The sequence below is a fragment of the Kitasatospora sp. NPDC087861 genome (assembly GCF_044742585.1).
GTDB lineage: Bacteria > Actinomycetota > Actinomycetes > Streptomycetales > Streptomycetaceae > Kitasatospora.
On record NZ_JBIUUS010000036.1, the window covers coordinates 1 to 55,636 of the forward strand.

The 55,636-nt window shown below is 72.9% G+C and carries 55 protein-coding genes; 18 read left to right on the top strand and 37 right to left on the bottom strand.

Annotated features, from left to right (window positions below; all coding sequences use genetic code 11):
* Positions 1–381, top strand: a 381-nt coding sequence (locus ACIOJE_RS33650) for an amidohydrolase family protein (protein ID WP_400781476.1), incomplete at its 5' end; no start/stop codon positions are given.
* 73 nt (positions 382–454) lie between these two features.
* On the opposite strand, the gene ACIOJE_RS33655 is transcribed toward ACIOJE_RS33650, so the two are convergent.
* Both ACIOJE_RS33655 and ACIOJE_RS33660 read right to left on the bottom strand, forming a co-directional pair.
* Positions 455–1,498 carry a hypothetical protein gene (locus tag ACIOJE_RS33655; protein ID WP_400781478.1) on the bottom strand — a complete coding sequence of 348 codons (1,044 nt, stop codon included), beginning with the start codon at positions 1,496–1,498 and terminating at the stop codon, positions 455–457.
* A gap of 96 nt (positions 1,499–1,594) precedes the next feature.
* Positions 1,595–3,388, bottom strand: coding sequence for a diguanylate cyclase (locus ACIOJE_RS33660; RefSeq protein ID WP_280685478.1), 1,794 nt, complete (start codon positions 3,386–3,388; stop codon positions 1,595–1,597).
* 371 nt (positions 3,389–3,759) lie between these two features.
* Here ACIOJE_RS33660 and ACIOJE_RS33665 point away from each other — a divergent pair, with 371 nt between their 5' ends.
* Complete coding sequence (locus tag ACIOJE_RS33665) at positions 3,760–4,287, top strand: flavin reductase family protein (RefSeq protein WP_280685477.1); 528 nt, start codon at positions 3,760–3,762, stop codon at positions 4,285–4,287.
* An 18-nt stretch (positions 4,288–4,305) separates the two neighbouring features.
* Here the strand turns inward: ACIOJE_RS33665 and arfB are convergent, their stop codons facing one another.
* Positions 4,306–4,737: an alternative ribosome rescue aminoacyl-tRNA hydrolase ArfB gene (gene arfB / locus ACIOJE_RS33670; RefSeq protein ID WP_400781482.1), complete on the bottom strand. Its 432-nt coding sequence runs from the start codon at positions 4,735–4,737 to the stop codon at positions 4,306–4,308.
* A 91-nt stretch (positions 4,738–4,828) separates the two neighbouring features.
* On the opposite strand from arfB, the gene ACIOJE_RS33675 reads away from it, so the two are divergent.
* The gene (locus ACIOJE_RS33675) at positions 4,829–5,326 is read left to right on the top strand and encodes a hypothetical protein (RefSeq protein ID WP_400676947.1); all 498 of its coding nucleotides are present in this window, start codon (positions 4,829–4,831) and stop codon (positions 5,324–5,326) included.
* A 133-nt stretch (positions 5,327–5,459) separates the two neighbouring features.
* Entirely contained in the window at positions 5,460–6,035 is a 576-nt protein-coding gene (locus ACIOJE_RS33680) for a TerD family protein (protein ID WP_280685474.1), read from the top strand.
* Between the two features lie 112 nt (positions 6,036–6,147).
* Here the strand turns inward: ACIOJE_RS33680 and ACIOJE_RS33685 are convergent, their stop codons facing one another.
* The 7 genes from ACIOJE_RS33685 to ACIOJE_RS33715 form a co-directional block, all read right to left on the bottom strand.
* On the bottom strand, positions 6,148–7,332 hold the full coding sequence (locus ACIOJE_RS33685) for a hypothetical protein (protein ID WP_400781484.1): 1,185 nt from the start codon (positions 7,330–7,332) through the stop codon (positions 6,148–6,150).
* Positions 7,333–7,454: 122 nt separating this feature from the next.
* Positions 7,455–7,943 (bottom strand): DUF3180 domain-containing protein, encoded by a 489-nt coding sequence (locus tag ACIOJE_RS33690; RefSeq protein WP_280685472.1) that lies wholly within the window; start codon positions 7,941–7,943, stop codon positions 7,455–7,457.
* A gap of 177 nt (positions 7,944–8,120) precedes the next feature.
* On the bottom strand, positions 8,121–8,720 hold the full coding sequence (folK, locus tag ACIOJE_RS33695) for a 2-amino-4-hydroxy-6-hydroxymethyldihydropteridine diphosphokinase (RefSeq protein WP_280685471.1): 600 nt from the start codon (positions 8,718–8,720) through the stop codon (positions 8,121–8,123).
* A 60-nt stretch (positions 8,721–8,780) separates the two neighbouring features.
* The gene (gene folB, locus ACIOJE_RS33700; RefSeq protein ID WP_280685486.1) at positions 8,781–9,140 is read right to left on the bottom strand and encodes a dihydroneopterin aldolase; all 360 of its coding nucleotides are present in this window, start codon (positions 9,138–9,140) and stop codon (positions 8,781–8,783) included.
* A gap of 247 nt (positions 9,141–9,387) precedes the next feature.
* Positions 9,388–9,885, bottom strand: coding sequence for a nuclear transport factor 2 family protein (locus tag ACIOJE_RS33705; RefSeq protein ID WP_280685470.1), 498 nt, complete (start codon positions 9,883–9,885; stop codon positions 9,388–9,390).
* On the bottom strand, positions 9,882–10,769 hold the full coding sequence (folP, locus tag ACIOJE_RS33710; protein WP_280685469.1) for a dihydropteroate synthase: 888 nt from the start codon (positions 10,767–10,769) through the stop codon (positions 9,882–9,884). The genes ACIOJE_RS33705 and folP overlap by 4 nt, the downstream gene beginning before the upstream one ends.
* Before the next feature lie 68 nt (positions 10,770–10,837).
* Positions 10,838–12,676, bottom strand: coding sequence for a phosphatidylglycerol lysyltransferase domain-containing protein (locus ACIOJE_RS33715; RefSeq protein ID WP_400781487.1), 1,839 nt, complete (start codon positions 12,674–12,676; stop codon positions 10,838–10,840).
* A gap of 375 nt (positions 12,677–13,051) precedes the next feature.
* Here ACIOJE_RS33715 and ACIOJE_RS33720 point away from each other — a divergent pair, with 375 nt between their 5' ends.
* Together ACIOJE_RS33720 and ACIOJE_RS33725 are read left to right on the top strand one after the other, a co-directional pair.
* On the top strand, positions 13,052–14,206 hold the full coding sequence (locus ACIOJE_RS33720) for an alpha/beta hydrolase (protein ID WP_400781489.1): 1,155 nt from the start codon (positions 13,052–13,054) through the stop codon (positions 14,204–14,206).
* A gap of 129 nt (positions 14,207–14,335) precedes the next feature.
* Positions 14,336–15,124 carry a ferritin-like domain-containing protein gene (locus ACIOJE_RS33725; protein ID WP_400781491.1) on the top strand — a complete coding sequence of 263 codons (789 nt, stop codon included), beginning with the start codon at positions 14,336–14,338 and terminating at the stop codon, positions 15,122–15,124.
* 15 nt (positions 15,125–15,139) lie between these two features.
* Here the strand turns inward: ACIOJE_RS33725 and folE are convergent, their stop codons facing one another.
* The 6 genes from folE to dacB form a co-directional block, all read right to left on the bottom strand.
* Positions 15,140–15,745 carry a GTP cyclohydrolase I FolE gene (gene folE, locus ACIOJE_RS33730; protein WP_280685465.1) on the bottom strand — a complete coding sequence of 202 codons (606 nt, stop codon included), beginning with the start codon at positions 15,743–15,745 and terminating at the stop codon, positions 15,140–15,142.
* A 105-nt stretch (positions 15,746–15,850) separates the two neighbouring features.
* Positions 15,851–17,905 carry an ATP-dependent zinc metalloprotease FtsH gene (gene ftsH / locus ACIOJE_RS33735; RefSeq protein ID WP_280685464.1) on the bottom strand — a complete coding sequence of 685 codons (2,055 nt, stop codon included), beginning with the start codon at positions 17,903–17,905 and terminating at the stop codon, positions 15,851–15,853.
* Positions 17,906–18,132: 227 nt separating this feature from the next.
* Positions 18,133–18,687: a hypoxanthine phosphoribosyltransferase gene (hpt, locus tag ACIOJE_RS33740; protein ID WP_280685463.1), complete on the bottom strand. Its 555-nt coding sequence runs from the start codon at positions 18,685–18,687 to the stop codon at positions 18,133–18,135.
* A gap of 70 nt (positions 18,688–18,757) precedes the next feature.
* Positions 18,758–19,885 carry a tRNA lysidine(34) synthetase TilS gene (gene tilS, locus ACIOJE_RS33745; protein ID WP_280685462.1) on the bottom strand — a complete coding sequence of 376 codons (1,128 nt, stop codon included), beginning with the start codon at positions 19,883–19,885 and terminating at the stop codon, positions 18,758–18,760.
* Positions 19,886–20,153: 268 nt separating this feature from the next.
* On the bottom strand, positions 20,154–21,329 hold the full coding sequence (locus ACIOJE_RS33750) for a zinc-dependent metalloprotease (RefSeq protein ID WP_280685461.1): 1,176 nt from the start codon (positions 21,327–21,329) through the stop codon (positions 20,154–20,156).
* Between the two features lie 277 nt (positions 21,330–21,606).
* Positions 21,607–23,238, bottom strand: a complete 1,632-nt coding sequence (dacB, locus tag ACIOJE_RS33755; protein ID WP_400781496.1) for a D-alanyl-D-alanine carboxypeptidase/D-alanyl-D-alanine-endopeptidase — start codon at positions 23,236–23,238, stop codon at positions 21,607–21,609.
* Between the two features lie 76 nt (positions 23,239–23,314).
* Here dacB and ACIOJE_RS33760 point away from each other — a divergent pair, with 76 nt between their 5' ends.
* Positions 23,315–23,806 (top strand): inorganic diphosphatase, encoded by a 492-nt coding sequence (locus tag ACIOJE_RS33760; protein ID WP_030244505.1) that lies wholly within the window; start codon positions 23,315–23,317, stop codon positions 23,804–23,806.
* Positions 23,807–24,014: 208 nt separating this feature from the next.
* Positions 24,015–24,683 carry a biliverdin-producing heme oxygenase gene (locus ACIOJE_RS33765; RefSeq protein ID WP_280685459.1) on the top strand — a complete coding sequence of 223 codons (669 nt, stop codon included), beginning with the start codon at positions 24,015–24,017 and terminating at the stop codon, positions 24,681–24,683.
* 96 nt (positions 24,684–24,779) lie between these two features.
* Here ACIOJE_RS33765 and ACIOJE_RS33770 read toward each other — a convergent pair whose 3' ends face one another.
* Together ACIOJE_RS33770 and ACIOJE_RS33775 are read right to left on the bottom strand one after the other, a co-directional pair.
* Positions 24,780–26,408: an HtaA domain-containing protein gene (locus ACIOJE_RS33770; RefSeq protein ID WP_400781498.1), complete on the bottom strand. Its 1,629-nt coding sequence runs from the start codon at positions 26,406–26,408 to the stop codon at positions 24,780–24,782.
* Between the two features lie 62 nt (positions 26,409–26,470).
* On the bottom strand, positions 26,471–28,042 hold the full coding sequence (locus tag ACIOJE_RS33775) for an HtaA domain-containing protein (protein WP_400781501.1): 1,572 nt from the start codon (positions 28,040–28,042) through the stop codon (positions 26,471–26,473).
* A 171-nt stretch (positions 28,043–28,213) separates the two neighbouring features.
* On the opposite strand from ACIOJE_RS33775, the gene ACIOJE_RS33780 reads away from it, so the two are divergent.
* The 3 genes from ACIOJE_RS33780 to ACIOJE_RS33790 are packed head-to-tail and all read left to right on the top strand — an operon-like array spanning position 28,214 to position 31,130.
* Complete coding sequence (locus tag ACIOJE_RS33780; protein ID WP_400781504.1) at positions 28,214–29,257, top strand: hemin ABC transporter substrate-binding protein; 1,044 nt, start codon at positions 28,214–28,216, stop codon at positions 29,255–29,257.
* On the top strand, positions 29,254–30,315 hold the full coding sequence (locus tag ACIOJE_RS33785) for an iron ABC transporter permease (RefSeq protein ID WP_280685455.1): 1,062 nt from the start codon (positions 29,254–29,256) through the stop codon (positions 30,313–30,315). The genes ACIOJE_RS33780 and ACIOJE_RS33785 overlap by 4 nt, the downstream gene beginning before the upstream one ends.
* Positions 30,312–31,130: a heme ABC transporter ATP-binding protein gene (locus tag ACIOJE_RS33790; RefSeq protein WP_400781508.1), complete on the top strand. Its 819-nt coding sequence runs from the start codon at positions 30,312–30,314 to the stop codon at positions 31,128–31,130. Before ACIOJE_RS33785 ends, ACIOJE_RS33790 begins: the two co-directional genes overlap by 4 nt.
* A 6-nt stretch (positions 31,131–31,136) precedes the next feature.
* On the opposite strand, the gene ACIOJE_RS33795 is transcribed toward ACIOJE_RS33790, so the two are convergent.
* The 3 genes from ACIOJE_RS33795 to ACIOJE_RS33805 all read right to left on the bottom strand — a co-directional run bounded on the left by ACIOJE_RS33795 (position 31,137) and on the right by ACIOJE_RS33805 (position 33,087).
* Positions 31,137–31,346 carry a dodecin gene (locus ACIOJE_RS33795; protein WP_280685453.1) on the bottom strand — a complete coding sequence of 70 codons (210 nt, stop codon included), beginning with the start codon at positions 31,344–31,346 and terminating at the stop codon, positions 31,137–31,139.
* 100 nt (positions 31,347–31,446) lie between these two features.
* On the bottom strand, positions 31,447–32,406 hold the full coding sequence (locus ACIOJE_RS33800; RefSeq protein ID WP_280685452.1) for an asparaginase: 960 nt from the start codon (positions 32,404–32,406) through the stop codon (positions 31,447–31,449).
* Positions 32,407–32,475: 69 nt separating this feature from the next.
* Positions 32,476–33,087: an ABC transporter substrate-binding protein gene (locus ACIOJE_RS33805; RefSeq protein WP_280685451.1), complete on the bottom strand. Its 612-nt coding sequence runs from the start codon at positions 33,085–33,087 to the stop codon at positions 32,476–32,478.
* A gap of 475 nt (positions 33,088–33,562) precedes the next feature.
* On the opposite strand from ACIOJE_RS33805, the gene dtd reads away from it, so the two are divergent.
* Entirely contained in the window at positions 33,563–34,003 is a 441-nt protein-coding gene (gene dtd, locus ACIOJE_RS33810; RefSeq protein ID WP_280685450.1) for a D-aminoacyl-tRNA deacylase, read from the top strand.
* A gap of 40 nt (positions 34,004–34,043) precedes the next feature.
* Here dtd and ACIOJE_RS33815 read toward each other — a convergent pair whose 3' ends face one another.
* The 3 genes from ACIOJE_RS33815 to ACIOJE_RS33825 form a co-directional block, all read right to left on the bottom strand.
* Entirely contained in the window at positions 34,044–35,006 is a 963-nt protein-coding gene (locus ACIOJE_RS33815; protein WP_400781513.1) for a YgfZ/GcvT domain-containing protein, read from the bottom strand.
* 54 nt (positions 35,007–35,060) lie between these two features.
* On the bottom strand, positions 35,061–35,525 hold the full coding sequence (locus tag ACIOJE_RS33820; protein WP_400676894.1) for a Fur family transcriptional regulator: 465 nt from the start codon (positions 35,523–35,525) through the stop codon (positions 35,061–35,063).
* Positions 35,526–35,632: 107 nt separating this feature from the next.
* Entirely contained in the window at positions 35,633–36,217 is a 585-nt protein-coding gene (locus tag ACIOJE_RS33825; protein ID WP_280685447.1) for an FABP family protein, read from the bottom strand.
* Between the two features lie 349 nt (positions 36,218–36,566).
* Between ACIOJE_RS33825 and ACIOJE_RS33830 the strand changes: the two genes are divergently transcribed.
* Complete coding sequence (locus ACIOJE_RS33830; RefSeq protein ID WP_280685446.1) at positions 36,567–36,929, top strand: DsrE family protein; 363 nt, start codon at positions 36,567–36,569, stop codon at positions 36,927–36,929.
* 33 nt (positions 36,930–36,962) lie between these two features.
* Here ACIOJE_RS33830 and ACIOJE_RS33835 read toward each other — a convergent pair whose 3' ends face one another.
* From ACIOJE_RS33835 to ACIOJE_RS33865, 7 genes are all read right to left on the bottom strand, one after another.
* Entirely contained in the window at positions 36,963–37,235 is a 273-nt protein-coding gene (locus tag ACIOJE_RS33835) for a DUF3099 domain-containing protein (protein WP_280685445.1), read from the bottom strand.
* A gap of 73 nt (positions 37,236–37,308) precedes the next feature.
* Complete coding sequence (locus ACIOJE_RS33840; protein ID WP_030059605.1) at positions 37,309–37,599, bottom strand: DUF1416 domain-containing protein; 291 nt, start codon at positions 37,597–37,599, stop codon at positions 37,309–37,311.
* A 38-nt stretch (positions 37,600–37,637) separates the two neighbouring features.
* Positions 37,638–38,471: a sulfurtransferase gene (locus ACIOJE_RS33845; protein WP_400781517.1), complete on the bottom strand. Its 834-nt coding sequence runs from the start codon at positions 38,469–38,471 to the stop codon at positions 37,638–37,640.
* 232 nt (positions 38,472–38,703) lie between these two features.
* Positions 38,704–38,784 (bottom strand): Ms5788A family Cys-rich leader peptide, encoded by an 81-nt coding sequence (locus ACIOJE_RS33850; RefSeq protein ID WP_350517234.1) that lies wholly within the window; start codon positions 38,782–38,784, stop codon positions 38,704–38,706.
* 240 nt (positions 38,785–39,024) lie between these two features.
* A complete protein-coding gene (locus ACIOJE_RS33855; protein ID WP_280685443.1) occupies positions 39,025–39,750 on the bottom strand; it encodes a DUF2993 domain-containing protein in 726 nt (241 codons plus the stop codon).
* 223 nt (positions 39,751–39,973) lie between these two features.
* On the bottom strand, positions 39,974–41,311 hold the full coding sequence (locus ACIOJE_RS33860) for a hypothetical protein (protein ID WP_400781520.1): 1,338 nt from the start codon (positions 41,309–41,311) through the stop codon (positions 39,974–39,976).
* A 5-nt stretch (positions 41,312–41,316) separates the two neighbouring features.
* On the bottom strand, positions 41,317–41,610 hold the full coding sequence (locus ACIOJE_RS33865; RefSeq protein WP_280685442.1) for a MoaD/ThiS family protein: 294 nt from the start codon (positions 41,608–41,610) through the stop codon (positions 41,317–41,319).
* Between the two features lie 687 nt (positions 41,611–42,297).
* Between ACIOJE_RS33865 and ACIOJE_RS33870 the strand changes: the two genes are divergently transcribed.
* From ACIOJE_RS33870 to ACIOJE_RS33890, 5 genes are all read left to right on the top strand, one after another.
* Positions 42,298–43,029 carry a response regulator transcription factor gene (locus tag ACIOJE_RS33870; RefSeq protein WP_280685441.1) on the top strand — a complete coding sequence of 244 codons (732 nt, stop codon included), beginning with the start codon at positions 42,298–42,300 and terminating at the stop codon, positions 43,027–43,029.
* Positions 43,030–43,154: 125 nt separating this feature from the next.
* Positions 43,155–44,216: a LacI family DNA-binding transcriptional regulator gene (locus tag ACIOJE_RS33875; protein WP_280685440.1), complete on the top strand. Its 1,062-nt coding sequence runs from the start codon at positions 43,155–43,157 to the stop codon at positions 44,214–44,216.
* 125 nt (positions 44,217–44,341) lie between these two features.
* The gene (locus tag ACIOJE_RS33880) at positions 44,342–45,457 is read left to right on the top strand and encodes a S1C family serine protease (RefSeq protein ID WP_400781523.1); all 1,116 of its coding nucleotides are present in this window, start codon (positions 44,342–44,344) and stop codon (positions 45,455–45,457) included.
* 54 nt (positions 45,458–45,511) lie between these two features.
* Positions 45,512–46,282 carry a response regulator transcription factor gene (locus ACIOJE_RS33885; RefSeq protein WP_280685438.1) on the top strand — a complete coding sequence of 257 codons (771 nt, stop codon included), beginning with the start codon at positions 45,512–45,514 and terminating at the stop codon, positions 46,280–46,282.
* Positions 46,279–47,793, top strand: a complete 1,515-nt coding sequence (locus tag ACIOJE_RS33890) for a HAMP domain-containing sensor histidine kinase (RefSeq protein WP_280685437.1) — start codon at positions 46,279–46,281, stop codon at positions 47,791–47,793. Before ACIOJE_RS33885 ends, ACIOJE_RS33890 begins: the two co-directional genes overlap by 4 nt.
* Before the next feature lie 56 nt (positions 47,794–47,849).
* Here ACIOJE_RS33890 and ACIOJE_RS33895 read toward each other — a convergent pair whose 3' ends face one another.
* The 6 genes from ACIOJE_RS33895 to ACIOJE_RS33920 form a co-directional block, all read right to left on the bottom strand.
* Positions 47,850–49,649 (bottom strand): bifunctional metallophosphatase/5'-nucleotidase, encoded by a 1,800-nt coding sequence (locus ACIOJE_RS33895; protein ID WP_400781526.1) that lies wholly within the window; start codon positions 49,647–49,649, stop codon positions 47,850–47,852.
* Between the two features lie 252 nt (positions 49,650–49,901).
* Positions 49,902–51,251: an ATP-binding protein gene (locus tag ACIOJE_RS33900; protein ID WP_280685435.1), complete on the bottom strand. Its 1,350-nt coding sequence runs from the start codon at positions 51,249–51,251 to the stop codon at positions 49,902–49,904.
* Between the two features lie 54 nt (positions 51,252–51,305).
* Positions 51,306–52,880: an SCO6880 family protein gene (locus ACIOJE_RS33905; RefSeq protein ID WP_280685434.1), complete on the bottom strand. Its 1,575-nt coding sequence runs from the start codon at positions 52,878–52,880 to the stop codon at positions 51,306–51,308.
* Positions 52,881–52,887: 7 nt separating this feature from the next.
* Positions 52,888–54,186: a hypothetical protein gene (locus ACIOJE_RS33910; protein WP_400781531.1), complete on the bottom strand. Its 1,299-nt coding sequence runs from the start codon at positions 54,184–54,186 to the stop codon at positions 52,888–52,890.
* Positions 54,176–54,991 carry a hypothetical protein gene (locus tag ACIOJE_RS33915; protein ID WP_400781534.1) on the bottom strand — a complete coding sequence of 272 codons (816 nt, stop codon included), beginning with the start codon at positions 54,989–54,991 and terminating at the stop codon, positions 54,176–54,178. Before ACIOJE_RS33915 ends, ACIOJE_RS33910 begins: the two co-directional genes overlap by 11 nt.
* 165 nt (positions 54,992–55,156) lie before the next feature.
* Positions 55,157–55,507 (bottom strand): hypothetical protein, encoded by a 351-nt coding sequence (locus ACIOJE_RS33920; protein WP_280685431.1) that lies wholly within the window; start codon positions 55,505–55,507, stop codon positions 55,157–55,159.
* Positions 55,508–55,636 lie beyond the last annotated feature (129 nt).

A 55,636-nucleotide genomic window follows, 5' to 3' on the forward strand; every position in this document is an offset into this window, starting at 1 on the left:
GTCGCCCTGATCACCGACGCCATGGGCGCCGCCGGCATGGGCGACGGCCTCTACCCCCTCGGCCCCCTCCAGGTCGAGGTCAAGGACGGCGTCGCCCGGCTGGTCGAGGGCGGCGCGATCGCCGGCTCCACCCTCACCCTGGACGTCGCGTTCAAGCGCTCGCTCACCGTCAACGGCCTGAGCCTGAACCAGACCGTCGAATCGCTGTCCACCACCCCGGCCCGCCTGCTGGGCCTCGCCGACTCGATCGGCTCGCTGGAGACCGGCAAGCACGCCGACCTCGTCGTCCTCGACTCCGAGAACCACGACCTGGTCGCCGTCATGCGCCGCGGCCGGTGGGTCCTCGGCGGCGAGCGCTTCGACGTGGTGAAGCCCGGCTGACGGCCTCCAGAACGCACGACGGCCGCCCTTCCCCCTGGGGACGGGCGGCCGTCGTGCGGGCCGGCTCGGTTGCTCAGCCGTTCGGCTCGACGGTGATCTGGTCGATCAGGATCGACCCGGACGGCACGGTGATGACGACGCTGTTCGGCCCGGCCTGGAACTGCGGGAGTATCCAGGTGTTGTACCAGGCGGCCGCCGGATCCTTGCTGGACCCGAAGTTCTTGAACAGCAGCCCGCTCGGCCAGTCCTTGCCGTTCACCGAGGCCGCGCCCTTGAGGTCCGCGCCGACGTTGTTGAAGTGCACGGTCAGCTTGTACGTCCCGGCCGTGGCGATCTCGCCGTTCCAGGTCACCGAGCCGCCCGGCTGGAGCGTCAGGTAGCTGCCGTCCGCGGACTTGCTCCCCTTGATGCCGTTGCCGGACGGCGCGTTCTGGGCCTGCAGCTGGCCCGCGTCCACGGTCAACGGGCCGGCCGCGACGGTGGCACTCGCCGAGGGCGAGGCGGTCGGGGACGAACTGCCGGACGCCGAGGTGGTGGGGGAAACCGCGGCGGAGGTCTGGGCGCCGCCCTTGGCGGTCTTGTCGGTCTCCGGGTCGCCCGTGGAGAGCGCGATCCCGGCCCCGATCGCGATGGCCGCGACCACCGCGACCGCGCCGATCACCGCGCCCTTGCTCCGGCCGCCGCTCGGCCGCTCCTCCCCCGGCTGCGGCCGGGAGTGCTCGGCGTAACGGGTCTGCTGGGTGGGCGCGCTGCCGTACTCGGGCTGCTGTTGCTGCTGGTGCTGGTACAGCTGGCCACCGGGGTAGCCCTGCTGCGGACCGCCCTGCTGGCCGTAGGGGGCCTGCTGCGGCCGCGGCTGGTAGGGCTGCTGGCCGTACTGCGCCCGGCCGACCTCCATCGGGCGGCTGTACGACGTCCGGGGCACACCCTGCTGCGGCTCGGCCGACTGCCCGGCGGAGCCCTCGGCCGGGCGGTAGAGGTAGCCGAACGGGTCGTCGTCCTGCGGGGCACCGCCCCCCTGGCCCTCGGGCACTCCGTTGTTGCCGGCGGTCGTCACGGTGGTCAACTCCCCCATCCGGTTCGCGCCGCGGGGCTGCGGGCCGCCGGCGCAGATCATGGACGCTGTCGTACCCGGGAACCCTACCTGCCCTACGCGACAGCCGGAAAAGAGCCCTTGACAACCCGTGGGTAACCTGGGCCGCCCGGCGCGCTCTCAGCCGGCCCGCCGGTGCGAGCGCTCGCCCCGCGCGCCGCGCACCGCGCCGCCCCGGGCCCGCTTCTCGTCGTACATCCGCTCGTCCGCGGTGTGCAGCACCTCCTCGATGCTCATCCCGCAGCCCGCCCAGCCGATCCCGAGGCTCACCCCGACCCGCATCGCCCTCCCGTCGATCCGCATCGGCGGGATGATCGCGTTGCGCAACCGGTGGGCCAGGTCCTTGGCCTCCTCACGGCCGATCCCGTCGGCCAGCACGACGAACTCGTCGCCGCCGAGCCGGGCCACCGTGTCGCCGTCCCGGACGGCCTGGCTCAGCCGCCGGGCCACCTCGACCAGCACCGCGTCGCCCGCGTTGTGGCCGAACCGGTCGTTGATCGACTTGAAGCCGTCCAGGTCGCAGAAGAGCACCGCGAGTCCCTTGTCCGCCAGGGCGGCCGCCGCGCCGGAGCGGAACGGGGCGGACCACGCCTCGCCGCCCGGGCCCTGGTCGGCCGGGACCACCGCGTGCACGTGCTCCCCGTAGCCCGGGGCGAGGCCGGGCAGCGGGCCGCCCTCGGGCATCCCGTAGCCGTGCACCGGCCCGGCGTACCGGTCCGCGCCCTCCAGCCGGTCGTAGGCGGCGTGCGCGCTGTAGGAGTCGGCCGGGTAGCCGTACGGCGCCGGGTAGGCCGACTCGTCCGGCCCGGCGGCGGCCCCGACGGTCTGCGGCTCGCCGCAGAGCCGGCGGGCCAGCCGGGACTTCAGTTCGGCACTGTTCGGCAGGCCGGTGAGCGCGTCGTGGCTGGCCCGGTGGGCGAGCTGGAACTCGTGCCGCTTGCGGTCCTCGATGTCCTCGACGTGAGTGAGCAGGAAGCTCGGGCCCTCGGCCGCGTCCGCCACGATCGAGTTGCGCAGGCACACCCACTGGTAGCCGCCGTCCCGCCGGGACAGCCGGAGTTCCGCCCGGCCGCTCTCGGCGCTGGTGCGCTCCAGCAGGGCCCGGTCCTCGGGGTGGACGAGGTCGACGAAGCTCTGCTGGCGCAGCACCGCGCGGGGGCGGCCGAGCAGGCGACAGAGCGCGTCGTTGACCCTGGTCAGCTGGCCGCGCCCGGCGCCGTGCAGTTCGGTGATGGCCATCCCGCTGGGCGCGTACTCGAAGGCCTGGCGGAAGCTCTCCTCGCTGGCCCGCAGCGCCTGCTGCTCCTTCTCCAGGCGGGCCAGCGCGCGTTGCATCTCGGCCCGCAGCCGGGCGTTGCCGATCGCGATGGAGGCCTGCAGCGAGAACATCTCCAGTGCCTCGCGGGTCCACGCCCCGGGCCGCTTGCCGCTGCGCGGGCGGTCCACCGAGAGGACGCCGAGCAGGTCGCCGCCGGCGCTGTACATCGGGGCGAGCAGGCCGTCGGCGGGGTGCCAGTCGTTGGCGTAGACGGGCAGCGGGCCCTCCCCGATCCAGCGCGGGATGTCGCTGGCGACGGCCCAGCCGCGGTCGTACGGAAGGAAGCGCAGGGTGCCCCAGTGGTCGCTGACGCCGAGCAGCCGGTCCCAGGATTCGCGTGAGCCGACCTGGCCGAGCAGGACGGAGGGGCCGCCCATGGTGCTCTCCTCCAGCTCCCAGACGGCCGCCACCACGAGGTCGCCGTCCGGGCGGACCAGGCTGACCGCGGCGGCGTCGAAGCCGAGCCCGTGCACCGCGCCCTCGACGACGGCCTGCAGCGTGCCCGCCAGGCTGCGGGCAGCGTTGAGGTCCGCCACGACCCGGTGCAAGGTGCGGAGGGTCGCGAGACGGACGTACGGCTCCGACTCGGCTTCCATGCGGGGGCTCCCCGGCTGCTTCGGATAGTTCTTGATTGGTTATCGTCCGATTGCCAGAAGAACTGAATCACAGGGAGCACAGCGTTCGGCACGCTCGGTCAGCAATAGGCTGCCACTTGTGACTTAAATCACACGGCACTAATGCACCCTTAATCAGCTCATCCGCCCCATAGCGGGACATAAAGCGCTATCGGAACATTTCACGTGGTCGACCGCATCGGCCCCGCGCTGAAGTCGACTGCCGCCCGGCAGACGTCTCGCTTCACTCCTGAGAGTGAGCCCCGTCGCCAGCCGTAACCCGCCACTGCACCGATGGTCCTACGACCTCGGCCCGATGCCGATTCCGGTGGCCGCCGACTACCGTGCGGTACGTGTACCCGTCCCCGCAGCCCGAAGCTGCCCCCCACGCCACGCCCGACGAATTCCGGGCCGCACTCTCCCAGCTCGCCTCCGGCGTGAGCCTCGTGACCGTCCACGACCCGGAGGACGGCGAGGACGCCGGCATGACGGCCACGTCCTTCCTCTCGGTGTCGCTGGAACCGCCGCTGGTGCTGATCTCGGTCCGCGAGGACTCCCGGATGGACGAGGTGCTCTCCCGGACCGACACCTGGGCGGTCTCGCTGCTCGACGAGGGGCAGAAGGCACTCGGCTCCCGCTTCGCCATGAAGGGCCGGCTCAGCGACCGGCTGCTGTTCGCGGACACCCCGCACCGCCGCGGCCCGCGCTCCGGCGCCCCGCTGGTCGACGGCGCGCTCGCCACCGTCGAGTGCCGCACCGAGCAGCGGATACCGGCGGGCGACCACACCCTGCTGCTCGGCCGCGTCCTGGAGGCCACGGTGCCCAACCCGGCCGGCCGCCCGCTGCTCTACTTCCGCGGCGGCTACCGCACCCTCGGCTGAGCCGCCCCGCACGGCGGGCTACTCGCCCCTGGGCGCCTGCCGCCCCTGCTTCAGCTCGGAGCGGTGCCGCTTGCTGGACAGCCGCCGCTCGACCATCCCCCGGCTCGGCCGGGTCGCCCGGCGAGCCTTCGGCGGCGGCGCGCACGCCTCGGTCAGCAGCGCCGACAGCCGGGCCGCGGCCGCCTCCCGGTTGCGCCACTGCGAGCGGAACTCCGAGGCGTGGATCACCAGCACCCGGCCGTCCACCAGCCGCCCGGCCAGCCGCTCCAGCGCGCGCTGGCGCCACACCTCGGGCAGCGCCTTGGACGCCGCCAGGTCGTAGCGCAGCTCGACCTTGCTGTCGGAGGTGTTGACGTGCTGGCCACCGGGGCCGGAGGAACGCGAGAAGCGCCAGACGAGCTCGGCGTCGGGGACGACCACCGACCCCCGTACGCGGATGGGCTCGGGCATGCGTCCATCATCCCGCGCCCGCCCCGCCCGGTCACCCGGTTATCGCGACGGGCGACGGCCCGGTTCCGCACCGCTGCCCGCAGCCCGGACAATGGCGTACGTGATCGAGCTCGGCTACTCCCTCTCCAACCGCTTCCCCGACCCCCCGCAGACGGACTACCGCTCCGCCCCGGTGCGCGCGCTGCGGTACGACCTGTTCTGCGGCGACGTCTACCTGGACGCCGAGGGCGCCGAGCTGTCCACCGCCTGGGGGTGGGTGCCGGTGCTCGACTTCGCCTGGGCGCTGTGCGACATCGCCGAAGAGCTGGACCGCGACCCGGACGGCGGCCGGGCCGCCCGGGTGCAGACCGCCGACCTCGACTTCACCCAGAACACCGAGCTGCTGCGGTTCGCCCGCCGCTTCAACTGGGTCGAGATCACCGCGACCTGGCTCCCGGACGAGCCGCCCGCCGTGGTCCGCCACGGCGAGCTGCGGCGCGAGGCCCGGGACTTCCTCCAGGACACCCTCGCCGACCTCTTCGATATGCACCCCGAACTGGCCGACAATCCGAACATCTGGTCGCTGCAGGGACGGTTCCCCCGGGTCTGACCCGGGTATTGCCCCACCTTTGCCCGGCATTGACCGGCAAAGGCAGGCACGAAGAATTCACGAACTTCGCGGAACCAACCCACCGGACTATTGCGTTGTCCCGGGAAAAGCGAACGAAGGGACTGCAATCGCCATGCCAGTGAGCCTCTCCAAGGGTGGCAACGTCTCGCTGACCAAGGAGGCCCCCGGCCTGTCCGCGGTCAGCGTCGGCCTGGGCTGGGACGTCCGGACCACGACCGGCGCCGAATTCGACCTCGACGCCAGCGCGATCGTCCTGAACGCGGACGGCAAGGTGCTGTCGAACGGGCACTTCGTCTTCTTCAACAACACCAGCAGCCCGGACAACACCGTCGTGCACACCGGCGACAACCGCACCGGCGAGGGCGCGGGCGACGACGAGTCGATCAACGTCAACCTGGCCGGCCTGCCGGCCGAGGCGGTCAAGATCACCTTCCCGGTCACCATCTACGACGGCGTCGCCCGCGGCCAGAGCTTCGGCCAGGTCCGCAACGCCTACATCCGCGTGGTGAACGCCGCCGGCGGCGCCGAGATCGCCCGCTACGACCTCTCCGAGGACGCCGCGACCGAGACCGCGATGATCTTCGGTGAGCTCTACCGCAACGGCGGCGAGTGGAAGTTCCGCGCCGTCGGCCAGGGCTACGCCTCCGGCCTGGCCGGCATCGCCCAGGACTTCGGCGTCCAGCTCTGACGCCCCGCCGGGCCTCGGCGGAACACCCGGAACACCGCGGCGCGGGAAGTCGGTCACACCGACCTCCCGCGCCGCTTCCGTTCTCGATCTTCGCGAGCCGCCCGCCCGGGGCTCAGCGCGAGGCGCGCAGCTCCGGCAGCTGGATCAGCTCGGTCTCGTCCTCCGGGGTCAGGTCCACCACCTCGGGTGCGCCCGGCGCCGTCTCGTCCGCCGGCTGCGGCGCCTGCGGGTCGGCCGCGGCCGCCCGGGCCTCCTGCGCTTCGGCCTTCGCCTGCGCGGCCACCGCCTCGTCGCCCACCACGTCCGCCAGGTCCGTACGCTCCCCCAGCTCGGCGATGCTGCCCACCGCCGGTGCCGGGGCCGCCGCCCGTACGGCCGCGCCCGCGCCCGCGTTGCGGCCGAAGAAGCTGAAGCCCTGCCCGCGCGCCGGACGCGGCCGCTGCCGCTCCACCGCCGTCGGCGGAACCGACGGCGACGACGCCGACGGCGTCGCGGCCGGGGCGGACGGCGTCCCGCCGAGCTGCCCGACCGCGGCGGTCAGCGCCGGACGCACCGGCGCGGGCTGCACCGGCGTCTTGGCCGCCGGGGCCTCGGCCACCGGAGCCTGCTCCGGGGTGGGCACCGCAGGAGCCGCCGGAGCCGGCACTGCGGGCGCCACCGGGGTGGGCGCGGGTGCCGGGGCCGGAGCCTGCGCGACAGGCGCCGTACGCGCCCGCAGCGCGACCTCCGCGCCCGCCGTCCGTTCCCGCTGCTCCTCCTGTGCCGCCGCCCGCCGCTCCAGCAGCCGCAGCACGGCCGCGGCCCGGACGAACGCGGCCGGGCTGGCCGGGTACTTGGGACGGCTCGCGGCGAGCGCCCGCTGGGCCGCCTCGGCCTCCTTGAGCGCCTGCTCGGCCACCGCCACGGCCCGCTCCCGCAGCAGCCGGGCGATCTCGGTCTCGGCCTTCGCCAGCCGCGACTTCTCCGCCGTGAGCCGCCGCCCGAACCGGGTGGCCCGCTCCTCGGCGACCTCCGCCGCGTACTCCGCCTCCGCCAGCTGCTCCTCGAACCGCTCCTCGGCCCGCAGCCGCTGCGCGGCGGCCATCTCGGCGGCCGCCCGGGCCGCCTTGTCCCGCTGGCGCAGCAGCAGCGCGAAGCCGAGTGTCGCGATCACCGCCGCGACACCCACCGAGCGCACCAGGATGGTGTCCTGACTGAAAAGCAGAGCGGCCAGCGCGGCTACGAGCAGCACGCCGGCGGCGGTGGGGGGAAAGATCCGGCCGAGGACGGAGGAATGACGGTGGCGTCCGCGAGACATGCCAAGAAACTAGCGTGCGAATTGGGGCCGTGTCAGCCCAGGGTCCGCTTCCGCCCTTGACAGGGTGCAGGTTTTACCGCGCGTGCCCGGCGTTTCACGCAAGATCACGAAAAAATCCCTGCTCAGCGGTGCGAAGGCGCCGGACCGCCCGGATCGTCGTGGTTCTCCGGCAGCTTGCACACGTGCTGCAGCCAGAGCGACGCCGCGATCACCGCGGCCCCAGCCAGCACCGCGAGCCCGGCCGTGACGGCCTGGTCCTTGCGCGCCGACACGTCCAGCTCGCCCAGCAGGAAGATCCCCGCACCCGCGTAGACGCCGGTGACCACCGCCGAGACCAGCGCGCTGGCCTGTCCCAGCACCACCGCCCGGGCCGCCAGCAGCGGGTCGACCCCCTTCGCGCCGGGCTGCCGCTCGCGCACCGCCTTCAGCCGGGCCCGCAGCGAGAGCGCGGTCGCCAGCAGGATCACCGCCACCGCCGCCAGCACCACCGGGGCCGCGACCGGCACGGCCGGCAGCGTGTCCAGGGAGGCCCACAGCTTGGCACCGGCCCAGGACAGCGCCGTGGTGACAGCGGTGATGCCGACCAGCAGGCGGAGGCGAAGCAGCTTCACTCGGAGGGGGTCCTTCCCGGGGTTACCAGAGCCGGCCGTCGCCCGGTGACCCGGTGCGGCAGCGCCAGGCCACCGTACCGGGCCCGACCGGGCGGACACCCGCGCGAACGGCGGACACCTACTCGGACGGCCGGGCCCCCCGGCCGAGTTCCCCGGCCGGGCCCCCGGCGCGGCCGGTCACTCCGGCAGCGTCAGCCGGATGTCGTCCCGTCGCCGGACGCCCTGCGCGCCCGGGCCGCCGAGCGCCTCCAGCAGCTCGCCGACCTGCCCGTGCCCGGGCACCTCGGCCTCCGGCTGGGCGTCCAGCCAGGGGGCGAGCACGAAGGCCCGCTCGTGCGAGCGCGGGTGCGGCAGCAGCAGCTGCGGGTCGTCGCTGAGCACGCCCTCGTAGGCCAGGATGTCGACGTCCAGGGTCCGCGGACCCCAGTGCACCGTCCGGACCCGGCCGAAGGCGTCCTCGATCGCGTTGCCGCGCTCCAGCAGGTCGCGCGGGGGCAGCGAGGTGCGCAGCACGACGACGGCGTTGTAGTAGTTGGGCTGTTCCTCGGGCCCGCCGACGGCCTCGGTCTCGTAGACCGCGGAGACGGCCTTGATCTTGAGCCCGGGGGTGTCGGCGAGAGCGTCGACGGCGCCCTGGAGGGTGTCCAGGCGGTTGCCCAGGTTGCTGCCGAGCGCGATCACGGCGCAGCGCTGGCTGTGCAGTGTGGTGTCGGCGGAGTCCACCCGGCTCTCCAGGTCGAACGTGGTCGGCGAGGCGGTCGGGTCACTCGTACTCATCGGACGTCCTCTACTAAGGCAAACGGGGCTCTGCGACTGGAACGCGGCGCGCGACGGCGGTCACGCACGGCCCCGGTGGATGGTCACGGTCACGTCGTCGAACGGCACGGTGATCGGGGCGTCCGGCTTGTGCACCGTCACCTCGACCTCCTCGACCGCGTCGTGCTTGAGGCACTGGTCGGCGATGCGCTGGGCCAGGGTCTCGACCAGGTCGACCGGCTCCCCGGCGATGATCGCGGTGACCTCCTCGGCCACGATGCCGTAGTGCGCCGTGCGGGTGAGGTCGTCGCCGGCCGCGGCGGGGCGGGTGTCCAGGTACAGCACGAGGTCGACCACGAAGGTCTGGCCCTCGACGCGCTCGCGCTCGAAGACGCCGTGGTGCCCCCGGGCACGCAGACCCCGCAGGGTGATGCGGTCCAGCAAACGAATCACTGCTCCCAGTCGGACGGGCCCCACCCGGAGAATGGCATGGACGGGCAGGGCGAAGGCGGGCAGCACACCCGCCACTCCGTTTCGAATCTACCCGCGGGTGCTGACAACGTCTGACCGTCCTACCCGGCACGAACCGTCGCCACGCGCACCGGAATGGCGATTGACGTGAACGTTCGGTGACCACTCGGAAATTCCTGGGCGACCTCCCGAGGGCATTTCCCCGAGGCGGCCCCGATCAGTCCTCGTCGTCCTCGTCGCCGCTGGTCAGAACGGGTGAACCGTGGTGCGACCAGAGCTTCCACCCGGCCGGGGTGCGGCGGAACAGATTGGTCGAGACGACCTTTCCGCCGACCAGCGGGCCGAGTTCGCCCTCCTCCTCCGCCTCGCCGCCGGAGAGGATGTTCTCGGTACACGTGACAAGGGCCACATCTCCGTGGACCTCGGCCTCGACATCGGTCAGGAAGAACTGGATGTACTCCGTGTTCATCATGATCAGCATGTACGAGCGGGTCACCTGCGCCCGCCCGCGCAACACCGGCCAGCCGGGGTGCACGCACACCACGCCGCCCTTGTCGTCCGCGTCCGCGGCGCCCAGCCAGGCGTCCTCGACCGCCTCCAGGTCCCCCTCCTCCAGCGCCTGGTAGAGCGCCCGGTTCGCCGCGAGCACCGCCTCCAGGTCCGCCTCGCGGGCCCGACCGGCCGTCCCGCCGCTCAGCCTGCCGTCACCTGTCACAGACCCTCCCTCACCCCTTGTCGGGCCGCGTGCTGCCAGGCCGCGACCACCCGGACGGCATCCGCCGTGCCGGACACGTCGTGCACCCGCACCGCCCAGGCGCCGGCCTGGGCCGACAGCGCCGACACCGCGGCGGTCGCGTCGTCGCGCTCCCTGGCCGGGCGCAGCGCCCCGGATTGCGGGTCGGCGAGCAGCGTACCCAGGAACCGCTTGCGCGATGCGGCGACGAGGACGGGACGGCCGAGCGCGGTGAGCGCGTCCAGGCGGCCGAGCAGCGCCCAGTTGTGCTCGGCGGTCTTGGCGAAGCCGAGCCCCGGGTCGAGGATCAGCTGGTCCTCCTTGACCCCGGCCGCCAGCAGCGCGTCGACCCGGACGGTCAGCTCGGCGACCACGTCCGCCACCACGTCCCGGTAGACCGCCAGCCGCTCCATGTCCGCGGACTGGCCGCGCCAGTGCATCACCACGAACGGCGCGCCGGTGTCGGCGACCACCCGGGCCATCGCCGGGTCGGCCAGCCCGCCGGAGACGTCGTTGACGATCGCGGCGCCGGCCTCGACGGCCTGCTCGGCGACGGAGGCCCGCATGGTGTCGACGGACACCACCATCCCGGCGGCGGCGAGCTCGCGCACCACCGGCAGCACCCGGCGCAGCTCCTCCTCCTCGGGCACCCGCTGCGCACCGGGCCGGGTGGACTCGCCCCCGACGTCCACCAGGTCCGCGCCGCGGGCGCGCAGGGCGAGCCCGTGCGCGATCGCCTTGGCGGGGTCGTGCCACAGACCGCCGTCCGAGAAGGAGTCGAGCGTGACGTTGACCACGCCCATCACGGCGCAGCGGTCGAGCCGCGGCAGTCCGGCCGGCAGCGAGAAGGACGGCGAGTTGCTCATGCCCTCATTATCGAACGGGGCCCCCGCCGAGCATGCTCGGCGGGGGCCCCGTTCGCGACGGCGGTGCCTCAGGCGGCCTCGGTGACCTCCCGGGCACCCGGGGTGGGCATCAGGCCCTCCCGCTGGCGCCGGAGGCCGAAGCGCGGCATGCCGAGGGTGATGAAGGCCTCGGCCTGCATCGCGGCGAAGCCGATCCGCGGCAGGTCCCGGGTGTTCGGGAAGACCAGGAAGCGCGGCTCCCACTCGGGCTGGAACTTGGCGTTGAACTTGTACAGCGACTCGATCTGGAACCAGCGCGAGAGGAACACCAGCAGTCCCCGCCAGGCCCGCAGCACCGGGCCGGCGCCGATCCGCTCGCCGCGGGCCAGCGCCGAGCGGAACATCGCGAAGTTGAGCGACACCCGGCGCACGCCCATCGCGGGCACGGCCTGCAGGGCGGCCACGATCAGCAGCTCGTTCAGGCCCGGGTCGGCGGCGCGGTCGCGGCGCATCAGCTCCAGCGAGATGCCGTCCGGCCCCCAGGGCACGAAGTGCAGCACGGCCTTCAGGTCGTCGCCGCTCTCGCCCTCCTCCGGGGCCTTGTGGGCGGTGACCACCACGCAGTCGTCGTCCAGCGGGTCGCCGAAGCGCCCGAGGGCCATCGAGAAGCCGCGCTCGGTGTCGGTGCCGCGCCAGCGGGCGGCGGCGTCGGCGATCCGGTACTTCTCGTCCGCGGTGAGGTCGGAGACCCGGCGCACCTGGCAGGAGTAGCCGTTGCGCTCGATCCGCTTGACCATCTGGCGGACGTTGCGCATGGCCCGGCCGGCCAGCGAGAAGGTGGCGGTGTCGACGATCGCCTCGTCGCCCAGCTCCAGCGCGTCCAGGCCCGCCTCGCGGGTCCAGACCTCGCCGCCGACCTCGCTGCAGCCCATCACGGCCGGCACCCAGGCGTGCTCGCGGGCCTCGGCCATGAACACCTTGATCGCGCCCGGCCAGGCCTCGACGTCGCCGACCGGGTCGCCGGAGGCCAGCATCACGCCGGAGACCACCCGGTAGGAGATCGCGGCCTTGCCGGTGGGCGAGAACAGCACGCTCTTGTCGCGGCGCAGCGCGAAGTAGCCGAGCGAGTCGCGCTCGCCGTGGCGGGCCAGCAGCGCGCGGACCTTCTCCTCGTCCTCCGCCGTCAGCTCCGGCTTCGGCTTGCCCGGGCGCAGCGCCAGGTAGGCGGTGGTGAAGGCGGTCAGCAGGCCCAGCCCGCCGAGCAGGTAGGCGACCAGGTCGGACATCCGGACGTTGTTGTACCGGATTGGCCCCTCGAAGCCGAACAGCCCGTACACGACGTGCTGGAGCCGCTCGGACAGTGCCGGGTGGCCGATCTCGTACTTGGTCCGGGTGCTCACGATCAGCAGGCCGAGCAGCACGCTGACGGCGCCCATCACGATCAGGTTGACCAGTGCCCGCCAACGGGTGCGCGGGTCGGCCTTGGCGTAGAACTCGCGCTGGTGCACCAGCATCACGGCGAAGACCGCCAGCGAGACGACCGCCGGGCCGACCTGGTGCCAGCGCACGATGTGCAGCGCCGCACCGACCGGCAGCAGCACGCACACCGCCCGCCAGGCCCGCCGCTTGCGCCGGCGCAGCGCGTGCGCCAGCAGCACCAGCAGCAGGCCGACCATCATCGTCCCGACCGCGGCCAGCGAGGTGGTGCCGCCCGGCAGCTGCCCGGTGAAGGTGTGCATCCTGGAGTGCCGGAGCTTGGGGAACACCGCGCTGGCGATGTCGAGCAGCCCGATCAGCAGACAGGCGTACCCGACCGCGCCGGGTAGCCAGGCCCTCGGCACGGCCGCCGCCTGGGTGCGAAGCGTCTGCAGACCGCGACGACGACGCGGCTGCTCGGGGCTCGGCTCAACGGACACGGGAACGCTCATGAGAGCTCAGCGTAGAGGCTGCGGGGCGCTGCCCGGGCACTCCGGGGGAGCACGCGTGATGGACCTTCATGCCTATTCCTTCATCAGGCAATGCGCATACCAAGGATCCGGAAACGGTCGGTAATCCGGTGCCGTGGGCGCGCTGCGGTTGAGCCGGGGTGGGAGCCGGGGACCTGCCACCACGTGGCGCGACAGGGCCCTCCGGTACGCCGTACGTACGGTGGACGCCGCATTCTAGGGCGCCGGTTGCCTGCAGCTCCCCCCACCCTCCCGGTCGGTCCGGGTATCCGGACGGCCTAGCCGCGGTGGCCCGAGCTGACGGACCGCCAGACGATGAAGCGTGCACCGACAGTGTCCCATCGGAAGGCCGACGGCATGGAACTGACCAGCGACGCGCTGGTGAACTCGCTGCTCGCACTCGGGGCTGCGGCCCTCGTCACCACCCTGTGGCTCTGGCCCCGGCTGGCGCGCCAGCGCCCGCTCCCCGTCCTCGGCCGCATCGGACTGCTGACCGTCACTCAGGTCTCGGTCGTGGCCGTGCTGGCACTGACGGTGAACAACTCCTTCGGGTTCTACACCTCGTGGGACGACCTGCTCAGCCCGGGCAGCGCCAAGCTCGCGCTGACCAGCAACGAGAACCACAAGGGCGGCGCCCCGGCCTCGGACGAACCGATCCAGCCGACCACCGAGGGCGGGCTGGAGACGATCACCGACCTGCCCAAGGGACCGCCCGAGGAGGTCGGCAAGGTCGAGTCGGTCCGGGTCACCGGCAAGGAGACCGGACTGTCCGACCAGATGTTCGTCTACCTGCCGCCCGAGTACTTCGACCCCAAGTTCGCCCTGATCCGCTTCCCCGTCCTGGTCTCCATCGCCGGCTTCCCCGGCACCACGCTCAACCTGGTGAAGGAACTGCCCGTCCTGCACACCGCGGCGGAGCTGCAGAAGTCCGGCAAGATGCCGCCGACCATCGTGGTCATGGCCCGCCCGACCGTCGCCCCGCCGCGCAACACCGAGTGCGTGGACGTCCCCGACGGCCCGCGCGCCGAGACCTGGTTCACCAAGGACCTGCCCGAGGCGCTCCGCACCGCCTACCGGACCGGCCGCTCGGCCGCCTCCTGGTCCGTCTTCGGCTACTCGACGGGAGGCAGCTGCGCGCTGCGGCTGGCGATGCGCTTCCCGAACGTCTACAGCAGCGCGGTGGGCCTGCACGGCGACTACAAGGTCAAGGAGGACCAGTTCACCGGCGGCAGCCTGTTCGGCGACGACGACGCCCTGGCCCAGCAGAGCGACCTCAACTGGCGGCTGAAGAACCTCCCGGCCCCCGCCCTCTCACTGCTGGTGGTCTCCTCCCGCAAGGAGGGCGACTTCGACCAGACCCTCCAGTTCGTCGACCACGCCCAGCAGGTCGCGGCGGCCAATCCGCAGTTCAAGGTCGACTCGCTCTACCTGGACGACGGCGGCCACAACTTCGACAGCTGGACCCGCGAACTGCCGTCCTCACTGGAGTGGATCGGCGGGCGTCTCGGCTGACGCAGGCGGGTGACTACCGGCCGGTCCCCCGGACCGGCCGCCCGCCCGGGGGAACGTATCGCGACCGCCCGTCCCGCCCCGCCCGTCCCACCCCGGCGGGCGCCGCCCCGGACCCGCGCAGGAGGCGCCGTGCTGAGCACCCGCTCGCTCTTCAACGAGATCTACCGGAACGACCAGGCGTACCAGCTGTTCTGCAGCATCGCCGCCGGCGGCGAGGACCAGGGCGGCTGGGAGAACGAGCGGATCACCGCCCTCACCCGGGATCCGGTCCTGGCCCCCAAGGTCGCCCGGCACGGGGCCGACGAACGCAAGCACGGCCGGATCTTCACCCGGCTGCTGAACAAGCGCGGCCTGCCCAAGGTGCCCGTCCCGGACGAGGCCGACTACTGCATGCTGCTGGAGCGCCAGGGCATCGGCCTCTCGCACGAGCGGCTGAACAGCGACCTCCCGCTGACCGAGCGCGAGATCATCACCTACCTCGTGCACAGCCGGGTCACCGAGCAGCGCGCCGCCGAGCAGATGCGCCAGCTGGTCAAGGTCTTCGGGGACCACCCCGAGCTCGGCCGGGCGATGCGGATGATCTCCGCCGACGAGGACGACCACCTCGCGTACTGCCACGAGGAACTGCTGCGGCTCGCCTCCGAGGGCCACGGCCCGTACATCCGGCACGCCCTGGAGACCAGCGCCCGCGGCGAGATCCGCACCCACCGGGACGTCGGCCTCGCGGTGACGTCCCGGATGGCGGGGATCCTGCGCTGGCCGCGCTGGAAGCTGGCCGTCGTCACCCTCGGGGTGCACGCCCTCTACCTGTACGACCGCGCCTTCGGCTGGCGGCGGATGGTGACGCTGCGCATGCCCGAGCACCGCAACGCCCTGGGCACCCCGGCCCCGCCGCACGCCGGGCACGAGGTGCCCTGAGCGGCCGGAAGGCCGTCAGCGGCCGATGATCAGGCTCATCGCCTCGGCCCGGGTGGCCGGATCGCGCAGCTGGCCGCGGACGCAGGAGGTGATGGTCTTGGCGCCGGGCTTGCGGATGCCGCGCATCGACATGCACATGTGCTCGCACTCGATCACGACGATCGCCCCGCGCGGCTCCAGGATCCGCATCAGCGCGTCGGCCACCTGGCTGGTGAGCCGCTCCTGCACCTGCGGGCGGCGGGCGTAGACGTCGACCAGCCGGGCCAGCTTGGACAGGCCGGTGATCTTGCCACTGGTGGACGGGATGTACCCGACGTGCGCCACCCCGCGGAACGGCACCAGGTGGTGCTCGCAGACGGACGTCAGCTCGATGTCCTTCACGAGCACCATCTCGTCGTGCCCGAGGTCGAAGGTGGTGGTGAGGACGTCCTCGGGCTCCTGCCAGAGGCCCGCGAATATCTCCTTGTAGGCGCGCGCGACCCGGGCCGGGGTCTCCAGCAGACCCTCGCGGTCCGGGTCCTCACCCACGGCGAGCAGCAGCTCGCGGATGGCGTTCTCGGCCCGCTTCTGGTCGAAGGTCCCGACGGCGGGCGGACCGTCGAGCGTCACCGGGTCGATCATGCGGGCCTCGCTTACTTGGGACGACTTTGCTGTACAGCACGGATGCCGCGCCTCCAGGGTACAAACCCCGGTGACGCGGCATCCATTCCGTACGGTGCGGCGGGCTCAGCCCTCCGCGGGCGGCTCCGCGGTCGGCAGCGGCGGGAGCTTCACGATGTCCACCGGGGCGGTGTCGACCGTGGCGGCGCCGTTGGTGAGCGCCAGCTCCTTCGGGGACTGCACCGGGGGCCGGGTGGACGGCGTGCGACGGGAGGAACCCGTCCAGGCCGGCCGGGCCGGGCGCTTGACGATCGGCTTGAAGATCTCGGCGATCTGCTCCTTGTTCAGGGTCTCCTTCTCCAGGAGCTCCAGAACCAGGTTGTCGAGCACGTCGCGGTTCTCGACCAGGATCTCCCAGGCCTCGTTGTGCGCGTTCTCGATGAGCTTCTTGACCTCTTCGTCGACCAGCCCGGCGACCTCTTCCGAGTAGTCGCGCTGGTGGCCCATCTCACGGCCCAGGAACGGCTCCGAGTTGTCCGAGCCGAACTTGATCGCACCGAGGCGCTCGGTCATGCCGTACTGGGTGACCATGGCCCGCGCCGTGGCGGTGGCCTTCTCGATGTCGTTCGAGGCGCCGGTGGTCGGGTCGTGGAAGACCAGCTCCTCCGCCGCGCGCCCGCCCAGCATGTAGGCCAGCTGGTCGAGCATCTCGTTGCGGGTGGTGGAGTACTTGTCCTCGTCCGGCAGCACCATGGTGTAGCCGAGGGCCCGGCCGCGGGACAGGATGGTGATCTTGTGCACCGGGTCGCTGTTGGGGCACGCCGCCGCCACCAGGGCGTGGCCGCCCTCGTGGTACGCGGTGATCTTCTTTTCCTTCTCCGACATGATCCGGGTCCGCTTCTGCGGACCGGCCACGACGCGGTCGATCGCCTCGTCCAGGATGCCGTTGTCGATCAGCTTCTTGTCCGAGCGGGCGGTCAGCAGCGCGGCCTCGTTGAGGACGTTCGACAGGTCCGCGCCGGTGAAGCCGGGGGTGCGCTTGGCGACGGCCGAGAGGTCGACGTCGGGCGCGATCGGCTTGCCCTTCTGGTGCACCTTGAGGATGTCCAGCCGGCCCTGGAGGTCGGGGCGCTCCACCGCGATCTGGCGGTCGAAGCGGCCCGGGCGCAGCAGCGCCGGGTCCAGGATGTCGGGGCGGTTGGTGGCCGCGATCAGGATCACGCCACCCTTGACGTCGAAGCCGTCCATCTCGACCAGCAGCTGGTTGAGGGTCTGCTCGCGCTCGTCGTGGCCGCCGCCCAGACCCGCACCGCGGTGCCGGCCGACGGCGTCGATCTCGTCGACGAAGACGATCGCCGGGGCGTTCGCCTTGGCCTGCTCGAAGAGGTCGCGGACGCGGCTGGCGCCGACACCCACGAACATCTCGACGAAGTCCGAGCCGGAGATCGAGTAGAACGGCACCCCGGCCTCACCCGCGACGGCACGCGCCAGCAGGGTCTTGCCGGTACCGGGCGGGCCGTAGAGCAGCACACCCTTGGGGATCTTGGCGCCGACGGCCTGGAACTTGGCCGGCTCCTGCAGGAACTCCTTGATCTCGTGGAGCTCCTCGACCGCCTCGTCGGCACCCGCGACGTCCGCGAAGGTCGTCTTCGGGGTGTCCTTGGTGAGCAGCTTGGCCTTGGACTTGCCGAACTGCATGACCCGGGAGCCGCCGCCCTGCATCTGATTCATCAGGAACAGGAAGACCAGGACGATGATGACGATCGGGAGCATCGACAGCAGCAGGCTGACGAAGGTGCTCTGCTTCTCGGGGCTGATGGTGTAGCCCTCGGCGAGCGTGCTCGAGTCGTTGTCGTTGATCTGGGCCTGGAGCTTGTCGGCGATCGCAACACCCTGGTCGCCGATGTACGAGGCCTGGAACTTGCTGCCGGACGGCTGCTTGCCGGTCCCGGCGTTGGACAGCGTGGCGCCGTCCTTCAGCTGGATCTTGATCGTGTTCGAGTCACCAGTGGTGATCTGCGCCGACTTGACCTGCTTGGCATCGATCGCTGCGACGACCTGCCCGGTGTCCACCGTCTTGTAGCCGTTCGAATCCGAAACGACCTGCATCAGCACGATGACGGCGAGGACGGCCAGCACGATCCACATGATCGGCGCACGGAAGTATCGCTTGACGTCCATCCATGCGGGGCGTTGCCGCCCCGTCCCTCCTGCCACTCAACGGCGCCGGGGGGCTGGGGGGCCGCGGCGCATCGGGTCGGTGCTCATGTGAAGAGCGGTTTTAATGGACCGTACCGCAGTCGCACCCGCCCGTGGCGGGAGCGCAGCGACACGGCTGTCGTTCTTTGTCCCCCCGGTCCAACGGGCGGGAACCGACTCCTGTTCCCACCCGTAGCCCGAACGGGCGCTCAGCCCCCGTAGACGTGCGGGGCGAGCGTCCCGATGAAGGGCAGGTTACGCAGCTTCTCCGCGTAGTCCAGCCCGTAGCCGACCACGAACTCGTTCGGAATGTCGAAACCGACGTACTTCACGTCGATCTCGACCTTGGCCGCGTCCGGCTTGCGCAGCAGGGTGCAGACCTCCAGCGAGGCCGGACCGCGCGAACCCAGGTTGCCCAGCAGCCAGGACAGGGTCAGACCGGAGTCGATGATGTCCTCGACGATCAGGACGTCCCGGCCGGCGATGTCGGTGTCCAGGTCCTTCAGGATGCGGACGACCCCGGAGGACTTGGTGCCCATACCGTAGGAGGACACCGCCATCCAGTCCATGGTGACCTGCGAGTGCAGGGTACGGGCCAGGTCGGCCATGACCATCACGGCCCCCTTGAGGACGCCGACGATCAGCAGATCCTTGCCTGCGTAGTCCCGGTCGATGCGCTCGGCCAGCTCCAGGAGCTTGGCGTCGATCTCGTCCTTGCTGATGAGCACCTTCGCGAGGTCAGCGCCCATGTCGTTCTGGTCCACCGGGGATACGTCCTCAAACGTTCGGGGTCTGTGTGGCCGGCGGCCGGCTACCCCGGGACATGCCCGCCCGTCAGTCGCCCTGCCGCCGAAAGACCAGCGTGCCACACCTGCGGGTGGCCTCGACGCCCCCGGGTAGGTGCAGCGGCCCCTGACCGCGCCATCCGGTGACCAGCAGGTCGATCGTCTCCAGGTGCCGCGCGAACAGGTCCCCGGCCGGGCAGCCCGCCCGCAGCGCGGCCCGGCGCAGCACCCGGCGGCGGACCGCGGGGGGGAGTTCGGCGAGTTTCACGGCGTCCAGGGCCCCGTCGCCGGTCCGGAGGTCGCGTTCGGCCAAAGAGGCCCACTGGTCGAGGGCGTCGGCGTCGTCCCGGAACAGCCGGGCGGTCCGGGCCAGCGCCTCCACCACGCCGCCGCCCAGGTGCTTCTCCAGCACCGGCAGCACCTCGTGCCGGACCCGGGAGCGGGTGTAGGCAGGGTCACAGTTGTGCGGGTCGTCCCAGACCGGGATCGCCTGGGCGGAGCAGGCCTGCCGGGTGGCGGCCCGGTCCAGCTCCAGCAGCGGGCGGCGGTAGCGGCCCTTCTGCGCAGGCATCCCGGCCAGCGAGCGGGAGCCGGAGCCGCGGGCCAGGCCCAGCAGCACCGTCTCGGCCTGGTCGTCCCGGGTGTGGCCGAGCAGCACGGCGACCGCGCCGAGCCGCTCGGCGGCCTCGTCCAGGGCCGCGTAGCGGGCGTCCCGGGCGGCGGCCTCCGGGCCGCCGGACCGGCCGACGTGCACCGGGATCGCCTCGACCGGGTCCAGGCCGAGCGAGCGCAGTCGTTCGGCCACCTGGGCGGCCCGGTCGGCGGAGCCGGGCTGCAGGCCGTGGTCCACGGTGACGGCGCCGACCCGCAGGCCGATCTTGGGGGCCTCGAAGGCGGCGGCGATGGCCAGCGCCATCGAATCGGCGCCGCCGCTGACGGCGACCAGCACCAGCGGCGAGCCGGGGGCGGCCGGGGTCCGGGGCAGCCCGGACGGGTGGCGCGCGGCGTTGCCGATCAGGGTGGTGCCGACGGCGGCACCCACCAGCGGCACCCCGGCCGGGCGCTCGCGGGGCTCGCGCACGGGCGCGGTGAAGGTGGTACCGGCCTCGGCGGCGAGGTCGGTGAGCGTGCGGCGAACGGCCAGACGTATCGCGGCGACGGCGGGGTGAGGGCCCACGGCGGACGACTCCTCGACGGAGGGGACAGGACTGCGGTTCGCGCGGCCGGGCCGCGCACCTCGCATGAGCGCCCTGTTACCGGGCGCTCACAGATGGTGGCAGAAAGCAGCGACCCGCTACGCCACCCGCGCCACCGGTACGACCACCGTCCCACGTTCGGGTGAATGGAGAAACGTATCTTCACCCTCGGTCTGCCCGATTGGACCACTCGTACGAGCGGGTTTGACCACCGCCGACCACCGCGCGTCCAGCGGCGGCCGGACGCCGTCAGCGGGCGACGCGGGCGACCCAGGCGGCCGGGTCGTGGATCTCCTCCTTGGTCGGCAGCGTGTTCGGGGAGGTCCACACCCGGTTGAAGCCCTCCATGCCGACCTGCTCCACCACCCCGCGCACGAACACCGCGCCGTCCTGGTACTGGCGCAGCTTGGCGTCCATGCCGAGCAGCCGGCGCAACAGCAGGTCCAGCCGGTTCGCGCCGCGGTCCCGGCGCTGCTGGAACTTCTCCCGGATCTCCGCCACCGTCGGCACCACCGCCGGGCCGACCCCGTCCATCACCACGTCCGCGTGGCCCTCCAGCAGCGACATCACCGCCGTCAGCCGGCTCAGGATCTCGCGCTGGGCGGGCGACTGGACGATCTCCATCAGCCCCGCCGAGGGCAGGCCCTCCCGGCCCCCGACACCCGGCAGCCCGCCGCCGAGCGAGCCCGCCGCGTCCCGCAGCCGGTCCAGCAGGGCGCCCGGATCCACGTCCGTCTCCGCCAGGAACGCCTGCACCTCGGACTGGATGTGGTCCCGCAGCCACGGCACCGCGGTGAACTGCGTGCGGTGCGTCTCCTCGTGCAGGCACACCCAGAGCCGGAAGTCGGACGGGTCGACGTCCAGCTCCCGCTCGACGTGCACGATGTTCGGCGCCACCAGCAGCAGCCGGCCGGGGCCGGGCCCCTCCGGCCCCAGCCGCGGCTTGTCGAACAGCGCCGCCGGGCTGTCCGGGGCCTCCAGCGAAGGCTCCGCCGGGGCGAAGGTCTCGTACTGGCCGAGCACCTTGCCGGCGAGGAACGCCAGCAGCGCGCCCACCTCGATCCCGGTGGCCTTCTCCCCCACCGCGCCGAACACCCCCGCCGTCGGACTGCTCGCCCGGCGCGCCTGGAGCTTCTCCACCAGCGGCTGGACCACCGTGCGGAAGCCGGCCACGTTCGCCCGCACCCAGCCCGGACGGTCCACCACCAGCACCGGCGTCGCGGCGGCCGCCGCCAGACTGCTCGACCGCATCCCCGTGAACGCCCGGACGTGCTCCTCGGCCTCCAGCGCGTGCCGGCGCAGTTCGGCGACCACCGCCGCCGCCTCCGCCCGGCTCACCTCCGGCCCCGGCCGCACCAACCTGGTCGCGGTTGCGACCGCGAGATTCCAGTCGACCATGCCAGCACCGCCACTCGCGCTCGTCATGCCCTCACCGTACGTGCTCCCACCCGCCGACGGCAGCCACCCGTCCCGAACACCCTCAGCCCGCACGTCCACCCCCCGTGCCCCCGGCGGATGCCCCCACCCGGGCCGCACCCTGCACCGGCCGCCCGCGCGGCCGTCGTGGCCACCTGGCGAGGCTCGCCGGCAGGGCGAGGAAGCAGCCGGTGGGGCGGGGTGCAACGGAAGCGCAGCAAGGTCGGCGGCGCCAGGGCCTTCGGGGTCCCGATCCTTTCCGACGCCCGCTGACGGTGCGGGTGGGTCAGTGGCAGCCGCAGGTGGTGAGGCGGGCGGCGATGCGGTCCATGGCGGCGCGGGCGGTGTCGGCGGGGGCGGTGGTGCGGGTCATGACGGCGAAGGTGAGGAGGCGGCCGTCGGCGTCGACGACGGTGCCGGCGAGGGTGTTGACGCCTCTGAGGGTGCCGGTCTTGGCGCGGATCAGGCCGGCCGCGTCGGCGGCGCCCGAGCCGGAGCCGTAGCGCTTGCCGAGGGTGCCGGTGAAGCCGGCGATGGGCAGGCCGGTGAGGATCGGGCGCAGGGTCGGGTGCTGGTCGGAGGCGGCCAGGGCGAGGAGTCGGACCAGGACGGCCGGCGGTATCGCGTTGTCCGGGTTCAGGCCGCTGCCGTCGTTGAGGACCACGCCGGCCATCGGGACACCGAGCTTGGCGAGTTCCTGGGTGACGGCGGTGGCGGCGCCCTCGAAGCCGGCCGGTTGGTGGGCGGCGAGGGCGACTTGGCGGGCCATCGCCTCGGCGAGCTGGTTGTCGGAGGTGGTGAGCAGGCGCTCGACCAGCCGGGCGACGGTCGGCGAGTCCACCCGGCCGAGGACGGCGGCGCCGGGTGCGGCCGGGGCGGCGGCGGGCTTGGCCTTGCCGTCGACGGTGACCCCCTGGGCCCTGAGCAGGGCGGCGAAGCTCTCGGCGGCGCTCCCGGCCGGGTCGGCGACCCGGGCCGGCGCCTCGTCGCGGCTCTTGGGGTCGACCTTGCCCTCGTCGATCATCAGCGGGACGACCAGGGCGATGTTCTGCGCGTCGTGGTTCTTGTGCTGCGGGTTGCCCGCGTACATCGACAGGTCGTAGTCGAGCTTGACGGTGGTGGTGCCGGCGGCCTTGAGGGCGGCGGCGGTCTGCCGGGCCAGGGCGTCGAGCGAGGCGGGGGCGGTGTCGGCGTCGGCGGCCTGCCCGCCGATCTGCACCTGGTCGGCGGGCAGCGCGGTGAGCGTCGGGTCACCGCCGCCGACCAGGGTGATCGTGCCGGGCTCCGCCCCCTGGACCACCCGGGTGGTCAGCCGGGTGTCGCCGGGGATCAGCGCCAGGGCCGCGATCGAGGTGGCCAGTTTGGTCGTGGAGGCGGGCGTGGCCGGGGTGTTCTCGCCGGAGCCGTACAGGAGTTGGCCGTCGACGGCGTCCGCGACGGCGAAGGTGACGGTGCCGAGGCTCTTGTCGGCGAGGACGGTCGCGAGCGCCTGCTGGAGGCCCTGGGCGGTGGGTGCGGCGGCGGCGCCACCGGCCTCGACGGTGGCCAGGACGGCGCCGGGGGCGGGGGCCGGGCGGGCGCTGCCGCTCGGGGCGGGGGCGGAGCCCGTAGGGCCCGGGGCGGTGGGGGTGGATCCGGCGGCGGTACCGGGCCCGGCGGGCTGTTCGGCCGGGCGGGTGGTCGCGGGGTCGCCCGCCTTGGGCTTGCCGTCGCCCTTCCCGTGCTCACCCTTCCGGCCGTCCCGGTCGTCCCGGTCGTCGCCCTCGCCGTGCTCGGTGCTGTGGCCGCTCGGGTTCGGGGAGGGCTGTGCGTACGCTCCGCCCGAGGTCAGGACCGTTCCGGCGACCAGCAGCGCCGCCCCGAACAGTCCGGCGGTCGTCCCCCTGCGGCGGCGCGCCGCCCCGACCCCTGCTCCCACCGACCGGCCCCTTTCCTGAGCACTCACTCCCGTAGGAGACACTTGGATTCTGTCAGTCCCTACCTTGGAGGAACCGTTGGAGTTCGACGTCCTTATCGAAATCCCGAAGGGCTCTCGTAACAAGTACGAGGTCGACCACGAGACCGGCCGTCTGCGGCTCGACCGGATGCTCTTCACCTCGACTCGCTACCCGGCCGACTACGGCTACGTCGAGGGCACGCTCGGCGAGGACGGCGACCCGCTGGACGCGCTGGTGATCCTGGACGAGCCGACCTTCCCGGGTTGCCTCATCAAGTGCCGCGCCATCGGCATGTTCCAGATGACCGACGAGGCCGGCGGCGACGACAAGCTGCTGTGCGTCCCGGCGACCGACCCGCGCTGGGAGCACCTGCGGGACATCCACCACGTGTCGGAGTTCGACCGCCTGGAGATCCAGCACTTCTTCGAGGTCTACAAGGACCTGGAGCCGGGCAAGTCCGTCGAGGGCGCCAACTGGGTCGGCCGCGCCGAGGCCGAGGCCGAGGTCACCGCTTCGATCAAGCGTCTGGCGGAGCAGGGCGGCCACTGAGCCGTCGTTCCGATCTCGTTCGACCAGGAAGTTCGAGGTAGGTCGGGGCAGCCGAAGGCCGGGGTTCGCGGATTCGTCCGCGGGCCCCGGCCTTTGCCGTATCCCGGGGCCGGTGCGACCGTTTTACCGACAGGCTGTCGGCATGACGCCTGATTAGGTTAGGCTAACCATAACTGTCGGGGGCGAATCCGATCCCTGGAGGCCACACATGCCCACGCCCGAGCCCGTCCCGTTCTCCACCGCGCTCCGCACCGCCAGCAGCCAGGAACACGAGGCCGCGGAGCAGTCCTCGTTCATGAGCCACCTGCTGGGTGGACGGCTCGGAATCGAGGCGTACGCCGACCTCACCGGCCAGCTCTGGTACGTCTACCAAGCCCTGGAGAGCCGAGCCGGACAACTGGCGCGGCACCCGCTCGCCGGGCCCTTCATCGACCGGGCGCTGCTGCGCACCGCCGCCATCGAGCGCGACCTGGCGCACCTGCGCGGGCCGCACTGGCGGGACGGGCTGGAGCCGCTGCCGGCCACGGCCGCGTACGTCGCACGGGTGGAGGAACTGGCCGAGACGTGGCCGGCCGGGTACATCGCGCACCACTACACCCGCTACCTGGGCGACCTGTCCGGCGGCCAGATCATCCGCGGGGTGGCCGAGAAGACCTGGGGCTTCGAGCGCAAGGGCGACGGCGTGCGGTTCTACGTCTTCGAGGAGGTCGACAACCCGGCCGCCTTCAAGCGTGAGTACCGGGCCCGGCTGGACGCGGCCGGGCTGGCGATGGACGAGGTCGAGCGCCGCCGGGTGGTCGAGGAGTGCAAGCGGGCCTTCGTGCTCAACGGCGCCGTCTTCCGGGACCTGGACGCGCGCTACCCGCTGAGTGCCTGAACGTTTCTCCCCGTCACGCCAAGGGATCGGCGGCACGAACGGATCGGCCCCGGCGAGCAGTTGCTCGCCGGGGCCGTCGCGCGTCCCGGGGGTGCGTCAGGAGCGCGCGCCGCGCCGGTTGCGCACCAGAACGGTGGCGCTGCCGCCGACCAGCAGCAGACCGGCCGCAGTGGCCAGCAGCGGGACCACCGGGGTGTCCGAGCCGGTGGCGGCCAACACGCCGCCCGCGCCGCCCGTACCGCTCAGGCCGCTGCCGGTCGTCAGCGAGGCGCCGCCGACCGTGCCGGTGCCCGAACCCTGGCCTCCGGCCACCTGGTTGGCGCCGGTGCCGGACCCGCCGGCCGACGGGGTGGCCGGGAGCTCGGCGTCCTTGTCGAACGCCAGGGTGGCGCTGACCGGGTCCAGGGCCGTGCCCGCCGGGTAGTTGGAGAACACCGGGACGCCCTCGGCGGTGAGCGTGGCCGGGACGCCGGAGAGCGTCACCACGCCGTTGACCGGCTGCAGGGCGGCGGCGGGCACCTCCAGCTTGGCGATCCGCGCGCCGCTCAGCGACGTCGCCTTGCCGTCGGGGGACTTGCCGTTCACGTCGGCGGTCAGGAAGGCGCCGCCCTGGTCGATCGTCAGGCCCAGCTTGGAGAGCGTGGTGTCGAGCGCCCAGCCGTCCTTGCCGGGGTGGCCGAGGAAGCGCACCGAGCCGTTGAACGCGGCGGTCAGCGAGTGGTCGGCGGTGTTGTAGCCGCCGGTGGCGCCGCCGAAGCGGTAGTCGGCCGCGCCGCCGCCGAACTCGACCTTGCCGCTCGCCATCGGGGTGGCCAGGTACGCGCGGAAGCTCTCCTTGACCGTCCAGTCGAGGGTGCCGTTCACCACGGGCAGCCGACCCGGCGCGGTGGTGGGCGCGGGGCTCCCGGTCGCGGACGGGGTGGCGCTCGCGGACGGGGTCGTGCTCGCGGACGGGGTCGTGCTCGCGGACGGCGAGGAGGTGCCGCTCGGCGACTGCGTCGCGGACGGCGTGCCGGTGGCCGACGGCGTGGTCGACGGCGTGCCGGTGGCGGACGGCGAGGAGGTGGCCGTGGCGGACGGCGAGGAGGTGGCCGTGGCGGTCGGCGACGGCGTCGCCGGGCTCTGCTTCAGCAGCAGCGACAGCGGGTCCATGTCCGCCCCGGCCGCATAGAAGCCCGCGAAGGCCTTGGCACCCTGCTCGGTCAGTTTGGCCGCGGTCGGCACCCCGGTGGTGGTGTCCCGCCCGACGGTGAACGTCACCAGCGGCACGTCCTCCCGCCGGGTGATCTCGGTGGCGCCCATCGCCTCCTTGGACGCGGTGTCGGCGGTGAGCGTGCCGGTCGTCCCGGCGGTGGTGATCTTGAGCTCGCTGATCGCGACGTCCAGTGCGCCGTGGTGGGCGGTGAAGTGGACCCCGCCGGTGAAGGAGGAGCTGAGCGCGTGGGTGGCGAGGTCGTACGTGGCGTTCGCCAGGCCGAAGTGGAAGGTGCCGTCGGCGTTGGTGGTGGCGCCGCCGGTCAGTTCGATCGCACCGCCCTGGGAGGCCGGACCGCTGATGTAGGTGCGGAAGCTGGCCTTCACGCCCCAGTCCAGCGCGCCGGTGTCGTACGTGACGCTGCCGGGGCCGCCCGCGCCGAACGCCAGCGCGGGGGCGCCGAGGGCGGTCAGGCCGAGGCCGACGGTGGCGGCCGCGAGGGCGGCCAGCCGGGTGCGGTTGCGGGACATGGTGGTTACTCCGTTCGGGTGGGGCGAGGGGGAGAGCGCGGGGGGAGACGCTCCGGAGGGGATCAGGCCACGCTGTCGGGGCCCGGCGCGGCACCGGGGCCGGAGCCGGTGCCGGCCTCGGCGCCCGCGACCGGCGCGGCGGCCGCGCGGCGGCGCCGGACGAGCAGGCCACTGGTCGCGGCGAGCACGGCCACCAGCACCGCGCCACCGACCACGGCCGCCACCGGGAAGCCGTCCGAGGAGGACGCGGCGACGGGCCCGGCGGCGGGGCTCGCGGCGGGGCTCGCGGTGGCGCTCGGCGCGGTGGCCGGGGCACTGCCGAGATCGGGCAGCGGGGGCAGCGCGGCCGCCGGGTCGAGCGCGACGGCGAAGCTCAGCGGGTCCATCTCGGTGCCGGCCGGGTAGAGGCCGCCGAAGGCCTTGGCGCCGCCCTCGGTGAGCTTCAGCGGCACCTCGACGGCCTTCAGCAGGCCGCCCTCGGGCTTGAGCCCGACCGGGTCGAAGGCCGCCAGCTCGACGCCGGTGAGCTGCTGGGTGGCACCGTCCGGGGTGCGGCCGGAGACGTCCGCGACCAGTCGGCCCTGGCCGCCGGACACGGTGACACCCGGGTTGGCGAGGGTGAGGTCCAGGCCGTAGGTGTCGCCGCTGCGCAGGCCGGTGAAGCGCACGGTGCCGGTGAAGGCGGCGGTGAGGTCGCCGTTCGCGGGGTCGTACCGGCCCTTGGCCGGGGTCCAGCGGAAGAAGGCGCCGCCGTCCGCCGCACCGACGCCGAGTTCCCAACGGCCGTGGGCGATCGCGCCGGTGACGTAGTCGCGGAAGGTACGGCGCACGCCCCAGTCGAGGGCGCCGCCGGCGAACTCGGTCCGGGCGGGGGCCCGGGTGCCGGGCGTACCGGCCGGTGCGGCCGGAGCAGAGGACGCGGCCGGGGTCTCGGCGGCCGCCGAGGGCGACGGCACGGCGGTCGGCGCCGGAGCGGACGGGGCCGAGGACGTGGCCTGCGCGGCGGGCAGGTTGACCGACAGGGTGAGCGGGTCGAGGGCCGTCCCGGCGGGGTAGAAGTTGCCGAAGGCCTTCGCCCCCGCGTCGGTGAGGGTGCCCGGCACGTTGCTGAGCGTCAGGGTCCCGGCCGCGCCCCGCAGGTCGACGCCGGCCAGCGAGAGGTCGGCCAGCTTGGCCTGGCTCGCGCTGCTGACCTGCCCGGTGTCCTTGGACTTGCTGCTGACGTCGGCGTACAGCCCGGCCGCGCCGCCCTGGACGGCCCGGAAGCCGAGCCGGCTGACGCTCAGATCGAGCGCGTTGGCACCGTTCTCCTGGTGCCCGGTGAACCGGACGTCGCCGGAGAAGGAGGCGGTCAGTGCGCCGGTCGCCGGGTCGTAGCCACCGGTCGCGGAGTGGAACCGGAAGGTGCTGCCGCCGACCGTGGCGGCGCCGCCGGTGAGCGTCCAACTTCCCTTGGCGATGGGCCCGGTGATGTACGTCAGGAAGGACTGCTTGATCCCCCAGTCCAGCCGTCCGCCGGCGACCTTGCCCTCCGCCGCCACCGCCTGGCCGGGTGACAGGCCCACCACCAGCAGGGCGGCGAGGGCGGCCACCAGGGTGGCGGCCAGACGGCGGAGCCGGCTGGGCAGGGGCACGGCGGATCACTCCTCGGCAGGGTGCGGGGGCGCGGCAAGGGAAGGGTCCGGCGTGCTGCCGACCCCCTTGCGAAACTCAGGTAAGGCTAACCTAATATATGAGTCAAGAGTCCCGCCGCGACCCCCCGACCAGGACCGAAGCGGCGACAACTCCCGGCGAAGGGAAGCACGTTGAGCAGCAGTACGATCCGACCCCGGGTGGCCCGCGGGCCCGCCCTCCTGCTGCTCGCCCTCGGCCTCCTGCTCGCCCTCGGCCTCCTGCTCGCCCTCACCGCCTGCGGCCCGTCCGGCACGGCCGCCAAGGCGACCGCGGCGGGCTCCTCCCGGGCCCCCGACGCGGTCGAGCCGCTGCCCGTGGAGCCCGTCCCGCAGCTCCCGGCCACCACCGCCTCCGTCGACGGCCGCCAGGTCACCGTCACCAGCGCCGAGCGGATCATCCCGCTCAACGGCAGCCTCGCCGAGCTGGTGTTCAGCCTCGGCCTCGGCCCCAAGGTCGTCGCCCGGGACGTTTCCACCACCTTCCAGCAGGCCGCCGCCCTGCCGGTGATCACCCAGGCCCACGACGTCTCGGCCGAGGGCGTGCTCTCGCTGCACCCCACCGTCGTCCTCGCCGACCGCTCCACCGGTCCGGCCGAGGCCATCGCGCAGATCCGCGCGGCCGGCGTCCCGCTGCTCGTCCTGGACGACGCCAAGCGACTCGCCGACGTCGGTCCGCGCATCGACACCGTCGCCGCCGCCCTCGGGATCCCGGACGCCGGCCGGCAGTTGACGGAGCGCACCGCACAGCGGATCGACGAGGCCAAGGCCGCCGTCCCGACCGCGGGCCGCCGCCCCAAGGTCGCCTTCCTCTACCTGCGCGGCAGCGCCTCCGTCTACCTGCTCGGCGGGCCCGCCTCCGGCGCCGGCTCGCTGATCGAGGCGGTCGGCGGCGAGGACGCCGGCACCGCCGCCGGCCTCAGCGGCGACTTCACCCCGCTGACCAGCGAGGCCCTGGTCAAGGCCGCGCCCGACGCGATCCTGGTGATGAGCAAGGGCCTGGACTCGGTCGGCGGCGTCGACGGCCTGCTCAAGCTGCCCGGCGTCGCCCAGACCCCGGCCGGCCTCGACCGCCGGATCGTCTCGATCGAGGACGGCCAACTGCTCAGCTACGGCCCGCGCACCCCCCAGGTGCTGCGCGAGATCGCCGCCCAGCTCTACCCGGCGGACGCCAAGTGACCACCGCCGTACGGTCGAAGGCCGCACCCACCGTCAGCAGGACCACCCTGATCACCGCCGTGCTCGCCGCCGCCCTGGTGCTCTGCGCCCTGCTCGCGGCCGGCGTCGGCGCCTACCGCATCCCACTCGGCGACATCCTGGCCTCCGCCGCCCACCGGCTCGGCCTCGGCGGGCACGCCCTGGACCGGGTGCCCGAGTCCGTGCTGTGGAACGTCCGGCTGCCCCGGGTGGTGCTCGCCCTGCTGGTCGGCGGCTCGCTCGGCTGCGCCGGGGCGCTGATGCAGGGCGTGTTCGGCAACCCGCTGGCCGAGCCCGCCGTGATCGGCGTCTCCTCGGGCGGCGCGGTCGGCGCGGTGGCCTGCATCGTGCTCGGCCTGGACGCCCTCGGCAGCTGGACGGTCACCGCCTTCGCCTTCGCCAGCGGCCTGCTGACGGTCTTCGCGGTGTACCTGATGGCCCGCTCCGGCGGGCGCACCGAGGTGGTCACGCTGATCCTCACCGGGGTCGCCGTGAACGCCTTCTGCGGCGCGCTGATCGGGATCTTCCTGTTCACCGCCGACTCCGCCGCGATCAGCCAGGTCACCTTCTGGCAGCTCGGCTCGCTCTCCCAGGCCACCTGGGGCAAGGTGCTCGCCGTCCTGCCGTTCGCCCTCGTCGGCCTGGCCGTCGCCCCGCTGTACGCCCGCAAGCTGGACCTGCTGGCCCTCGGCGAGCGCCCGGCCCGCCACCTCGGGGTGGACGTCGAGCGGATGCGGCTGGTGCTGATCACCGTCGTCGCGCTGCTGACCGCCGCGGCCGTCGCGGTCAGCGGCATCATCGGCTTCGTCGGACTGGTCGTCCCGCACCTGCTGCGGATGCTGGCCGGGCCCGGCCACCGCTTCCTGCTGCCCGCCTCTGCGCTCGGCGGCGCGCTGGTCCTGGTGGCCGCCGACCTCGCCGCCCGGACCGTCGCCGAGCCGGCCGAGCTGCCGCTCGGGGTGCTCACCGCGTTGATCGGCAGCCCGTTCTTCTTCTGGCTGCTGCGCCGGACCAGGACCAGGCAGGGAGGCTGGGCATGAGACTGCGGACCCCTCGGGAGGTACCCGAACGGCCGTCCCCCGGCACGGAGTTGCTGACGGCCGAGACCGTCCGGCTGGCCGCCGGCGGGCGTGCCCTGCTGGACGGCGCGTCGGTACGGGTCGCCGCCGGCGAGGTGGTCGCGCTGCTCGGGCCGAACGGCGCCGGCAAGTCCACCCTGCTGTCCGTGCTGGCCGGCGACGTCCGGCCGGACGGCGGCGAGGTCCGGCTGCGCGGCCGCCCGCTGGCCGGCTACGGCGCCGCCGAGCTCGCCCTGCACCGCGCGCTGCTGCCGCAGTCCGCCGCACTGTCCTTTCCGTTCCCGGCCGACGAGGTGGTCCGGATGGGCCGCGCCCCCTGGGCCGGCACCGCCGCCGCCACCGAGGACGAGGCCGTGGTCGCCGAGGCGATGGCCGCCACCGAGTCCGCCGCCTTCGCCGGGCGCCCGTTCACCGCCCTGTCCGGCGGCGAGCGGGCCCGGGTGGCGCTGGCCCGGGTGCTGGCCCAGCGCGCCCCGCTGCTGCTCCTGGACGAGCCGACCGCCGCCCTCGACCTGCGCCACCAGGAGTTGGTGCTGCGGGTCGCCCGGGCGCGCGCCGCCGCCGGGGACGGCGTGGTCGTGGTGCTGCACGACCTGTCCCTGGCGGCGGCGTACGCGGACCGCGTGGTGCTGCTGACGGCCGGGGCGACGGTCGCGGACGGGCCGGTCGCCGAGGTGCTGCGCGCCCCGCTGCTCAGCGAGGTGTACGGCCACCCGGTCGAGGTGCTGCCGCACCCGCGCACCGGGGTGCCGCTGGTGCTGCCCGAGCGGGGCTGAGCGGGCTCAGTCCTCCAGCCGGAAGCCGAGCTTCAGGCCGACCTGGTAGTGCTTCACCTGCCCGTCCTCCAGGTGGCCCCGGACCTGCGTCACCTCGAACCAGTCGAGGTTGCGCAGCGTCCGGGAGGCCCGCTCCACCGCATTGCGGATCGCGGCGTCGACGCTCTCGGTCGAGGATCCGACGATCTCGGTCACCCGGTACACGTGGTCAGTCATGACGGACTCCCTCAGCTGTGCGACGGCCCCAGGTCCACCGTGCACCGCCGCCGGTCCGCCCGCACGCCGACGGGAGGTCCCAGCGCTTGTCCGACAAGCGCTAGAACGCCGCCCGCACCTGTCCGACGGGCGCGCCGCCGCCCAGCAGCGGGGCCGCGCCGATCCGCTCGACGGTGTCGTCCGCACCGGTCACCCCGAGTCGACGCAGCGCGGCCGCCAGCACCGGGCCGCGGGCCCGCTCGCCGCCGTCGTCGATCTTGAAGGCGAGCGCCCGCCCGTCCGGCAGCGCCACCACCTGGACGGCCTCGGCGCCCATCTTGGACAGCGCGCCCGGGACGGCCCGCATCAGCCAGGTGTCGGCCCGGCGGGTGCCGGCCACGTACTCGGGGTGGGCGCGCATCGCGTCGGCCACCCGGCGCGGCGCGGTGCCCTCGGCGGCCAGCAGCAGGCCGCGGTAGCCGCGGGCCAGGCCGGTCAGCGTGACGGCCAGCAGCGGCGCGCCGCAGCCGTCCACCCCGACGTGCGCGGCGGTCTCGCCGGTGCCCTCCTCCAGGGCCTCGTGGGCCAGCCGCTGGATCGGGTGCTCCGGGTCCAGGTAGCCCTCGGTGTCCCAGCCGTTGGCGACGCAGGCGGCCAGCCAGCCGGCGTGCTTGCCGGAGCAGTCCATCAGGATGGGGGTGCGACGGCCGCCGGAGCCGAGCAGCAGTTCCGCCTCGGTCTCGTCCAGTGGCAGGTCGGCCGGGGTGCGCAGGGCGGACTCGTCGAGCCCGGCGGAGCTCAGGATCGTCCGGACGCCGTCGAGGTGAAACGATTCCGCAGAGTGACTGGAGGCGGCCAGCGCCAGCAGCTCGCCCCCGATCGCCAGTCCGGCCCGCAGCGTGGCCACCGCCTGGAACGGCTTGGCGGTCGACCGGGGGAAGACCGGCGCGTCGGGGTCACCGAGCGCGAAGTCGACCGAGCCGTCGGCGGCGAGCAGCACCAGCGAGCCGTGGTGCCGGCCCTCGGTGAAACCCGAGCGTATGACCTCGGCCAGGACGGACGGGGTGACGGACTGGGACATGGCGAGGCCTTCCGGGGTGAGGGTGGACCGGGGAGAGCCGGGCGCACCCGCCCATGGTGCCTCACCCGGTCAGAGCGGCCCCCCTGCGAGCAGGTCGTCGACCCGTGCTTCCCCATCACGGTACCTGCGGGTGATCTCGGCATTGCAACCGTCGGCCGTCCGCAGCAGCCGCTGCCGCCGCCCGGACACCTCGCGCTCGTGCGCGCGCAGCCGCTCCAGCGCGGCCAGCAGTTCCTCGGCCGGGTGCGCGGCCAGGTCGGCGAGCTGGACGTCCCCCATCAGCGTGTCCGCCTCCAGCTGGGACTCGTGGCCGCGCGGCGGCCCGAGCGTGACGTGCCGAGCCGAGCGCCGCACGCTGGAGGGCGCGTCGGTCAGGATGGCCGGGAGGCGGTCCAGCAGGTCGCCGGGGAGCCCGTCGGTGCCGCCCGCCCCGGCCGCGCGGACCGGGCCGCCGGGCCTGCGGTCGAGTTCGGCGCGCAGGATGTCCATCCGCCCGTGCAGCAGCCGCCGCAGGTAGGAGAGGTCGGCCTCCTGCTCCAAGGTCTCCCGGCGCAGGATCCGCAGCTGGTCCAGGCCCAGCCGCTCCAGATCGGGCTCTATCGCCGTTCCCAGGGCCTCGGCGCCCTCGGCGACCTCCGCCACGTGCCCGGACCGGTCCCACGCCGCGCTGCTCGCGTCCATCAACCAACCACCTGCCGTCGTCCGATCCCGCCCGCTCGCGGCACTCCGTCCCTGCCGCCGGTCCCGCCCGTCCCCCGACGGGCTCACACGTCCCGTCCGTTGGCACGCCCGGCCGCCCCCGGTGGTTCCGGTTCCCGGCCGGAACCACCCCTCGGGGCGACACCGCGGGAACGTCTGACCTACCGGCTCGACCGCCCGGCCGAACCCGGCCCGGTGCGGCGGACCCCATGGCGCCCCGAGCCCTTCGTACGGTCCACCAGCGTGCCACCCCGCCCGGCGCGGGCGCACGGCCCGTGCACCCGAACGGCCCCCTGGCGAACGGGGGTGGCTGATATGACCGGGTCTTTCCGCAGGAAGAGCGGCGCCCGACTCCGCGCAGGCGCGCAATACACGGCGTGCGACACCAACGTACGCGCCCCTTGTGTGCGCACCGGGTACCGTCGGACGGCCCGGCGGGCTCCGGCACAATGGCGGCATGCGAGCAGTGGTGCAGCGAGTGACCGAGGCCAGGGTGACCGTGGCCGGCGAGACCGTCGGCGCGATCGAGGGACCGGGGCTCTGCGTCCTGGTCGGCGCCACCCACGACGACACCCCGGCCAAGGCCGCGCAGCTGGCCCGCAAGCTGTGGACGCTGCGGCTGCTGCCCGCCGACGACGCGGGCGTGGAGCAGTCCTGCTCCGACCTCGGCGCCCCGCTGCTGGTGATCAGCCAGTTCACCCTCTACGGCGACGCCCGCAAGGGCCGCCGCCCCACCTGGAACGCCGCCGCCCCCGGCCCGGTCGCCGAGCCGCTGGTGGACGAGGTGGTCGCCCGGCTGCGCGAGCTCGGCGCCAAGGTGGAGACGGGCCGGTTCGGCGCCGACATGCAGGTGGCGCTGGTGAACGACGGCCCGTTCACCGTCCTCGTCGAGGTCTGACCCCAGGGCTTGTCCGGCCGGCAGGCCCTCGGCGAAGGCCCTACTGAGGGACGATCACGTCCTGGGTGCCCGGCACCGTCCCGGCCAGCAGCACCGCGTCCACCGGGACGTTCCGCTTGACGATCGCCAGCGCGATCGGCCCCAGCTCGTGGTGGCGGGCGGAGGACGTGACGAAGCCGAGCGGGCGCCCGTCCGGCTCGGCGGCCAGCCGCACCTCCGTCCCGTGCGGGGGCAGCGTCTCCTCGGTGCCGTCCAGGTGCAGGAAGACCAGCCGGCGCGGCGGGCGGCCCAGGTTGTGCACCCGGGCGACGGTCTCCTGCCCGCGGTAGCAGCCCTTCTGCAGGTGGACGGCGGTGCGCAGCCAGTCCACCTCGTGCGGGATGGTCCGGTGATCGGTCTCGAAGCCCAGCCGCGGCCGGTGGCCCTCGATCCGCAGCGCCTCGTACGCCCAGACCCCCGCCGCCGGGCCGTAGCCGGCGGTCAGCTCCTCCAGCCCGGCGCGCGGCACGAACAGGTCCCGCCCGTACGGGAGTTCGCGCACCGCGGCGGCGCCCTCGACGGAGACGACGGAGCCCGCCGGCAGGTGCACCACGGCGTACTCGGCGGTCGCGTCGGCGACCTCCACCCGGTAGAAGAACTTCATGCTCTCCAGGTAGCCCAGCAGCGCCTCCTGGGTGCCCGGCTCGACGTGCGCCCAGGTGGTGGTGCCGTCGTCGACCAGGTAGAGCGCGTGCTCGACGTGCCCGTGCGGGGAGAGCACCAGCGCCTCGGTGGCCACCTGCGGCTCCAGCGAGCTGACGTGCTGGGTGAGCAGCAGGTGCAGCCAGGCGAGGCGGTCCTGGCCGGTGACGGTGATCACGCCGCGGTGCGAGAGGTCGACGAAGCCCGTGCCCTGCGCGAGGTTGCGTTGCTCGCGGAAGATGTCGCCGTAGTGGGCGGCGACGCCCTCGTCGGCACCTTCGGCGGGAACGGCTCCGGGCAGGCTCAGCAGCGGGCTCTTCATACCGGCCAGCTTAGACCGGCCGGCAACGGGGCCCGCGGCGTCGTGCGACAGGCCCTACGACCCGCCGTCCGCGAGCTTGGCGGTGCAGTCGGCGCAGCGGCCGAAGATGGCGAAGTGCTTGAGGTCGGTGTCGAAACCGTGCTGCTCGCGCAGGCTCCGGATCAGCGGCTCGGCGATCTCGGTGCCGGTCTCGGCGACCTTGTCGCAGTCCCGGCAGACCAGGTGCAGGTGGTGATGGCGGCCGGCCAGGTGGTAGGTCGGGGCGCCGTGGCCGAGGTGGGCGTGCGAGACCAGGCCGAGCTCCTCCAGCAGCTCCAGCGTCCGGTAGACGGTGGAGATGTTGACGCCGCTGGCGGTCTGCCGGACGTGGCAGAGGATGTCGTCGGGGGTGGCGTGGTCCAGGACGTCGACGGCCTCGAGCACGAGCTGCCGCTGCGGGGTCAGCCGGTAGCCGCGTTCGCGCAGGTCGGTCTTCCAGTCGCCGGAGAGCTGCCAGTCGGTGGTGCCGGTGTCCGCCACGGTGCTGTCCCTGCCAAAGTCGGGGGTCCTGAAGCAAGTGTAGGGACCGGCCCGGGGGCCGGTCCCTACCTCTCGTGAAAGCAGTACCGCTCAGCGGAAGGCCGGGCTCACTTGAAGAAGGCGATGCCGTCGTCCGGCAGGTCGTTGATGTCCTTGATCAACTGCGCCGGGCTGAGCACCTTCTTCAGCTGGGCCGACATGTACGGACGCAGCGGCACGTTCGGAGCGGCCTTCTCGCCGACCCAGAGCAGCTCGTCGTTGACGAAGCCGTACAGCCGCTTGCCGCCCGAGTACTCCGGCGAGCCCTCGATCCGGGCCACCGCGTCCGTGGAGACGTCGATCTGCGGCTTGCCGTCGGCCAGTTCGCCGTACCAGATCTCCACCGTGCCGTCGTCACGGACGGAGGAGATCTCGATCCCGCGGGCACCGCTGGTGCCGTCCTGGTTGCTGGTGATGCGCCAGAACGCGTGCTCGTTCTCCAGCGGACGGACCTTCTCGCCCTCGTTGTTCAGCACCCAGGTGCGGGAGCGGAACTCCAGGAAGGGCCGGCCGTCGTGCCGGATCACGATCTCCTGGCCGAAGTTGCACTTCTCCGTGCCCGGGAAGTCGTAGACGCCCGCGCCCTCCCAGGTGCCGAGGAGGAAGGCGAGCGGGACGACGTCCTTGTGGAGGTCAGAGGGGATCTCGATCATGTTCCTGGTCGCTGTCGTCGTCGGTGTGGGGCTGCCTCAACCGTACGGCAGGATCAGCGCTGGCCCTGGTAGAGCTTCATCACCGAGAAGATGGCGAACCAGGTGATCAGCACGGCCATGAGGGCCAGCAGACCGTCGAAGAACATTTCCAGACCGGACACGGGGGGCTCCCAGGCGGCGACAGTGTGGTGGATTTTGCTGTCGCTCACTCTATCCGCCGGTCATCGGCCGGTCGCGGTGAGCCCCACCACGTCGCCGATCGCGCCGATGTTCCCACGCCGTCCAAGGTTTCCCCAAGGGATCCCGGGATGACGGCGAGCGGGGGCCGCGGGCGCTCTAAGGTGGCGCCATGTCGAAGAAACTCGTCATCAAGGTCACCGCCGGGGCCGACGCGCCGGAACGGTGTGCGCAGGCGTTCACGGTCGCGGCGGTGGCCGTCGCCAGCGGGATCGAGGTCTCGCTCTGGCTGACCGGGGAGTCCTCCTGGTTCGCCCTGCCGGGGCGGGCGGCGGAGTTCGAGCTGCCGCACGCCGCGCCGCTGCCGGACCTGCTGGAGGCGATCCTCGCCAGCGGCGCGGTGACGCTGTGCACCCAGTGCGCGGCGCGGCGGGGGATCGTGCAGAAGGACACCGTCGAGGGCGTCCGGATCGCGGGCGCGCAGGTCTTCGTCAGCGAGATCATGGCCGACGGCGTCCAGGCCCTCGTCTACTAGCCCGTCCACCGGCCCTCGTCCCCTGGCGCTCCCCTACTGACGTTCCTCGTGGTCGGGGCGGTCCCGGTCGTGGCCGGGATCGTCCCACTTCGGGTCGTCCCAGCGCGGGTCGTTCCACCAGTCGTCGTCCGGGTCCCGCTTGTTGGCGAACACCGCGGCGGCCGGCGGGATCACCATCGCGACCACGCACATGCCGATCGCGGCGGGCACGGAGAAGAACCTCACCACGCCCCAGGCCAGCACGAACAGGCCCAGACACACGCCCATCATGGCGAAGTAGAAGCGACGCCGCCGCCTTGCCTGCACCACTCCACGGTACGACCGAGGGCCCCGCCATGGCAGGGCCCTCGGTGAGGTTCGTCCGCGGATCAGACGCGGATCAGACCGCGATCGCGACCTCGACGGCGGTGCCCTGGGAGGCCACCACCTGACGGTCCACGGTCTGGCCCGGCACCAGCGCGCGCAGGGTCCACTTGCCCGGGCGGGCGAAGAACCGGAACTGGCCGGTCGCCGAGGTGGGCACCTCGGCCGTGAACTCGCCGCCCTCGTCGAGCAACCGCACGTAGCCGTTGACCGGCTCACCGTCGCGGGTCACCGAACCCTGGATGATCGTCTCGTTCGCCACGTCAACTCCTGCCAGGTCCGGGCCGCCGGCCTTCGCACCGCACATGTCTTGTCTTCCCTTCTGACGACGGTCGAGCCGCGGGCTCAGTTGCCGAGCTCGATCGGCACGCCGACCAGGCTGCCGTACTCGGTCCACGAACCGTCGTAGTTCTTGACGTTCTCCTGGCCGAGCAGCTCGTGCAGGACGAACCAGGTGAGCGCGGAGCGCTCGCCGATGCGGCAGTAGGCGATGGTGTCCTTCGCCAGGTCGATGCCCTCGGCCTCGTACAGGGCCTTGAGCTCGTCGTCGCTCTTGAAGGTGCCGTCGTCGTTGGCGTTCTTGGCCCACGGGATGTTGCGGGCGCTCGGCACGTGGCCGGGGCGCTGCGACTGCTCCTGCGGGAGGTGGGCCGGGGCGAGCAGCTTGCCGGAGAACTCGTCGGGCGAGCGGACGTCGACCAGGTTGAGGCTGCCGATGGCCGCGATCACGTCGTCGCGGAAGGCACGGATCGAGGAGTCGGCGGCCTGCGCCCGGTACGCGGTGGCCTCGCGGGCCAGCACCTCGGAGACCAGGTCGCGCGAGTCCAGCTCCCACTTCTTGCGGCCGCCGTCCAGCAGGCGGACGTCGCCGTGGCCGTACAGCTTGAAGTACCAGTAGGCGTACGAGGCGAACCAGTTGTTGTTGCCGCCGTAGAGCACGACGGTGTCGTCGTTGGCGATGCCCTTGGCGCTGAGCAGCGCCTCGAAGCCGGCCTGGTCGATGAAGTCGCGGCGGACCGGGTCCTGGAGGTCCTTCTTCCAGTCGATCCGGACGGCGTTGCGGATGTGGTTCTTGTCGTACGCGGAGGTGTCCTCGTCGACCTCGACGATGACGACCTTCGGGTCGTCCAGGCGGGCCTGGACCCAGTCGGCGTCGACCAGGACGTCGCTGCGGCTCATGGTGGTGTTCTCCATCCGAGGGCGGTTTGCGGAAGGTTCTGCTCAGGAGGTGCTGCGCGGCGCCCGGACGACTGCCGTCCGAATTCCTGTCCGAATACTGGGACGGGACGGCGGCCCGGGCCTGCCGGCCAGGAGACTGCGGGGTGCGGCGACGACGGCCGGCCGAGAGGGCCTGGCATGGTCACCGGGAGGATCGGCGGGCGGGCGTCAACTGCCCAGCCAAGACGCCGAGTCAGCGCATTCGACACAGACAGGCGGCCACGCGGCACAGGTCGACCGCCCGCCGCTTCGTGAGATCCGTCTGTCGCTTCATGTCGACGATGCTAGGGACACCGAAGCCCCGCTGTCATCAGCGTACCGAATATTGAGACCAAATGGCCCGAATGCCGAGATTTGAGCTTTTCACGGCCGACCGGGCGACAGGCCGGGGCCGGTCCGGCGGCCCCGGGCGGCCCCGGGCGGCACACAACCGGGGGAAACGAAACCGCTCCGCGACCCGCGCTGGACGGCGCGTCTCGCGGAGCGGAACAGGACGGGAGTGACGGGGCGGCCATCAGCCCAGCAGCTTGACGCCCTTGCCCTCGAAGGTCAGCTGCAGGCCCTCCGGCAGCGGCGTCGCCCCGTCCTTGTCGGCCAGCTTCAGCCCGGCCGGGAGCGAGTCGAGCGTGAAGCTCATCGGCTCCAGCCTCTGGTTGGTGATCCCGGCGACCACGCCGGCCAGCCCGCTGAGCTGGAAGCCGTCCGCGGTCACGGTGTTCCCGTTGTTGTGCACCGAGCCCTCACCGACCGCGACCGGCCCCAGCGCGGCCTTGATCTTGCCCGGCCCGGCGTACGACAGGGTCAGCCGGGAGTTGCCGCCCACCGGCAGCTTGCCCGCCCCCGACATCAGCTGGGAGGCCGGTGGCAGCAGCTGCGCGAGGTCCGCGTACGAGATCAGGCCGCTGCCGGTGCCGTCGTCCACCGTGGCGCTCTTCAAGCTGTCGCTCACGGTGACGCCGGAGAGCTTGGCCTTGAACGAGTGCAGCGCCACCTGGTGACCGCCGTCACCGACGGTCAGGCCGTCGGAGGAGATCCGGACGTCGTCCAGCTTCATCGACAGCGCCTGGGTGAGGAACGGGAAGCCCTCGATCGAGACGTCCGGCCGCTGGCTCATCCGGCCGCTGCTCACCATCCGGTCGGCGGCCTGGTCCTCGGCCACGCCGACCGCGATCCGGTCGGCGCCGACCAGCAGGCCGGACACCACCACCAGGCCGATCGTCGCCTTCAGCCATCCGCGCATCGCTCTCCCCCGCCGTCGCCGGTCGCTGTCGTCGTTCGGTGTCGCTGTTCGTCGTAGTCGTCGTTCGTGGTCGTCGTTCGTGGTCGTCGTTCGTCGTGGTCGTTCGCGGCCGTCGTCCGGGGTCCCGTGGAGGCCGCCCGGCCGAGGCCGCTCCCGCACGACCGTACGACGTCCCGCCCCGGAGCATGGTTCCGAGGCGGGACGTCACGGTCGACGGCCGGGGTCAGCCGGCCAGCAGGTCGGTGGCGAGCCAGATCAGCGGCGCGGCCACCGCCAGCGGCAGCGCCACGCCCGCCGTCATGTGCACGAACCGGGACGGGAAGTCGTACGCCGCGACCCGGCGGCCGACCAGCGCCCCCAGCCCCGCCAGCGCGCCCAGCGCCAGCGGCGCACCCACCAGCAGACCCAGCAGCACCGCCGCCAGCAGGCCCAGCACCGGGCCCAGCCGCTTCGGGCCGGGCAGCGGCGCCGCGGCCAGCACGGTGGCCAGCGCGACCGCGCCCACCCCGGCCGGCACCCAGTCGGCCACCAGCAGCGTGGTGCACAGCACCGTCACCACCGTGGCCGAGCCGAGCACCGTCAACGCGTAGAACCGCTCCTTCGGGTCCGAGGGGCGGAACGTCTGCAGCACCAGGACCAGCAGGAAGAACCCGCCCAGCGTGCCGACCACCGCCGCCACACTGCCGTCGGAGTCCGCCAGCAGCACCGCCGCGTCCGCGGTGAGCCCGGCCAGCGCGGCGAGCGCGATGCCCTGGCGGGCCGGCCACATCCCGTTCAGCCGGAACCAGCCGGCCGCCGTCAGCACCTGGAGCAGCGCCACCACCAGTGCCAGCGCCACCTGCCCGAGCGCGGCGCCGCCGGCCAGCAGCGCGGCCACGCCGGCGGTGATCAGCGCGGGCTGCAGGCCCGGGTCGATGATCGGCGAGCCGGTCCGGCCGCGCGGGCCGGCGGGCGGTGCCACCGGCGCGGGCTGCGCCGGGACGGCCCCGTACGGCGGCGCGGCCGGGGTACCCGCCGGGGCGACCGGGCGCTTGAGCGTCATGGTCGGCGGGTCGAAGGCTGGGGTCCCCGCGTACGGCGCCGGGGCCGGTGCAGGAGCGGCGGGGGCGGCGTGCCCGGCCGGCGGCTGGGCGGGCGTCCGGGCCGGTGGGGCGACCGGCATCGTGCCGGACACGACCACCGGCGGCAGCAGCGTGGTCGCGGCCGCGTCCTCCATCGGAGGGACCGGCGGCAGCAGGGTGGTGGCCGCGTCGTCCATCGCCGGCACGGGCGGCAGCAGCGTGGTGGCCGCGTCGTCCATCGCCGGCACGGGCGGCAGCAGCGTCGTCGCGGCGTCCTCCATCGGCGGCTGCCCGTGGCCGGGGTAGCCGTACGGCGGCTGCTGCCCCTGCTGCGGGTACTGCCCCTGCTGAGCCTGCGGGTGCTGCGGGTACTGCCCCTGTTGCGGCTGCGGGTACCGCTGCTGCGGCTGCGCGTGCTGCCCCTGCTGCGGATACTGCTGCTGGGGCTGTTGCGGCCATTCGCCGTAGCCGCCCTGGTTCGCGTTGTTCATGTCCGTCACGCCGCTCAGCCTCCCGCGAACGGCGGCAGTACCTCGACCGTTCCGCCCTCGGTGAGGGCGACGGTCGCGTGGTCCCGGCCGCCGACCTGGGCGCCGTCGACCAGGTAGGAGCAGTGCCCGAACAACTGGACGAGCTTCGGCCGGTCCGCGTGCCGCCGCTTGGCCGCCGCGAGCGCCTCCGCCAGGGTCACCGCCTCGTACGGCTCCTCGGCCAGCCCGGCCTCGGACTTCGCGGCCGCCCAGTAGCGGATCGTCCCGCGCACCCGGGCGCCGCTCGCGGGCTCCGTGGTCGCACCCATCGGGCCACCCCTTCTCGTCGTCCTCGCCCGGCCCCGGTACCCCGGTCCGGCTCGCCACCGGAGTGCCCGCCAGACCACCCGAAAGATGGACTCGCACGGCGCCGCCGATGTGCGTCCCATGATGGCGTGTCCGCCGCCACGACCGGCAATCGCCCTGGCCCAGGGCGCCCGGAGGACCGCTCGAAGCTGTGTCCAGGCTCACCCGGCGCACGCCCGGATTGGGCGAACCGCCGGATTCGAGCCCTCCCGGTGCGCAGGCCGTTCGGCTATCCTCAACGTCCAAGAGGGATCCGGGCAGAGTCGCCCCCGGGTCCTTTTGTGCTTTCAGGACGCCAGTACGGATGTTCTTGCGATTCGTCGGCCCACCCCCGGCGCGTCGTGGGAACCGCTCCCCGCCTCACGCGGCACAACGACGTGCCGCGGCCGGCCGGGGTGTCGCCACCCGGCGACCGGGCCGCCGCCCGGGGCCGGACCAGACCGGAGGGTTCGCGGGATGAGCAGGGCAGAAACGGTGCGCCAGGGGTTGCGGGACCCTCGGCGCGTGCGCCGCCGCGTCCTGCGCGCCGGCCGATCCTCCGGTACTCCTCAGGCGCCCGCCGTCCTCCCCCTCACCTCAGCACGTGCGCCATCCGGCTGTGGCGGCAGCCGTAACGCGACCGCGACGACCCGGAAAGGGGACTACCGGGTATGAGTTCTCTCCTCCTCCTCACCAACGCGCTGCAACCCTCCGCGGAGGTGCTGCCGGCCCTCGGCCTGCTGCTGCACAACGTCCGGGTGGCTCCCGCCGAGGGATCCGCCCTGGTGGACACCCCCAGCGCGGACGTCATCCTGGTCGACGGCCGCCGCGACCTGCCGCAGATCCGCAGCCTCTGCCAGCTGCTGCGCTCCACCGGCATCGGCTGCCCGCTGATCCTGGTCGTCACCGAGGGCGGCCTCGCCGCCGTCACCGCCGAGTGGGGCATCGACGACGTCCTGCTGGACACCGCCGGCCCGGCCGAGGTCGAGGCCCGGCTGCGGCTCGCACTCGGGCGGCTCCAGGTCGCCACCGACGACAGCCCGATGGAGATCCGCAACGGCGACCTCTCGGTCGACGAGGCCACCTACTCCGCCAAGCTCAAGGGCCGGGCGCTCGACCTCACCTTCAAGGAGTTCGAGCTGATCAAGTACCTCGCCCAGCACCCCGGCCGGGTCTTCACCCGGGCGCAGCTGCTGCAGGAGGTCTGGGGCTACGACTACTTCGGCGGCACCCGGACGGTCGACGTGCACGTCCGACGGCTGCGCGCCAAGCTCGGCGTCGAGCACGAGCAGCTGATCGGCACCGTGCGCAACGTCGGCTACCGCTTCGTCGTCCCGGAGAAGCCCGAGAAGGGCGAGCGCCCGGAGCTCGCCCAGCGCCCCTCGGCACCGTTGGAGGCCTGACGGAGGCCGGGCGGGGTCGGCCCCGCCCGGCTTGTCCGGTTCGCCCCCTCGGCACCCGCAGTGCACCCGCCGGCAGCCCCCAGGACCCACTGCCGACGCGGACGCCACACGCGTAGACTCCCCCCGTGGCCAAAGTGACGCGCGACGATGTAGCCCGGCTGGCTGGTACCTCGACCGCGGTCGTCAGCTACGTCATCAACAACGGGCCGCGCCCGGTCGCGCCCGCGACCCGGGAGAAGGTCCTCGCCGCGATCGAGCAGCTCGGCTACCGGCCGAACAGCGTCGCCCAGGCCATGGCCTCGCGCCGGACCAACCTGATCGGCATGGTCGTCCCGGACGCCCGCCAGCCCTTCTTCGCCGAGATGGCGCACGCCGTGGAACGGGCCGCCTCCGATCGCGGCAAGCTCGTACTGATCGGCAACTCCGACTACGTGGACGACCGCGAGGTGCACTACGTCCGGGCCTTCCTCGGCATGCGCGTCTCCGGCCTGATCCTGGTCAGCCAGGGCCCCTCGCAGCGCGCCGCCGAGGAGTTCGCCGCGATGGAGGGCGCGAAGGTCGTCCTGCTGCACCGCCGCCCCGAGGCCATAGACGACGTCGCGGTGGTCACCGACGACGTGGGCGGCGCCGAGGCCGTCGTCCGGCACCTGCTGGAGGTGCACGGGCACCCGTACGTGGCCTGCTTCGGCGGCCCGGTCGAGTCCCCCGCCCCCGGTGACCCGGTCATCGACCACGTCGAGGGCTGGCAGCGCGCCATGGACGCGCACGGCCTGCCCACCGAGCCCCACCTGATCGACGCGCCCTTCCACCGCTACGGCGCGTACGACGTCGCGCTCGACCTGCTGCGCTCGCCGGACCGGCCGTCGGCGATCTTCTGCTCCACCGACGACCAGGCGATCGGCGTGCTGCGGGCCGCCCGCGAGGTCGGCCTGAAGGTCCCGGAGGACCTCGCCGTGGCCGGCTTCGACGACGTGCCCGAGGCCGCGCTCGCCGACCCGCCGCTGACCACCGTCGCCTCCGACCGCGACGCGATGGCCCGGGCCGCCGTGGACCTGGTGCTCGACGACTCGCTGATGGTGCCCGGATCGGACACCGAGCGGGTCCGCAAGTTCCCGTCCCGCCTCGTCATCCGCCGCTCCTGCGGCTGCGACGGCGCCGCCCCGGCCCCGTCCGGGGAAGCGGAGTAGCAGCCTCCGCCAAACCGGCCGCCGCACACCGCCTGACCAGGCTTTATGAGAACCCAACGGGCTTCTCGGACCCTTCTGAGCCGGTTCTCATCCGATCCTCATGCCCCGGGCGGACGTTAGTCGGCATGAGCGAACAGCAGCAGCACCACGACGAGCAGTACGGTCCGTACGAGCCCCGCGTGGTCGAGGGCACCGTCCTCGGCAGCAGCGCCGCCACGACCGCCTACGGGTACCGCGAGGACCACTCCGACGGCGGCTTCGACGCCCCGCCCCCGCCGTCCATGCCCCCCGCACCGCCCACCGCCGGCCAGCCCGGCGGCCACGGCGGCCACGGCAACCGCGCCCGGCGCGGCCTGCTGCGCGGACGGCTGGCCCTGGTCACCGCCGTCGCCGCGGTCGCCGCTGTCCTCGGCGGTGTCACCGGCGGGTTCGTCGCCGCCGAGCAGCACTCCTCCGGCACCCGCACCAGCACCATCGCCAGCCCCGTCTCCGCCCGCTCCGACGGCGGCGCCGACGTGACCGCCATCGCCGCCGCCGTCTCGCCGAGTGTCGTGCAGATCACCGTCAAGAACGGCAAGGGCACCGCCACCGGCACCGGCGTCGTCCTCGACACCAGCGGGCGGATCCTGACCAACTACCACGTCATCGACACCGCGGCCGACGGCGGCCAGATCACCGTCACCTTCAAGGACGGCTCCACCGCCCCGGCCACCGTCACCGGCACCGACAAGTCCCTCGACGTCGCCGTGATCACCGCGAGCGGTGCCAAGAACCTCACCCCCGCCACCCTCGGCGACTCCTCCACCGTGGCCGTCGGCGACCCGGTCGTCGCCATCGGCAACCCCGACGGACTCACCGGCACCGTCACCTCCGGCATCATCAGCGCCGAGAACCGCGACGTCACCGTCCAGCTCGACGAGGGCAGCACCAGCAACAACGGCGGCTTCGGCTTCCCCAACCTGCCCGGCCTGCGCGGCAGCCTCCCGCAGCAGAACAGCGGCAGCACCACCACCTACAAGGCCTTCCAGACCGACGCCGCCCTCAACCCCGGCAACTCCGGCGGCCCGCTCATCAACGCCAACGGCCAGGTCATCGGCATCAACTCGGCGATGTACGCCCCCAGCGGCACCAGCTCCACCGCCGGCGGCGGCAGTGCCGGCAGCGTGGGCCTCGGCTTCGCCATCCCGATCAACGACATCAAGCAGGTTCTGCCGAAACTGCAGGCCGGCCAGAACCTGTAAGACGGACAATTACTCCCAGTAGGCCCTCCACCCGACGAGAAAGGGCAGCCGCCCATGACCCCGTCCGCCGACGACCGCACCCCCGCCGAGCCCGGCCACCTGTCCGCCCGGCTGCTCGTGGTCGACGACGAACCCGCCCTCCGGGACGCCCTGGAGAGCAGCCTCGCCTTCGAGGGCTACGAGGTCGCCACCGCCACCGACGGCTACGAGGCCCTGGAATCCGTCGAACGCGACCGGCCCGACCTCGTCCTGCTGGACATCATGATGCCCCGGATGGACGGCCTCACCGCCGTCCGCCGGATGCGCTCGCGCGGCGACACCGTCCCGGTCCTGATGCTCACCGCCCGCGACGCCGTCGGCGACCGCGTCACCGGCCTCGACGTCGGCGCCGACGACTACCTCGCCAAGCCCTTCGAGCTCGACGAACTGCTCGCCCGCGTCCGCGCCCTGCTGCGCCGCAACGCCCTCGCCACCGAGGCCGCCGCCCGCGCCGCCGCCGAGGACGAGAGCGAGGTGCTGGCCTTCGCCGACCTGCGGATGAACACCGCCACCCGCGAGGTCACCCGCGCCGGCAAGCCCGTCGAACTCACCCGCACCGAGTTCATGCTGCTGGAGATGTTCCTCTCCCACCCCCGCCAGGTCCTCACCCGCGAGCAGATCCTCAAGGCCGTCTGGGGCTTCGACTTCGAGCCCTCCTCCAACTCCCTGGACGTCTACGTGATGTACCTGCGCCGCAAGACCGAGCAGGGCGGCATGCCCCGCCTGATCCAAACCGTACGCGGCGTCGGCTACGCCCTGCGCCCGGCCGCCGGCGCCACCACGTGACCTCCGACGCCCCCATCCCACCCCCGCCGCTGGCACCCCCGCTCATCCCCCGCCGCCGGCGCCTCACCCAGTGGTTCCGCTCCCGCTCCCTCCGCAGCCGCCTCATCTTCCTGACCTCGGCGGCGGTGGCGGTGGCCATCGCCCTGTCCGCGCTGGCCTGCTGGTTCATCGTGGAACAGCGGATGTACGGGCTGGTCCGCAGCGACCTCCAGAGCATCCGGGTCCAACTCCCCCCGATCAGCCCCAACGACTGCGCCGCGACCCCGCAGTCCGCCCTCAAGAACCTCCAGAACAACTCCCGGCAGCCCCCGGTCGGGGCCTCGGTCCCCCGCGACACCCAGTACGTCCTGCTCAGCCCGTCCGGTCCTCCCCTGGTCTGCCTGCCCATGAGCTCCAACAAGGCGATCCTGGTCCAGACGGACGACAGCAAGGCCCTGAACCTCAAGCCCGGTCAGTCGATCATCCGGGACGGCCGTTACACCAACGGCAAGCCCGCCATGGTCCTGGTGACCAGTGCCCGCTCGGAGGTCCTCGGTTACCCGACCGCGCTGGTGCTGGTCGCCACCTCCACCCAGGCCGCCGAGGAGTCCCTCCGACAACTCGCCATCCTCCTCGGCGCCGTCGCCCTCGGCGGCATCGCCCTCGCCGCCATCGCCGGCCGCCTGGTCGCCCGGTCCGCGCTCAAGCCCGTCGACCAGCTCACCGAAGCCGTCGAGCACATCGCCCGCACCGAGGAGGTCGGCACCACCATCCCCGTCCACGGGGACGACGAGATCGCCCGCCTCTCCACCTCCTTCAACTCCATGAGCACCGCCCTCGCCAACTCCCGCGAGCGGCAGACCCGGCTGATCGCCGACGCCGGCCACGAGCTCCGCACCCCGCTGACCTCCCTGCGCACCAACGTCGACCTGCTGATCCGCAGCAACGAGACCGGCCGCCCGCTGCCCGCCGCGACCAAGACCAAGCTGCTGGGCAACATGAAGGCCCAGATGCAGGAGCTCACCGTCCTGATCGGCGACCTGCTCCAGCTGTCCCGCCCGGACTCCCCCAAGCCGGTCCGCAACCTCTCCGTGGTGGCGCTGCACGAGATCGCCGGGCGGGCGGTCGAGCGGGCGAAGCTGCGCGGCCCCGGGCTGGTCTTCGAGACCGCGACCGAGCCCTGGTTCGTGCAGGGCGACGCCGCCGCGCTCGAACGGGCGGTGATCAACCTGTTGGACAACGCGGTCAAGTACAGCCCACCCGGCGGCACCATCGACGTCCGCCTCCAGCAGGGGATGCTGACCGTCCGCGACCACGGCCCCGGCATTCCGCCGGACGAACTGCAGTACGTGTTCGACCGGTTCTGGCGTTCGCCGTCCTCGCGGCAGCTGCCCGGCTCCGGGCTCGGCCTGTCGATCGTCGCGCAGAGCGTCCGGGAGGCGGGCGGCGAGGTGTCGCTGGGCCCGGCCGGGGACGGCGGTCCGGGCACGCTGGCGACCGTCCGGTTGCCCGGCGGCCCAGCCCCCGAATGACGCAGGACGGGCGGGGCGCCCCGACAGCGCCCCGCCCGTCCTGTGCCGGCTCACGGTCAGTCGATGTCGCTGCCCGGGCCGATGACCTTGATCCGGTCCTGCGCCGGGGCCTTCAGCGGCGAGGCCGCCGAGCTGTGGGCGCCCAGGTAGGCGGTGAAGACGTCCAGGTCGGAGGCGCCGACGAGCTTGTCGGTGCCGGCCGCGAAGGCCGGGAAGCCGTCGCCGCCGCCGGCCAGGAACTCGTTGGCCGCGACCCGGTACTTGGCCGCCGGGTCGACCGGGGCGCCGTTCAGCCGGACCGAGTCGGCGATCAGCCGGTCCGCGCCGGTCTTGCGCATGTCCAGGGTGTAGTGGAGGTTCGAGGACGGCTGGAGGATCTTCGGCGCGGCCTCGTTGGAGCCGCTGACCTGCTGCTGGAGCAGCTGGATCAGCTGGGCGCCGGTCAGCGTCTTGACCTGCATCATGTTGGTGAACGGCTGGACGGTGAACGCCTCGCCGTAGGTCACCACGCCGTCGCCCTCACCGGCGGAGGCCTTGTAGACCAGGTCGGAGCGGATACCGCCGGGGTTCATGAAGGCGACCTGCGCCCCGCCCTTGTCGGCCGCGGCGAGCCCCTCCTGCTGGGCGTCGGCGATCAGGTCGCCGAGCGGCTTCTCCAGGTCGCTGCTGCCACGGCCGTTGATGTCCGCGCCGATGTAGCCGATCGGACGGTTGGCGATCGGGGCGGCCAGCTTGGAGTAGTGGTCGATCAGCGCCGTCATGTCGGGCGCCTTCTCGACGGTGCGACGCACCACGTGGTTCTCGGCCTTGACCGACGGGCGGACGATCTCGCCGGTGGTCTTGTCCAGCTTCAGGTCGATCTCGGTGTAGAGCCGGCCGAAGGAGGCGGCGCTGGTCACCGAGCGCGGGACGCCGTTGGGGTCGGGGATGCTGCAGGCGTACGCGTTGTGGGTGTGGCCGGTGACGATGGCGCCGATCGACGGGTCGAGCTTCTTGGAGATGTCGACGATCGGGCCGGATATGCCCTGGCCCGCCGGGCCGCAGTCGTAGTTGTAGACGCCGCTGGCCGGGTAGCCGCCCTCGTGGATCAGCGCGACGATCGAGTTGACGCCCTTGGCCTTGAGCTCGGCGGCGTACTTGTTGATCGTGGTGACCTCGTTGGCGAACTTCAGGCCCTTGACGCCCTCGGCGGTCACGATGTTCGGCGTGCCCTCCAGGGTGACGCCGATGAAGCCGACCTTCACGCCCTGCGACTTGGTCACCCAGTACGGGGCCAGCAGCGGCTTGCCGGTCTTCTCGTCGGTGACGTTGGCCGACAGGTAGTTGAAGTTGGCGCCCTTGAACGTCCGGCCGGGCTCGTAGCAGCCGTCGACCGGGTGGCAGCCGCCGTCCTGCATGCGCAGCAGTTCCTGCGCGCCCTCGTCGAACTCGTGGTTGCCCACCGAGGTGACGTCCAGGCCGAGCTTGTCCATCGCCTCGATGGTCGGCTCGTCGTGGAAGAGCGCCGAGGTGAGCGGGCTGGCGCCGATGATGTCGCCGGCCGCGACGGTGATCGAGTCATCGGCCGGGATCCGGGCCTTGCGCAGCTCGGTGGCCAGGTACTCGATGCCGCCGGCCGGGGTCGAGACCTCCTTGCCGGTGGCCGGGTCGATCTCCTTGACGGTGCCGGACGAACCGGCCGGGGGCTCCAGGTTGCCGTGGAAGTCGTTGATCGCCAGCAATTGGAGGTTGACGGTCTTGTGACGCTTGGCGTTGGCGTCGGCGGCCTGCGCGGCCGTCGGCACGGCCACCGTGCCGAACAGACCTGCGGCGGCGACGACGGCGAGCGCCGCGCGTCGGGATCTGACGGAGAGCATGAGGGTCCCCTGCACCTTGGAGGAGCGCCCGCTGTGAACTGGACCGGGCGTCTGGGCGATGTGTTGCGCCTGTGAAGCCTAAGGTCAACGCGCGTAGCTGTCAGGACGTTGAACGTAACGAGAGGATTACCTGCTGACGAACCATCGCCGTCCGACGGGAGCCGCGACGGTTCCGGCGCGCACGCCCGCACCGCCGGAACGGCCGCCCGCCCATCCGCCCGACCCGGCCGCTCGAACCCACGACCCGGCCGCTCAGACCCCCGGCTCGGCCGCCAACTGCCGCTCGGCCCGGTCCCGTTCGGCCACCGCGTCCTCGGTCATCGCGCGGTCGGTGTACACCAGCGGCCGCTCGGCCTCGGTGATGATGTGCTTGACCACCTGCACGTTGCCGTTGACGTCCCAGACCGCGATACCCGGCGAGAGGGTGGGAATGATCTCCACCGCCCAGCGCGGCAGGCCCAGCACCCGGCCGGTGGCCCGCGCCTCCTCGGCCTTCTGCATGTAGATCGTCCGGGTGGAGGCCATCTTCAGGATCGCCGACGCCTCCTTGGCCGCCGCGCCGTCCACCACGTCCGACAGGTGGTGCACCACCGCGACGAAGGAGAGCCCGAGCCGACGGCCGAACTTCAGCAGCCGCTGGAACAGCTGGGCCACGAAGGGGCTGTTGATGATGTGCCAGGCCTCCTCGACCAGGAAGATGCGCTTCTTCCGGTCCGGCCGGATCCAGGTGTGCTCCAGCCACACGCCGACGATCGCCATCAGGATCGGCATCGCGATCGAGTTGCGGTCGATGTGCGAGAGGTCGAAGACGATCAGCGGCGCGTCCAGGTCGATGCCGTCGGTGGTCGACCCGTCGAACATGCCGCGCAGGTCGCCGTCGACCAGGCGGTCCAGCACCAGCGCCACGTCCAGGCCCCAGGACTGCACCTCGTCCACCGCCACGCCCAGCGACTCCACCGAGGACAGGTCGGGGTTGCGCAGGGTGTCGATGATGTCGTCGAGCACCGGCTGGCGGTCCGTCACCGTGCCCACCACGTGCGCGTGCGCGGCCTTCAGCGCGAACCCGGCCCGCTCCTCCAGACCGCGTCCCATCGCCACCTCGACGATGGTGCGCAGCAGCGACAGCTGGCCGGTCTGGGTGATCGCCGGGTCCAGCGGGTTGAGCTTCACCCCACCGTCCCGGGCCGCCATCGGGTCGAGCCGGACCGGCTTTATCCCCAGCGCGTTGGCGATCAGGTTCCACTCGCCGACGCCGTCCTCGCCCTGCGCGTCGAGCACCACGACCTGGCGGTCGCGGAACCTCAACTGCCGCAGCACGTAAGTCTTCTCCAGCGCCGACTTGCCGTTGCCGGACTCCCCGAGCACCAGCCAGTGCGGGGCCGGCAGCTGCTGCCCGTACAGCTGGAAGGGGTCGTAGACGTACCCCTTGCCGCTGTACACCTCACGGCCGATGATCACGCCCGAGTCGCCCAACCCCGGCGCGGCGGTGGGCAGGTAGACCGCCTGCGCCTGGCCGGTGGACGTGCGCACCGGCAGCCGGGTGGTCTCCACCTTGCCGAACATCAGGCTGGTGAACGCCTCGGTGAGGTTGCCGAGCGCCATGTGCGGCCTCCTGGTCTGGTCGGCGGGCGGTGGTGAGGGCTGACGGTCCGGACGTCAGCGGCGGATGCCGGTGGCGAACGGCAGGGTGTTGACGAAGGCCCGGTGGTGCTCGCGGTCGCACCACTCCAGCTTGAGGTAGCTCTTGCCGGCCGAGGCCCGGATGGTCCGCTTGTCCCGGGCCAGCGCGTCGGGGTTGCGCGAGGACACCGTGATGTAGCCGACCAGGTTCACGCCGGCCGCGCCGGAGGCCAGGTCGTCGCCGCGCTGGTCCACCCGGCCGGTGTGCGCCAGGTCGCGCGGGTCGACCGTCCGGTTCATCTTGGCCGCGCGGCTGGCCTCCGCCTCGTCGTTGGTCTTCTCCGTCAGCATCCGCTCGATCGCGACGTCGGTGGGCTCCAGGTCCATCGTCACCGCGACCGTCCGGATCACGTCCGGGGTGTGCACCAGCAGCGGCGCCAGGAAGTTGACCCCCACCGGGGTCAGCGGCCACTCCTTGACCCAGGCGGTGGCGTGGCACCACGGCTCCCGGGTCGCCGACTCGCGGGTCTTCGCCTGCAGGTACTGCGGGTGGGTCGCGTCCAGCTCGGCCGGCCAGGCGTTGCGCCGGGACATCGCCTGGATGTGGTCGATCGGGTGGTCCGGGTCGTACATCGAGTGCAGCAGCGAGGACAGCCGGGCCTGGCCCAGCGGCTGGCGCACCCGGATGTCCGCCTCCGCCAGCCGGGCGCAGATGTCGGTCAGCTCGCGCGCCATCACGGCCGCCAGCCCCTCGTCGTCCCGGGCCCGCCGACCGGTCGCCGTACGGCCCATCGCGTGCGCCTCGGCCGCGAGGTCGCGGGTGTAGTGCATGCAGGCCACCAGGTACGCCCGGTGCTGCTCCGAGGAGGTCGACACCATCGACTGCAGCTGGTCGTACGACTCCTGCAGCCAGCGCGGCGCGTCGTGGTCACCGCGCCGCTCGACGTCCTTCGCGTGCGCGTCCGGGTCGGCCGGCAGCGTCCGGGCCAGGATCTGCAGCCGGGTCACGAAGCCGTCCCCGTTGGCGACGTGCTTCAGCAGGGTGCCGAACCGGTCGACCAGCGCCTCCTGGTCCTCCGAGTCGCGCAGGCCGACGCCCGGGCCCTCGATCTCGATCGCGGCCGTCACCGTCCGCCGCTCCAGGTGCATCAGCACCCCGACCTCGTCCGGCCCGAACGGCGCGGTCAGCCAGCGCAGCCGCCCCACCCCGGGCGGCGGACCGACCTCCACCTCCCGGCCGTCCATCCGGGTGCCGGCGTCCATCACGTCCGAGCGCCACACCGAGCGGCCGTTGCGGACCGTCCGGCGGTAGGTGCGGTTGATCTCCGCCCACTTGTAGAACGTCCGCTTGCGGTACGGCACGTACACCGCCGCGATGGCCACCAGGGGCAGGCCGATCAGACCGCCGATCCGCAACGGCAGGATCGGCATCAGCAGGCCCCAGAGCATGCCGAGGAACGCCCCGAAGATGATCAGCATGATCTCGCCGGACTCCCGGTTCCGGCCGATCGGCGCGTTCGGGCGGGCCTTGCCGATCAGGTAGGTGCGGCGCTGGTGCACGTACGGCTGGGCGTACTGGGCGCCGTACTGGCCGAGCGGTTCGCTGCTCACTTACCCGTCACCCTCCCTTCGCTGAGTTGCTGTCGCGGATCGGAACCGAGCCCTGCGGAGGCCCGGCCTGCGGCGGTGGGGCCGGCGTCCGGCCGGCGTGCGCGGCGATGCCGGGCGCGACGGAGCCGCCGCCCGCGCCCCCGCCGCCACCACTCGCACCGACCGGCCCGCGGTCGCCGTGGGTGGTGATGCCCTGCTTCATCAGGTTCGCGGTGCCGTTGATCATCGCCGAACCGGCCGACACCGCGCTCGCCCGGGCGCTGCGCATGTTCAGCAGCTCGTCGCCGAAGCCCGGCACGAAGCGGTACACGGCGGCGCTCGCGAAGATCGACAGGAACAGGATCGCCAGACCGGACAGCACCCGCGCGAAGTCGTCGGTGGCCCCGGCGCCGGTCGCCACCGCGCCCGCCAGGCCCAGGATGACCACGATGATCGGCTTCGCCAGGTCCACCGCCACCATCACCCCCGCCCACCGGCGCACGTGCTTCCACAGCTGCTTGTCCACCAACCCCGCGTACACCGCCGTACCCAGCAGCGCGCCCACGTAGAGCATCGCCGCCCGGATCAGCAGCTCGATCCAGAGCACCGCCGCCGCCAGCACCGCCACCAGCGACACGATGATCAGGATCAGCGGGCCGCCGCCCATGTCCCCCTTCTCCAGGGTGTCGGCGAACCCGCCCAGGTACGTCCCGGTGTCGGACTTCGTCCCCACCGCGATCGCCTTGGTCAGCCCGTCCGTCACGCTCACCACGGTGTAGAGGATCAGCGGCGTGAACGCGGACGCCACGACGGTCAGCCACAGGAAGCCGATCGCCTCCGTGAACGCCGTCGTCAACGGCGCCCCCCGCACCGCCCGCTTCGTCACCGCCAGCAGCCACAGCACCAGCGTGATCACCGTCGACACGGCGAACACCACCGCGTACTGCTGCAGGAACGACACGTTGGTGAAGTCCACCTGCGTCGTCCCGTCGATCGCGCTCGACAGCTTCCGCACCACCCAGGCCGCCGCCTGGGCACAGCCCTTGGCCAACGACCCCAGCGGATCGGTCATGCTCCCGACGGTGCCGCCGCCGGGGAGCGAGCCGATGCCGGGTTTGTCCACGCAGAGGATGCCGTTGCCGGAGATCGGCAGGTCGGGGCAGTTGGCGCTCGGCGTCGCGGTGGGGGTCGGCGTCGCCGTCGGCGACGGCTCGGCGAACACCCGCTGGGCCGCCAGCAGCGCCGCGACCTGCAGGCCGACGAGCGCGCCCGCCAGTGTGCCCGCTCGGCGTGCGGTGGAACGGTGCGAGGTCTGGTCAACGGGCATAGCGGAACCCCCCGAACTGCTGGACGGCGCCGGTGATCTCGTCGGCGGTGGCGGCCTGCTGGTCACCCGGCATCGGTGCGGGCCCCTGCTTGCTGGTGAAGTCGGTGAGCTTCCAGTCGCTGCCCGTCCAGTGGAGCGAGAGCGTGAGGGTGAACCAGGTCGTCGTCACGGGCTGGACGGAGTGTTCGCCGGCGAGGCCGGTGAGGCCGGTGCACCAGACCTCGACCTTGGTGTCGGCGTCGCTGTAGCCGGTCGACCTGGTACCGACCGGGACGGTACGGCTGACGAAGGTGAGGCCCTTGGGGGCGCGGCCCTGGGCGTCGAGGCCGTAACGGGAGGCGGTGTCGCCGCCGAACCCCTGGTCCAGCCGGCTCTGCAGCGCCGGGGCCGCGGCCGGGTCCGCGATGGTGGAGACGATGGTGTGCCGGCTGTCGGTGCGGAACATGTCCGCGGAGCCGATCGCCACCGCGTAGTTGGCGGCGGCGGACTGGACGCCCTGGTCGGTGTGCGGGTAGCCGGACCCGATGCCGTTGGTGGTGGTGCCTACGGGCTGGTCGCCGCTGGGGGCGGGGCCGGCGCCGGTCGGCGCGGTCGGGGCGGCGCGGTCGGCGGAGGAGCCGGTGCTGCCGGGGTCGGCCTTGCCGCGGTTGGCGATGGAGATGGCCACGACGAGCAGGGTGACGACGACGAGGACCGTCAGCAGGGTGCGGAGCGGGCGGGACTGACGCTGGGTCGGCTGGGAGGAGGGCTGTTCGCCGACCGGCAGCCGCGTACGGGTGTGCGGCTGGTCGTCGGACAACGGCACGGCGGCCCTCCTGGTGCGGGGAGCCGGGGCGGCTCCGGGGGCCCTCCGCCCGTGGGCGGGCGCGGACGGAGGGTGGGAACGGGGGTGGACTGCTGGCGGGCGGGCTCGGGGCGGTCCGGGACGGGGACCCGATCTCGGGCCCGCCGGCCTACTGCTGTCCGATCGTCAGACCGCCATGCCGTAGACAATGGTGAACAGAGTGCCGAGTGATCCAATGATGAACACGCCGGTCAGGCCGGCGACGATCAGCCCCTTGCCCTGCTCGGCGCCGAAGCTGTCGCGCATCGCGGTCGCACCGATCCGCTGTTTGGCCGCCCCCCAGACGGCGATGCCGAGGCAGATGAGGATGGCGACGGCCATGACGACCTCGACCATCACCCGGGCCTCCGAGCCGAGGCTCGCGAACGGACCCCAGTCCGGGGCGATCCCGCCGATGATGGTGTCGATATTCGGCTTCTTTGGAGGGTCCTCGGCCAGGTGGCCGATCGCGTTCGTGTGCACGCTGCTCAGGTTCATTTCCATCTCACCGCCCGATCAGGCAAATTCAAGGGCCCTGACCCCGCCCGCGCGAAGGGTCGGTACCTATTCTTGGCCAGATCTGATGTCGACTTGGCTACTTCTCGCGGATTGGTCGTGAGGACTCGG

Excerpts from the sequence above, each read along its gene's own strand:
- ACIOJE_RS33655 (WP_400781478.1), bottom strand. The coding sequence starts at position 1,498 with ATGATCTGCGCCGGCGGCCCGCAGCCCCGCGGCGCGAACCGGATGGGG.
- ACIOJE_RS33660 (WP_280685478.1), bottom strand. The coding sequence starts at position 3,388 with ATGGAAGCCGAGTCGGAGCCGTACGTCCGTCTCGCGACCCTCCGCACC.
- arfB (WP_400781482.1), bottom strand. The coding sequence starts at position 4,737 with ATGCCCGAGCCCATCCGCGTACGGGGGTCGGTGGTCGTCCCCGACGCC.
- ACIOJE_RS33675 (WP_400676947.1), top strand. The coding sequence starts at position 4,829 with ATGGCGTACGTGATCGAGCTCGGCTACTCCCTCTCCAACCGCTTCCCC.
- ACIOJE_RS33680 (WP_280685474.1), top strand. The coding sequence starts at position 5,460 with ATGCCAGTGAGCCTCTCCAAGGGTGGCAACGTCTCGCTGACCAAGGAG.
- ACIOJE_RS33685 (WP_400781484.1), bottom strand. The coding sequence starts at position 7,332 with ATGTCTCGCGGACGCCACCGTCATTCCTCCGTCCTCGGCCGGATCTTT.
- folK (WP_280685471.1), bottom strand. The coding sequence starts at position 8,720 with ATGAGTACGAGTGACCCGACCGCCTCGCCGACCACGTTCGACCTGGAG.
- folP (WP_280685469.1), bottom strand. The coding sequence starts at position 10,769 with ATGAGCAACTCGCCGTCCTTCTCGCTGCCGGCCGGACTGCCGCGGCTC.
- ACIOJE_RS33715 (WP_400781487.1), bottom strand. The coding sequence starts at position 12,676 with ATGAGCGTTCCCGTGTCCGTTGAGCCGAGCCCCGAGCAGCCGCGTCGT.
- ACIOJE_RS33720 (WP_400781489.1), top strand. The coding sequence starts at position 13,052 with ATGGAACTGACCAGCGACGCGCTGGTGAACTCGCTGCTCGCACTCGGG.
- folE (WP_280685465.1), bottom strand. The coding sequence starts at position 15,745 with ATGATCGACCCGGTGACGCTCGACGGTCCGCCCGCCGTCGGGACCTTC.
- ftsH (WP_280685464.1), bottom strand. The coding sequence starts at position 17,905 with ATGGACGTCAAGCGATACTTCCGTGCGCCGATCATGTGGATCGTGCTG.
- ACIOJE_RS33750 (WP_280685461.1), bottom strand. The coding sequence starts at position 21,329 with ATGACGAGCGCGAGTGGCGGTGCTGGCATGGTCGACTGGAATCTCGCG.
- ACIOJE_RS33765 (WP_280685459.1), top strand. The coding sequence starts at position 24,015 with ATGCCCACGCCCGAGCCCGTCCCGTTCTCCACCGCGCTCCGCACCGCC.
- ACIOJE_RS33770 (WP_400781498.1), bottom strand. The coding sequence starts at position 26,408 with ATGTCCCGCAACCGCACCCGGCTGGCCGCCCTCGCGGCCGCCACCGTC.
- ACIOJE_RS33790 (WP_400781508.1), top strand. The coding sequence starts at position 30,312 with ATGAGACTGCGGACCCCTCGGGAGGTACCCGAACGGCCGTCCCCCGGC.
- ACIOJE_RS33795 (WP_280685453.1), bottom strand. The coding sequence starts at position 31,346 with ATGACTGACCACGTGTACCGGGTGACCGAGATCGTCGGATCCTCGACC.
- ACIOJE_RS33800 (WP_280685452.1), bottom strand. The coding sequence starts at position 32,406 with ATGTCCCAGTCCGTCACCCCGTCCGTCCTGGCCGAGGTCATACGCTCG.
- ACIOJE_RS33805 (WP_280685451.1), bottom strand. The coding sequence starts at position 33,087 with ATGGACGCGAGCAGCGCGGCGTGGGACCGGTCCGGGCACGTGGCGGAG.
- dtd (WP_280685450.1), top strand. The coding sequence starts at position 33,563 with ATGCGAGCAGTGGTGCAGCGAGTGACCGAGGCCAGGGTGACCGTGGCC.
- ACIOJE_RS33815 (WP_400781513.1), bottom strand. The coding sequence starts at position 35,006 with ATGAAGAGCCCGCTGCTGAGCCTGCCCGGAGCCGTTCCCGCCGAAGGT.
- ACIOJE_RS33825 (WP_280685447.1), bottom strand. The coding sequence starts at position 36,217 with ATGATCGAGATCCCCTCTGACCTCCACAAGGACGTCGTCCCGCTCGCC.
- ACIOJE_RS33830 (WP_280685446.1), top strand. The coding sequence starts at position 36,567 with ATGTCGAAGAAACTCGTCATCAAGGTCACCGCCGGGGCCGACGCGCCG.
- ACIOJE_RS33840 (WP_030059605.1), bottom strand. The coding sequence starts at position 37,599 with ATGTGCGGTGCGAAGGCCGGCGGCCCGGACCTGGCAGGAGTTGACGTG.
- ACIOJE_RS33845 (WP_400781517.1), bottom strand. The coding sequence starts at position 38,471 with ATGAGCCGCAGCGACGTCCTGGTCGACGCCGACTGGGTCCAGGCCCGC.
- ACIOJE_RS33850 (WP_350517234.1), bottom strand. The coding sequence starts at position 38,784 with ATGAAGCGACAGACGGATCTCACGAAGCGGCGGGCGGTCGACCTGTGC.
- ACIOJE_RS33855 (WP_280685443.1), bottom strand. The coding sequence starts at position 39,750 with ATGCGCGGATGGCTGAAGGCGACGATCGGCCTGGTGGTGGTGTCCGGC.
- ACIOJE_RS33865 (WP_280685442.1), bottom strand. The coding sequence starts at position 41,610 with ATGGGTGCGACCACGGAGCCCGCGAGCGGCGCCCGGGTGCGCGGGACG.
- ACIOJE_RS33870 (WP_280685441.1), top strand. The coding sequence starts at position 42,298 with ATGAGTTCTCTCCTCCTCCTCACCAACGCGCTGCAACCCTCCGCGGAG.
- ACIOJE_RS33880 (WP_400781523.1), top strand. The coding sequence starts at position 44,342 with ATGAGCGAACAGCAGCAGCACCACGACGAGCAGTACGGTCCGTACGAG.
- ACIOJE_RS33885 (WP_280685438.1), top strand. The coding sequence starts at position 45,512 with ATGACCCCGTCCGCCGACGACCGCACCCCCGCCGAGCCCGGCCACCTG.
- ACIOJE_RS33895 (WP_400781526.1), bottom strand. The coding sequence starts at position 49,649 with ATGCTCTCCGTCAGATCCCGACGCGCGGCGCTCGCCGTCGTCGCCGCC.
- ACIOJE_RS33900 (WP_280685435.1), bottom strand. The coding sequence starts at position 51,251 with ATGGCGCTCGGCAACCTCACCGAGGCGTTCACCAGCCTGATGTTCGGC.
- ACIOJE_RS33910 (WP_400781531.1), bottom strand. The coding sequence starts at position 54,186 with ATGCCCGTTGACCAGACCTCGCACCGTTCCACCGCACGCCGAGCGGGC.
- ACIOJE_RS33920 (WP_280685431.1), bottom strand. The coding sequence starts at position 55,507 with ATGAACCTGAGCAGCGTGCACACGAACGCGATCGGCCACCTGGCCGAG.